Source organism: Gordonia sp. PS3 (assembly GCF_041950545.1).
GTDB classification, from domain to species: domain Bacteria; phylum Actinomycetota; class Actinomycetes; order Mycobacteriales; family Mycobacteriaceae; genus Gordonia; species Gordonia sihwensis.
Window position 1 is genome coordinate 2,287,093 of the sequence record NZ_CP169524.1, and the last position, 56,698, is coordinate 2,343,790.

At 68.8% G+C, this 56,698-nt stretch carries 56 protein-coding genes, 2 tRNA genes and 1 pseudogene (2 of these 59 running past the window's edge); 11 read left to right on the forward strand and 48 right to left on the reverse strand.

Annotated elements, in window-relative coordinates; genetic code table 11:
• From ACE11G_RS10595 to rpsP, 10 genes are all read right to left on the reverse strand, one after another.
• Positions 1-49, reverse strand: the start of a protein-coding gene (locus ACE11G_RS10595; RefSeq protein WP_082781265.1) for a YraN family protein. It extends 368 nt beyond the left edge of the window; 49 of the gene's 417 nt are visible here — the first part of the coding sequence; it begins with the start codon at positions 47-49; its stop codon lies off the left edge, out of view.
• A 111-nt stretch (positions 50-160) separates the two neighbouring features.
• Complete coding sequence (locus ACE11G_RS10600) at positions 161-472, reverse strand: DUF2469 domain-containing protein (RefSeq protein WP_006897903.1); 312 nt, start codon at positions 470-472, stop codon at positions 161-163.
• Entirely contained in the window at positions 472-1,131 is a 660-nt protein-coding gene (locus tag ACE11G_RS10605; RefSeq protein WP_062366791.1) for a ribonuclease HII, read from the reverse strand. Before ACE11G_RS10605 ends, ACE11G_RS10600 begins: the two co-directional genes overlap by 1 nt.
• Positions 1,131-1,997, reverse strand: a complete 867-nt coding sequence (gene lepB / locus ACE11G_RS10610; RefSeq protein ID WP_006897905.1) for a signal peptidase I — start codon at positions 1,995-1,997, stop codon at positions 1,131-1,133. The genes ACE11G_RS10605 and lepB overlap by 1 nt, the downstream gene beginning before the upstream one ends.
• A 134-nt stretch (positions 1,998-2,131) precedes the next feature.
• Positions 2,132-2,473, reverse strand: coding sequence for a 50S ribosomal protein L19 (rplS, locus tag ACE11G_RS10615; protein ID WP_006897906.1), 342 nt, complete (start codon positions 2,471-2,473; stop codon positions 2,132-2,134).
• 178 nt (positions 2,474-2,651) lie between these two features.
• Positions 2,652-3,881: a hypothetical protein gene (locus ACE11G_RS10620; protein WP_375002099.1), complete on the reverse strand. Its 1,230-nt coding sequence runs from the start codon at positions 3,879-3,881 to the stop codon at positions 2,652-2,654.
• A 70-nt stretch (positions 3,882-3,951) separates the two neighbouring features.
• The gene (gene trmD / locus ACE11G_RS10625; protein WP_006897908.1) at positions 3,952-4,632 is read right to left on the reverse strand and encodes a tRNA (guanosine(37)-N1)-methyltransferase TrmD; all 681 of its coding nucleotides are present in this window, start codon (positions 4,630-4,632) and stop codon (positions 3,952-3,954) included.
• A gap of 1 nt (position 4,633) precedes the next feature.
• The gene (gene rimM, locus ACE11G_RS10630) at positions 4,634-5,161 is read right to left on the reverse strand and encodes a ribosome maturation factor RimM (protein ID WP_006897909.1); all 528 of its coding nucleotides are present in this window, start codon (positions 5,159-5,161) and stop codon (positions 4,634-4,636) included.
• Positions 5,162-5,183: 22 nt separating this feature from the next.
• Complete coding sequence (locus ACE11G_RS10635; protein WP_006897911.1) at positions 5,184-5,426, reverse strand: RNA-binding protein; 243 nt, start codon at positions 5,424-5,426, stop codon at positions 5,184-5,186.
• On the reverse strand, positions 5,423-5,887 hold the full coding sequence (rpsP, locus tag ACE11G_RS10640) for a 30S ribosomal protein S16 (protein ID WP_006897912.1): 465 nt from the start codon (positions 5,885-5,887) through the stop codon (positions 5,423-5,425). The genes ACE11G_RS10635 and rpsP overlap by 4 nt, the downstream gene beginning before the upstream one ends.
• A gap of 281 nt (positions 5,888-6,168) precedes the next feature.
• Between rpsP and ACE11G_RS10645 the strand changes: the two genes are divergently transcribed.
• Positions 6,169-6,825 carry a hypothetical protein gene (locus ACE11G_RS10645; protein WP_375002103.1) on the forward strand — a complete coding sequence of 219 codons (657 nt, stop codon included), beginning with the start codon at positions 6,169-6,171 and terminating at the stop codon, positions 6,823-6,825.
• Positions 6,826-6,847: 22 nt separating this feature from the next.
• Here ACE11G_RS10645 and ACE11G_RS10650 read toward each other — a convergent pair whose 3' ends face one another.
• The 12 genes from ACE11G_RS10650 to ACE11G_RS10705 form a co-directional block, all read right to left on the reverse strand.
• Complete coding sequence (locus tag ACE11G_RS10650) at positions 6,848-7,921, reverse strand: amidohydrolase family protein (protein ID WP_375002105.1); 1,074 nt, start codon at positions 7,919-7,921, stop codon at positions 6,848-6,850.
• A gap of 70 nt (positions 7,922-7,991) precedes the next feature.
• Positions 7,992-9,569: a signal recognition particle protein gene (gene ffh, locus ACE11G_RS10655; RefSeq protein WP_375002107.1), complete on the reverse strand. Its 1,578-nt coding sequence runs from the start codon at positions 9,567-9,569 to the stop codon at positions 7,992-7,994.
• Between the two features lie 66 nt (positions 9,570-9,635).
• On the reverse strand, positions 9,636-12,053 hold the full coding sequence (locus tag ACE11G_RS10660; protein ID WP_375002110.1) for a [protein-PII] uridylyltransferase: 2,418 nt from the start codon (positions 12,051-12,053) through the stop codon (positions 9,636-9,638).
• On the reverse strand, positions 12,028-12,366 hold the full coding sequence (locus tag ACE11G_RS10665; protein WP_006896676.1) for a P-II family nitrogen regulator: 339 nt from the start codon (positions 12,364-12,366) through the stop codon (positions 12,028-12,030). Before ACE11G_RS10665 ends, ACE11G_RS10660 begins: the two co-directional genes overlap by 26 nt.
• A 43-nt stretch (positions 12,367-12,409) precedes the next feature.
• Positions 12,410-13,744: an ammonium transporter gene (locus ACE11G_RS10670; RefSeq protein ID WP_278127100.1), complete on the reverse strand. Its 1,335-nt coding sequence runs from the start codon at positions 13,742-13,744 to the stop codon at positions 12,410-12,412.
• A 144-nt stretch (positions 13,745-13,888) separates the two neighbouring features.
• Positions 13,889-15,406, reverse strand: coding sequence for an AMP-binding protein (locus ACE11G_RS10675; protein WP_346075244.1), 1,518 nt, complete (start codon positions 15,404-15,406; stop codon positions 13,889-13,891).
• Positions 15,407-15,492: 86 nt separating this feature from the next.
• Positions 15,493-17,115, reverse strand: a complete 1,623-nt coding sequence (locus tag ACE11G_RS10680) for an acyl-CoA dehydrogenase family protein (protein ID WP_375002114.1) — start codon at positions 17,113-17,115, stop codon at positions 15,493-15,495.
• A gap of 46 nt (positions 17,116-17,161) precedes the next feature.
• Positions 17,162-17,788: a TetR/AcrR family transcriptional regulator gene (locus ACE11G_RS10685; RefSeq protein WP_045539699.1), complete on the reverse strand. Its 627-nt coding sequence runs from the start codon at positions 17,786-17,788 to the stop codon at positions 17,162-17,164.
• 225 nt (positions 17,789-18,013) lie between these two features.
• Positions 18,014-19,411, reverse strand: a complete 1,398-nt coding sequence (gene ftsY, locus ACE11G_RS10690; protein WP_375002116.1) for a signal recognition particle-docking protein FtsY — start codon at positions 19,409-19,411, stop codon at positions 18,014-18,016.
• A 16-nt stretch (positions 19,412-19,427) separates the two neighbouring features.
• On the reverse strand, positions 19,428-23,066 hold the full coding sequence (gene smc / locus ACE11G_RS10695) for a chromosome segregation protein SMC (protein WP_375002118.1): 3,639 nt from the start codon (positions 23,064-23,066) through the stop codon (positions 19,428-19,430).
• Positions 23,067-23,086: 20 nt separating this feature from the next.
• A complete protein-coding gene (locus ACE11G_RS10700) occupies positions 23,087-23,356 on the reverse strand; it encodes an acylphosphatase (RefSeq protein WP_006896669.1) in 270 nt (89 codons plus the stop codon).
• Entirely contained in the window at positions 23,356-23,763 is a 408-nt protein-coding gene (locus tag ACE11G_RS10705) for an OsmC family protein (RefSeq protein WP_045540633.1), read from the reverse strand. Before ACE11G_RS10705 ends, ACE11G_RS10700 begins: the two co-directional genes overlap by 1 nt.
• Before the next feature lie 295 nt (positions 23,764-24,058).
• Here ACE11G_RS10705 and ACE11G_RS10710 point away from each other — a divergent pair, with 295 nt between their 5' ends.
• The 3 genes from ACE11G_RS10710 (at position 24,059) to ACE11G_RS10720 (ending at position 27,328) form a co-directional block, all read left to right on the forward strand.
• Positions 24,059-25,654 carry a DUF222 domain-containing protein gene (locus tag ACE11G_RS10710; RefSeq protein WP_375002121.1) on the forward strand — a complete coding sequence of 532 codons (1,596 nt, stop codon included), beginning with the start codon at positions 24,059-24,061 and terminating at the stop codon, positions 25,652-25,654.
• A gap of 232 nt (positions 25,655-25,886) precedes the next feature.
• Positions 25,887-26,363 carry a transposase gene (locus ACE11G_RS10715; protein ID WP_375002123.1) on the forward strand — a complete coding sequence of 159 codons (477 nt, stop codon included), beginning with the start codon at positions 25,887-25,889 and terminating at the stop codon, positions 26,361-26,363.
• A complete protein-coding gene (locus tag ACE11G_RS10720) occupies positions 26,297-27,328 on the forward strand; it encodes an IS30 family transposase (protein WP_375002125.1) in 1,032 nt (343 codons plus the stop codon). The genes ACE11G_RS10715 and ACE11G_RS10720 overlap by 67 nt, the downstream gene beginning before the upstream one ends.
• A gap of 116 nt (positions 27,329-27,444) precedes the next feature.
• On the opposite strand, the pseudogene ACE11G_RS10725 reads toward ACE11G_RS10720, so the two are convergent.
• The 7 genes and pseudogenes from ACE11G_RS10725 to rsmD form a co-directional block, all read right to left on the reverse strand.
• Positions 27,445-28,084: pseudogene (locus ACE11G_RS10725) on the reverse strand (transposase); the annotation flags it as partial.
• Positions 28,085-28,503: 419 nt separating this feature from the next.
• Positions 28,504-29,379, reverse strand: coding sequence for a bifunctional DNA-formamidopyrimidine glycosylase/DNA-(apurinic or apyrimidinic site) lyase (gene mutM, locus ACE11G_RS10730; protein ID WP_375002127.1), 876 nt, complete (start codon positions 29,377-29,379; stop codon positions 28,504-28,506).
• Positions 29,380-29,391: 12 nt separating this feature from the next.
• A complete protein-coding gene (gene rnc, locus ACE11G_RS10735) occupies positions 29,392-30,096 on the reverse strand; it encodes a ribonuclease III (RefSeq protein WP_006896661.1) in 705 nt (234 codons plus the stop codon).
• Entirely contained in the window at positions 30,093-30,641 is a 549-nt protein-coding gene (locus tag ACE11G_RS10740; RefSeq protein ID WP_006896660.1) for a DUF177 domain-containing protein, read from the reverse strand. Before ACE11G_RS10740 ends, rnc begins: the two co-directional genes overlap by 4 nt.
• Positions 30,642-30,729: 88 nt before the next feature.
• Positions 30,730-31,518: a DivIVA domain-containing protein gene (locus ACE11G_RS10745; protein WP_006896659.1), complete on the reverse strand. Its 789-nt coding sequence runs from the start codon at positions 31,516-31,518 to the stop codon at positions 30,730-30,732.
• Positions 31,519-31,665: 147 nt separating this feature from the next.
• Entirely contained in the window at positions 31,666-32,154 is a 489-nt protein-coding gene (gene coaD / locus ACE11G_RS10750; protein ID WP_006896658.1) for a pantetheine-phosphate adenylyltransferase, read from the reverse strand.
• A 51-nt stretch (positions 32,155-32,205) separates the two neighbouring features.
• A complete protein-coding gene (gene rsmD, locus ACE11G_RS10755) occupies positions 32,206-32,751 on the reverse strand; it encodes a 16S rRNA (guanine(966)-N(2))-methyltransferase RsmD (protein ID WP_039867503.1) in 546 nt (181 codons plus the stop codon).
• A gap of 61 nt (positions 32,752-32,812) precedes the next feature.
• Here rsmD and ACE11G_RS10760 point away from each other — a divergent pair, with 61 nt between their 5' ends.
• From ACE11G_RS10760 to ACE11G_RS10775, 4 genes are all read left to right on the forward strand, one after another.
• Positions 32,813-33,715 (forward strand): Sir2 family NAD-dependent protein deacetylase, encoded by a 903-nt coding sequence (locus ACE11G_RS10760; protein ID WP_006896656.1) that lies wholly within the window; start codon positions 32,813-32,815, stop codon positions 33,713-33,715.
• Positions 33,716-33,821: 106 nt separating this feature from the next.
• On the forward strand, positions 33,822-34,346 hold the full coding sequence (gene ectA, locus ACE11G_RS10765; RefSeq protein WP_006896655.1) for a diaminobutyrate acetyltransferase: 525 nt from the start codon (positions 33,822-33,824) through the stop codon (positions 34,344-34,346).
• Positions 34,347-34,383: 37 nt separating this feature from the next.
• Complete coding sequence (ectB, locus tag ACE11G_RS10770; protein WP_045539522.1) at positions 34,384-35,682, forward strand: diaminobutyrate--2-oxoglutarate transaminase; 1,299 nt, start codon at positions 34,384-34,386, stop codon at positions 35,680-35,682.
• Complete coding sequence (locus ACE11G_RS10775; protein ID WP_375002132.1) at positions 35,679-36,101, forward strand: ectoine synthase; 423 nt, start codon at positions 35,679-35,681, stop codon at positions 36,099-36,101. The genes ectB and ACE11G_RS10775 overlap by 4 nt, the downstream gene beginning before the upstream one ends.
• 299 nt (positions 36,102-36,400) lie before the next feature.
• Here ACE11G_RS10775 and proB read toward each other — a convergent pair whose 3' ends face one another.
• The 11 genes from proB to ACE11G_RS10830 all read right to left on the reverse strand — a co-directional run bounded on the left by proB (position 36,401) and on the right by ACE11G_RS10830 (position 49,542).
• On the reverse strand, positions 36,401-37,519 hold the full coding sequence (proB, locus tag ACE11G_RS10780; RefSeq protein WP_045539523.1) for a glutamate 5-kinase: 1,119 nt from the start codon (positions 37,517-37,519) through the stop codon (positions 36,401-36,403).
• On the reverse strand, positions 37,509-39,014 hold the full coding sequence (gene obgE, locus ACE11G_RS10785; RefSeq protein ID WP_045539525.1) for a GTPase ObgE: 1,506 nt from the start codon (positions 39,012-39,014) through the stop codon (positions 37,509-37,511). The genes proB and obgE overlap by 11 nt, the downstream gene beginning before the upstream one ends.
• 105 nt (positions 39,015-39,119) lie before the next feature.
• A complete protein-coding gene (gene rpmA, locus ACE11G_RS10790) occupies positions 39,120-39,383 on the reverse strand; it encodes a 50S ribosomal protein L27 (protein ID WP_006896650.1) in 264 nt (87 codons plus the stop codon).
• Between the two features lie 34 nt (positions 39,384-39,417).
• Positions 39,418-39,729 (reverse strand): 50S ribosomal protein L21, encoded by a 312-nt coding sequence (rplU, locus tag ACE11G_RS10795; protein ID WP_006896649.1) that lies wholly within the window; start codon positions 39,727-39,729, stop codon positions 39,418-39,420.
• 224 nt (positions 39,730-39,953) lie between these two features.
• Complete coding sequence (locus ACE11G_RS10800; protein WP_375002136.1) at positions 39,954-43,112, reverse strand: translation initiation factor IF-2 N-terminal domain-containing protein; 3,159 nt, start codon at positions 43,110-43,112, stop codon at positions 39,954-39,956.
• 323 nt (positions 43,113-43,435) lie between these two features.
• The gene (gene ndk, locus ACE11G_RS10805) at positions 43,436-43,852 is read right to left on the reverse strand and encodes a nucleoside-diphosphate kinase (RefSeq protein WP_039867500.1); all 417 of its coding nucleotides are present in this window, start codon (positions 43,850-43,852) and stop codon (positions 43,436-43,438) included.
• A gap of 86 nt (positions 43,853-43,938) precedes the next feature.
• Positions 43,939-44,355 (reverse strand): hypothetical protein, encoded by a 417-nt coding sequence (locus tag ACE11G_RS10810; RefSeq protein ID WP_157225324.1) that lies wholly within the window; start codon positions 44,353-44,355, stop codon positions 43,939-43,941.
• 132 nt (positions 44,356-44,487) lie between these two features.
• Entirely contained in the window at positions 44,488-44,901 is a 414-nt protein-coding gene (locus tag ACE11G_RS10815; RefSeq protein WP_375002139.1) for a DUF4233 domain-containing protein, read from the reverse strand.
• On the reverse strand, positions 44,898-46,304 hold the full coding sequence (locus ACE11G_RS10820; RefSeq protein WP_375002141.1) for a bifunctional folylpolyglutamate synthase/dihydrofolate synthase: 1,407 nt from the start codon (positions 46,302-46,304) through the stop codon (positions 44,898-44,900). The genes ACE11G_RS10815 and ACE11G_RS10820 overlap by 4 nt, the downstream gene beginning before the upstream one ends.
• Positions 46,301-48,976 (reverse strand): valine--tRNA ligase, encoded by a 2,676-nt coding sequence (locus tag ACE11G_RS10825; RefSeq protein WP_045537006.1) that lies wholly within the window; start codon positions 48,974-48,976, stop codon positions 46,301-46,303. Before ACE11G_RS10825 ends, ACE11G_RS10820 begins: the two co-directional genes overlap by 4 nt.
• Before the next feature lie 89 nt (positions 48,977-49,065).
• Positions 49,066-49,542 carry a MarR family winged helix-turn-helix transcriptional regulator gene (locus ACE11G_RS10830; protein WP_006896642.1) on the reverse strand — a complete coding sequence of 159 codons (477 nt, stop codon included), beginning with the start codon at positions 49,540-49,542 and terminating at the stop codon, positions 49,066-49,068.
• 103 nt (positions 49,543-49,645) lie between these two features.
• Here ACE11G_RS10830 and ACE11G_RS10835 point away from each other — a divergent pair, with 103 nt between their 5' ends.
• Positions 49,646-50,035 carry a YidH family protein gene (locus ACE11G_RS10835; RefSeq protein ID WP_039867498.1) on the forward strand — a complete coding sequence of 130 codons (390 nt, stop codon included), beginning with the start codon at positions 49,646-49,648 and terminating at the stop codon, positions 50,033-50,035.
• Positions 50,032-50,343, forward strand: coding sequence for a DUF202 domain-containing protein (locus ACE11G_RS10840; protein WP_006896640.1), 312 nt, complete (start codon positions 50,032-50,034; stop codon positions 50,341-50,343). The genes ACE11G_RS10835 and ACE11G_RS10840 overlap by 4 nt, the downstream gene beginning before the upstream one ends.
• 7 nt (positions 50,344-50,350) lie before the next feature.
• On the opposite strand, the gene ACE11G_RS10845 is transcribed toward ACE11G_RS10840, so the two are convergent.
• The 6 genes from ACE11G_RS10845 to ACE11G_RS10870 all read right to left on the reverse strand — a co-directional run bounded on the left by ACE11G_RS10845 (position 50,351) and on the right by ACE11G_RS10870 (position 55,629).
• Entirely contained in the window at positions 50,351-50,962 is a 612-nt protein-coding gene (locus ACE11G_RS10845) for a molybdenum cofactor guanylyltransferase (RefSeq protein ID WP_375002144.1), read from the reverse strand.
• Between the two features lie 149 nt (positions 50,963-51,111).
• Positions 51,112-52,401 (reverse strand): ATP-dependent Clp protease ATP-binding subunit ClpX, encoded by a 1,290-nt coding sequence (gene clpX, locus ACE11G_RS10850; RefSeq protein ID WP_006896638.1) that lies wholly within the window; start codon positions 52,399-52,401, stop codon positions 51,112-51,114.
• Between the two features lie 102 nt (positions 52,402-52,503).
• Complete coding sequence (locus ACE11G_RS10855) at positions 52,504-53,184, reverse strand: ATP-dependent Clp protease proteolytic subunit (RefSeq protein ID WP_006896637.1); 681 nt, start codon at positions 53,182-53,184, stop codon at positions 52,504-52,506.
• 48 nt (positions 53,185-53,232) lie between these two features.
• Entirely contained in the window at positions 53,233-53,808 is a 576-nt protein-coding gene (locus ACE11G_RS10860; RefSeq protein WP_039867541.1) for an ATP-dependent Clp protease proteolytic subunit, read from the reverse strand.
• Between the two features lie 289 nt (positions 53,809-54,097).
• Entirely contained in the window at positions 54,098-55,468 is a 1,371-nt protein-coding gene (tig, locus tag ACE11G_RS10865) for a trigger factor (protein WP_375002147.1), read from the reverse strand.
• Positions 55,469-55,555: 87 nt separating this feature from the next.
• A tRNA-Pro gene (locus tag ACE11G_RS10870) sits at positions 55,556-55,629 on the reverse strand.
• A gap of 156 nt (positions 55,630-55,785) precedes the next feature.
• On the opposite strand from ACE11G_RS10870, the gene ACE11G_RS10875 reads away from it, so the two are divergent.
• Positions 55,786-55,859 (forward strand) — tRNA-Gly (locus tag ACE11G_RS10875).
• A gap of 77 nt (positions 55,860-55,936) precedes the next feature.
• Here the strand turns inward: ACE11G_RS10875 and ACE11G_RS10880 are convergent.
• Both ACE11G_RS10880 and ACE11G_RS10885 read right to left on the reverse strand, forming a co-directional pair.
• Complete coding sequence (locus tag ACE11G_RS10880; protein WP_375002149.1) at positions 55,937-56,641, reverse strand: adenosylcobinamide amidohydrolase; 705 nt, start codon at positions 56,639-56,641, stop codon at positions 55,937-55,939.
• A 35-nt stretch (positions 56,642-56,676) separates the two neighbouring features.
• A protein-coding gene (locus ACE11G_RS10885; protein WP_062367610.1) for a benzoate/H(+) symporter BenE family transporter crosses the window boundary here: on the reverse strand, positions 56,677-56,698 show its final stretch. The gene runs 1,181 nt beyond the window's last position; only the last 22 of its 1,203 coding nucleotides appear in the window; the start codon falls outside the window, past its right edge — the gene reads right to left on this strand; the stop codon is at positions 56,677-56,679.

The window sequence follows — 56,698 nt, forward strand, 5'->3', positions numbered from 1 at the left end:
GGTCCACGCCCCGCTTCTCCCGCTTTCGCTGCTCCCGTTGTTCCCCCATGCGGGACAGGATGCGCCGCTGCGGCGACCCGTGACAGGTCCCGATCACCCGTTCCTCGGCGAGTGTGCATACCGCGGGTGTTCTGCACAGTCCGCGACCACCCGCCCGGGCTCAGGGCTCGTCGGGCAGCCGCAGTTCCGGCTTCTCCAGTTCCTCGATGTTGACGTCCTTGAACGTCACCACGCGAACCTGCTTGACGAAGCGAGCGGGCCGGTACATGTCCCACACCCACGCATCGGTCATGTGAATCTCGAAATAGACTTCGCCGTCCGCATTGCGCGGAACCAGATTCACACCGTTCGCGAGGTAGAAGCGGCGCTCGGTCTCCACGACGTAGGTGAACTGACCGACGATGTCCTTGTACTCCTTGTACAGGGACAGCTCCATCTCGGCTTCGTACTTCTCGAGATCCTCAGCGCTCATCAGGCCAGCCTATCGCGGACGTTCCGGTACGACATACGGTGCTCCGCCGAGGGACCGCGCGCGTCCAGACACTCCATGTGCAGGGCCGTGCTGTAGCCCTTGTGCACCGCGAACTGATAGCCCGGCACCTCGTCGTCGAGTGCCACCATCATCCGGTCGCGAGTCACCTTCGCGAGGATCGAGGCGGCGGCGATGCACGCAGCGTTCGCGTCGCCCCCGATCACCGGTAGCGACGGCGCAGGCAGCCCCGGCACGTGGAATCCGTCGGACAGGACGTACCCGGGCCGCACCGACAGTCCGGCCACCGCGCGCCGCATGCCTTCGATGTTGGCGACGTGGACCCCGAGTCGGTCCACCTCGGCCGCCGGGATCGCCACCACCTTCCAGCTGACCGCATGCCGCACGACCGCCGAGTAGAGCTTCTCGCGCACCGGCTCCGAGAGCTTCTTCGAGTCGTCCAGCGCAGCGAGAGACTTCAGTTGCGAAGTGCTCAGCACGCACGCCGCCACCACCAGCGGGCCGGCGCACGCACCCCGGCCCGCCTCGTCGACGCCGGCCACCGGGCCGAGCCCCTGGCGGGCCAGGGTGAACTCCAGTGTCCGCAATCCCGCTGCCTTCCGAACCGGCGACCGCGGGGGCCATCGAGTCGATCCGGGCATCAGCTCTGCGGGTCGACCGAGCCCACGCCCCCGATCCGGGAGAACGGGTAGATGATGAACCGGACCTTGCCGCGGACGTCGGAGACCGGCACCGTGCCGTGGAACTCGTCGTCGATGTGAGCCCGTGAGTCGGCGGAGTTGCTGCGGTTGTCGCCCATCACCCAGAGATTGCCCTCGGGCACCTTGATCGGGCCGAAGTCGCTGCCGTAGCACGAGCCCTGACCGAGCACCCCGCCCGACTGCTGGTAGGTCTGCGCCTGCAACTGCTTGTCGATGTACGGCTCGTGGAGGGGCTTGCCGTCCACCGTGACACCCTTGCCGTCGGCCTCGCGGCACTGGACGGTCTGCCCGCCGACCGCGATCACCCGCTTGACGAGGTTGTTCTCGTCCGGCGGCGCGAGAGCGAACAGCGACAGCACGTCCTGGATCTTGTGCACCACCGGGTTCGACGAGCGAGGCGACGACCACCCTTCGTCCCACGAACTGGTCGGGGCCTTGAAGACCACCACGTCACCGGGCTTCGGGTCACTGAACCGGTACACCATCTTGTCGACCACGATGTGGTCGTTGGTGCACCCGTAGCAGCCGTGCAGGGTCGGTTCCATGGACTCCGACGGCACCACGTACTGCCGGAAGAAGAACTGGGTGAACACGAACATGAGCACCAGCACGATGCCGACGATGATCAGCAGTTCGCGGAGCCAGCGGCTCTTGCCCTTCTGCTCGTCCTCGGGGGCGTCGTCCCGGAAGGTGAATCCGGAATCGGACTCGGCGCCCCCACTGCTGCCGCGCTCGTCGTTAGCCTGCGACGGGTCGTCCCCGCGGGTGTTGTCGTCCACGTAGAACAGGGTACTGATGTCCGTCACCGCTCCCGACCACCCGGTTCACTTTCGACGCGCCGCCGGGCCGACACGAACAGACCCCGCCCCGCGGGCCGAGGTGGTCGGCGCCGTGCGGGACGGGGTCTGGATGTTCGTTTCTCGCCGGGGCGAGCAGAAGCTCAGCGCTTCTCCTTGATCTTCGCAGCCTTGCCGCGCAGATCGCGCAGGTAGTACAGCTTCGCGCGACGGACGTCACCGCGGGTCAGGACGTCGATCTTGGCGATGTTCGGGCTGTGCACGGGGAAGGTGCGCTCCACACCGACACCGAACGAGACCTTGCGGACCGTGAAGGTCTCGCGGATGCCGCCGCCCTGGCGGCGGATCACGACGCCCTTGAAGACCTGCACGCGCTCCTTCGATCCCTCGATGACCTTGACGTGCACGTCGAGGGTGTCGCCGGGGCCGAACTCGGGGATGTCGTCGCGAAGGGACTGCTTGTCGATGAGGTCCAGGGTGTTCATTTCTCGTCCAATCTGGGCGGGGACAGAGGAACCTGGCGGCCCCGACGCGAATTCGGCGGGGTTCGACCGGTTCATGCCCGTGGCATGGGGTCCGTGCGCTGCAGCGGTCGACGCGAGGTCTCCGGCAGGCAACCTGAAACATTGTGCCACCTCCACCCGGCATGAGGGAAATCCGCGATCACAGCGTCAGGTCGAGTTCCTGGTCGTCATCGTCGCCGGGCGGTTGCACGTCGGTGCCGGGCCCGGCCTCGGGAACGCCTTCCTCGAGATCGCCGATGACCGCCGGCGCGACGAGCGGCTGCGGGCCCAGCACGAGGATCCCCTCCGTCGCCGAGCGCAGATAGTCGGCGGGCCTGTGGCCGTCCTCGTCCTCGGAGCGTCGCGCCGACGGTGCGGCTCCGTACGGCCCGCCGCCCGGCCGGGAGGCGGAGGCATTGCCTGCCGTCGCCGGGCGCCCTGCCGGCACCGACGCCGCTCGCGACGCGGGCGAGGTCGTCTCAGACACGACCGACCTCGGCGCGGCCGGCACCGACGGGGCGGCCCGCACCGGCGGCGGGACGGTGGCGAGGACGCCAGGCGCGGCTGAGAGCTCCGCCGACCGAGCCGAAGACGTGTGACGAGACGGGCCAGGGCGGGCGGTGCTGCCCGGCGGGCCGGTACCGCCGTCGCCCGCGGACGGGCCGGTCGGGCCTCTCGCAGCGGCCGGAGCCGCTCCCGGTGAGGGTCCGGGACCCGCCGACGACTGCTTCGGGCCCGCATCCGCGGCGACACCGGGTCGCGGAGGGCCGGCCGCGGGCGCGGCGCCGGCGCCCTGATCGGGTGCGGCGGCGACCGGACCGTCCCCGACCGGCGGTCCGTCGCCGGACGGGACGTCCACGGCCATCGGTCCGGCCACTGCCGGAACTGCCGCTCGGTCGGCCGTGTCGGCGGCCGCGGGCGCTCCGTGCGAGGCAGGCGACGCGTCCGGACCGCCGGAGAGGAGGCCGCGGGCCGAGGAGTCCATCGGAGCGTTGTACACCCCGGCCAGTTCGGTACCGACGCCGAGCAGCGCCGACAGCACTGCGGGCTGGGTGGTGCCGACGACGCTCAGTGCGACGACCCTGGGCCGATACGCCACCGCTCCGGCCAGCACGCCCGAGGCGGAGGCCAGCGAGCTACGGCCGCTCGCGAGACGATCCGAGGTGGAAGTGATCCGCTCCGCGAGATCGACACCGGCCCTCGCCCCGCCGTCCGCGGCCGCACCGACGAGCGAACCGGTGCCGAACACGGCGGCCATCCGCTCCCCGATCGCCCGCGCGGCGTCGACGATGCGGGCGATCTCCGCGGCGTCGGCCGCGGCCGCGCCGGGATCCATCGAATCGAGCCGGGCGAGGAGTTCCTCGGCGGCCACCGTCCACGTGGTGCTCATACTCGTTGGACGCAGCGGCGGCCGCACCGGTTCCGCGACACGCCGCAGCACACGGCGTCCGCCGCCCGGATCAGTCCTGCAGCAGGTCCGGGCGCCGCTCACGCGTGCGTTCGCGCGACTGCTCGTGCCGCCACTGCGCGACTCGGCCGTGGTCTCCGGACAGGAGCACCGCGGGCACCTCCAGTCCGCGCCACACTCTGGGACGGGTGTAACTAGGACCTTCGAGCAACCCGTCGGAGAACGAATCCTCCTGGTGCGACTGCGGATTGCCGAGCACACCCGGCATCAGACGGGTGGTGGCCTCGACCATGGCGAGGACCGCCACCTCGCCGCCGATCAGCACGAAGTCGCCGAGCGAGACCTCCTCCACACGCACCCGGCGGGCGGCGTCGTCGAAGACCCGCTGATCGATCCCCTCGTAACGGCCGCACGCGAAGACCAGATGCCGCTCGGAACTCCAGCGCTGGGCCGTGGCCTGTGTGAAGGGCACGCCCGCCGGCGTCGGCACCACCAGCAGCGCGTCGTCCGGGCAGACGGCGTCGAGCGCCTCGCCCCACACCTGTGGCTTCATCACCATCCCTGGACCGCCGCCGTAGGGCGCGTCGTCGACGCTGTGGTGGACGTCGTACGTCCACTGCCGCAGATCGTGGACGCCGACCTCGATCAGTCCGGCGTCGATCGCCTTTCCGAGGAGTGCCGCCCGCATCGGTTCGAGGTACTCCGGGAAGATCGTCACGACATCGATGCGCATGTCAGTCCTCGACTGGGTCGATCAGGCCGTCGGGCGGATCGATCTCGATGCCCTCGCGGGTCACGGTGGGGACGATCTCGCGCACGAACGGCACTAGCACCTCGCGACCGTCACCGGTGGTCACCGACAGCAGTTCGCCACCGGGCAGGTGCAGCACCTCTCTGACCGTGCCGACGCTCTCACCGCCGACCGTCGCGACGGGCAGTCCCTCGAGCTCGTGGTCGTAGAACTCGTCCGGGTCGTCGCCGGAGTCGACGTCGGCGGCGTCGATGACGAACAGGGTGCCGCGCAGCCGGTCCGCCTCGTCGCGACCGCCTACGCCGGCAAGCGACAGCAACAGCCGCCCGGCATGCATCCGGGCGGCTGTCACTTCGTACTCGGTCTCCCCGCCGCCGGCAGTCCGCGGGGCACGGCCGCGCAGGCGCGTGCCGACCGCGAAACGTCCGGCGGGATCGTCCGTGCGGATGTCGACGACGACTTCACCGCGGACTCCGTGCGTCTTGACGACACGACCGATCACCAGATCCATCAGATCCGAGTCCTGCTTTCGATCAGCGATCGGTGTCGACGATGTCCACGCGCACGCCGCGGCCGCCGATGCCGGAGACCAGGGTGCGCAGCGCGGTGGCGGTGCGGCCGTTGCGGCCGATCACCTTGCCGAGATCGTCGGGGTTGACATGAACCTCGACCATCCGGCCGCGACGGCCGGTGATGAGGTCGACCCGGACGTCGTCCGGGTTGGCGACGATGCCGCGAACGAGGTGTTCGACGGCGTCCGCGACGACGGCGCTCACGCGTCCGCCTTGGCGTCACCGGCCTCCTCGGCGGGAGCCTCGGCAGCGGCGTCGTCGGCCTTCTCGTCAGCCTTCTTCGCCTTCTTCTTGGCGGTGGTCGCGGCGGCGGCCGGCTCGTTCTCGGCAGCGGCGAGGGCGGCGTTGAACAGATCCTGCTTGGAGGTCTTCGGCTCGGCGACCTTCAGGGTGCCCTCGGCGCCCGGCAGGCCCTTGAACTTCTGCCAGTCACCGGTGATCTTCAGGATGGCGGCGACCGGCTCGGTCGGCTGCGCGCCGACGCCCAGCCAGTACTGAGCGCGCTCCGAGTCGACCTCGATCAGCGACGGCTCTTCCTTCGGGTGGTACTTGCCGATGGTCTCGATGACGCGGCCGTCGCGGCGAGTGCGGGCGTCGGCGACGACGATGCGGTACTGCGGGTTGCGGATCTTGCCGAGCCGGGTGAGCTTGATCTTGACAGCCATGTGGGCGTCTCCTTGTGTCACAGCGCAATTCAGCGGCCCGCCGATCGGCGACGAGCCCGGTTTTGCGTTCTCTATCGGGGTGACCGCCGGTCGGCCGTGGCCGGCTCCGGCGAACCAGCGACTCATTCTGCCAGAGGTACGAGCCGCCACCCAAACCGGAGCGCCGGCTCACTGGGTCCCGACCACCGGAAATCGGTCCCGGCGCGTGCAGCCGGTAGCGTGACATCGGACATCGGCGGCCGCACCGGCCGCCGCACGACGCCCCGGAGACCTGAGAATCCATGCTGCACGCCCTGTCGCTCGCATTCGTCGACTCGGTGAACGTGCTCCTGATCGGGGTTCTCGTCACGCTGGCGCTCATACTGGGCCCCGGCCAGTACCGGCGGATCGCGCCGCTGGTGCTGATCGGCGACTGGCTCGGGGTTCTCGTTCTGGCGCTCGCCGTGATGCTGGTGTTCGACGGCCTCCAATCGGTGGTCGACGCCGTGATCTCCTCGCCGCTGTTCGGGATCCTGCTGATCCTGACCGGTCTGCTCACCGCATTCCTCACCTGGCGCGGCGGTGACTCGTCGGACCTCGTCGACAAGATCCTCACGCCGCTGCGGGCGCCGTCCCCTCTGACCCTGCTGGTCGGATTCGTGCTCGGCGTGGTCCAGTCGGCCACGTCCGTGCCGTTCTACGCGGGCCTGGCGGTCCTGTCGGCGACCGACATCCCGCTCACCGAGCGGTATCTCGGTGTGGTCCTGTACGCCACGGTGGCCCTGAGCCTGCCCCTGCTCGCCGGCCTGGCGCTGGTGGTGGTGCGTGCCCGCCCACACTGGTGGATCGGTCGGGTGTTCGCCTACGGCCGGCGCAACCGCGAAGTGGTGATCCGCTATGCGGGCTGGTTCGTCACGGTGCTGCTGATCGTGATCGGCGTGCTGCAGATCCTCGGCTGACCGGCGCGGCTCACGCCGTGGGCTATGCGATCTTCTCGCCGCCGCAGACCACGTGGAGCGGTCGCCGCAACGTCGTCAGGTCGGCAGCCGGATCGGCGTCGAGGACCATGAAGTCGGCGCGTGCACCGTGCTCGAGCCCGGACGCTCCCAGCCACTCGCGCGGGGCGGTCGAGGCCGCGGCCAGCGCGTCGAGCGGGCTGAAACCGACACCGACGAGGGCCTCGATCTCGTCGACGATCCGGCCGTGCCCGATGAACCCGCCCGCATCGGTGCCCGCGTAGATCCGCACCCCCGCCTCGCGGGCCCGGGCGAAGACCTCGCCTCGACCGGCGTACAGCGCCCGCATGTTGGCCTGGTACCTCGGGAATCGGTCCGCACCGTCGGCGATCTCCGGGAAGTTCTCCAGCTGAATCAGGGTCGGCACCAACGCGATGTCCTTGCGCACCATCTCGTCGATCAGGTCCTCGCTCAGACCGGTGCCGTGCTCGATCGAGTCGAACCCCGCCCCGATGATGTCGTCGAGCCCGTCCGCTCCGAAGACGTGGGCGGTGATCCGGGCACCGTTCTCGTGCGCGGCGGCGACGGCCGCGTCGAGCTGATCGCGGGTCCACAGCGGAGCCAGATCGCCCACCTCGCGGTCGATCCAGTCGCCGACCAGCTTGACCCATCCGTCTCCGTCGCGGGCCTGACGTGCCACCTCGTCCGCCAGATCGTCCGGGTTCTCGAGTTCCACACCGTAGTCGCGCAGGTAGCGCTTGGGCCGGGCGATGTGCTTGCCCGACCGGATGAAACGGGGCCCGGTCGGGTCGGCGTCGAGCGGATGGGTGTCGAGCGGCGATCCCACCTCGCGGATCAGCAGCGCACCGGCCCGGGCGTCGGCCCTCGCGTACTCGCGCGCCCGGTCGATGGTGACCCCGAGCCCGGGTGCGATGCCGACGTGGTTGTGCGCGTCCACCAGACCCGGGACGATCCATCCGCCCCCGGCCTTCTCAGCGCCGGCGACCGGCTCGGTCGAGACGGCTCCGTCGACGACCCAGAAGGTCAGGGCCTCGCCGGTGAACGGATCGGTACCGGTGAATTCGAGCGCTTGAGTCATCACAGGGCCTTTCGCGGCCGAGCCGTTCGCGATTCGGCGACGGCCGGCGACCGCTGACTTCTCGGGAAACCTACTTCTTGGGGAACTTCAGGTCGTTGAGGTCGATGCCCTCCAGACCGGGCGGCAGTTCGTCGAGGCCGGGAGGCATGTTGCTCAGATCCAGACCGGGCGGCAGTCCCATGCCCGGCGGCATGCCGGGCATGCCCGGGAATCCGCCGCGCATCGCCTTGGGCGGCGTGGGTCCGCGACCCTTGCCCTTCCCCTTCTTGCCCTTCTTGCCCTTGCGCGCGTTCTTGCGGCCGCCGCCCATGCCCATCCGGCCCGACATCTGCGACATCATCTTGCGTGCGGCGAAGAACCGGTCGACGAGCTGGTTCACGTCGGTCACCGTGACGCCGGAGCCGTTCGCTATGCGGATCCGTCGGGAGGCGTTGATGATCTTCGGGTTGTCGCGCTCGGCGGGCGTCATGCCCCGGATGATCGCCTGGATCTTGTCGAGCTGCTTGTCGTCGACCTGCGAGAGCGCGTCCTTCATGTCGCCTGCGCCGGGAAGCATGCCCAACAGGTTCCCGATCGGTCCCATCTTGCGGATCATCAGCATCTGCTGCAGGAAGTCCTCCAGCGTCAGCTCGCCCTGGCTGATCTTGGCAGCGGTCTTCTCCGCCTCGGCCTGGTCGAAGTGCTGCTCGGCCTGCTCGATGAGCGAGAGGACGTCGCCCATCCCCAGGATGCGGCTGGCCATGCGGTCCGGATGGAAGACGTCGAAGTCGTCGAGTTTCTCACCGGTCGAGGCGAACATGATCGGCCGTCCGGTGATCTCGCGGACCGAGAGCGCGGCGCCGCCCCGGGCGTCGCCGTCGAGCTTGGTGAGGACCACGCCGGTGAAGTCGACGCCGTCGGCGAAGGCCTGGGCGGTGGTGACCGCGTCCTGGCCGATCATGGCGTCGAGGACGAACAGCACCTCGTCCGGGTCGGTCGCGTCCCGGATGTCGGAGGCCTGCCGCATCAGTTCCGCGTCGATGCCCAGACGGCCCGCGGTGTCGATGATGACCACATCGTGCTGCTTGTCGCGGGCCTCCTGCACGCCGGCCCGTGCGACGGCGACCGGATCGGCCGAGCCGTCGACGCCGAGTTCGCCCTCGCCGCCGGCCGAGGTGCCCGGATGCGGCGCGAAGACCGGGACTCCGGCCCGCTCACCGACGATCTGGAGCTGCTGCACGGCGCCGGGGCGCTGTAGGTCACAGGCCACGAGCAGCGGCGTGTGACCCTGCTTGACCAGCCACGCCGACAGCTTGCCCGCGAGGGTCGTCTTACCGGCGCCCTGCAGACCGGCGAGCATGATGACCGTCGGCGGGTTCTTGGCGAGGCGGATGCGCCGCGTCTCGCCGCCCAGGATGCCGACCAGTTCCTCGTTGACGATCTTGACGATCTGCTGAGCCGGATTCAGGGCGCCGGAGACCTCGGCGCCCTTCGCGCGTTCCTTGATGCGGCTGATGAAGGCGCGGACCACGGGCAGCGAGACGTCGGCCTCGAGCAGTGCGAGGCGGATCTCGCGCGCGGTCGCGTCGATGTCCGCGTCGGTCAGCCGTCCCTTGCCGCGCAGGTCCTTCAGAGCACCGGTCAACCGGTCAGAGAGGGATTCGAACATTCCTCCATCCTTCCACGTCCGGGCGCGGCGATGTCGCGCGGATCGTGATCGGCTCCGGGCCGGGCCTCACCGCGTGGGCGCGCAGACCGCCAGGACCGCCGCCGCCACCGCGTGGCGCGCCGCCGGTCCGTCGTCCGGGAGGCTGAGGCAGAAGGTGTCGACGGCCGTCGCACCCAGGGTGGAGACCTTCGCCCAGGCGATGTCGGCACGCGCCTTCTCCAGCTCGGCGGCGACGCGCGCGAGAAGGCCTTCGTCGTCGGCCGCGCGCAGTTCCAGCAGCGGGCGCCCGTGCGGGCCCGCGAGCCAGCGGGCCCGCGGCGGCGCCGCGGTGCGGCTCACCGGGACCGCGGGTCGGCCGGAGACCCCCGCCTCGGGCAGGCGGGCGGCCGCCCGCGCCGCCAGCTCGGCCACCGGGTCCCGATCGCCGTCGAGCACCGCGGCCAGACGTTGCCGCAGCAGCGGCGCATCGGGCGGACCGCCGAAGGTCGGCATCACCACGAACGAGTCGACGGCGTGCCCGGCATGACCGGCGACCGTCGCCGAGTGCGCGTGCAGGCCCGACAGTGCGAGCACACCGGCCATCTTCGACAGCAGTCCCGGCCGGTCGGGAGCGATCATGGTGACGATCGTCATGTTCGGACCGTCCCCGGGACGCAGGCTGACGTGGAGACCGCCGCGGTCGGCCAGCTCACGCAGGTCCGGCGGGATCGGGTCGGGTGCGGGCACCGGCGCTCCGCCGATGTGCGCGACGACGCGTTCGACCAACCCGGAGATCAGGGTGGCCTTCCACTCCCCCCATACCCCCGGGCCGGTGGCGCGGGAGTCGGCGTCCGAGAGGGCTCCCAGGAGTTCGGCCAGGACCGCGCTCCCGCCAAGCACATCGGCCACGCGCGCCACGACCTCCGGATCGGCCGGGTCGCGACGCGTCACCACCCGGTGGAGCAGCAGATGGTGGCGGACGAGTTCGGCGAGCAGGCGCCGATCCGGCTCCCACAGGCCCAGACGCCGTCCGATGTGTTCGGCGAGTTCGGCGCCGACGGCGCAGTGGTCGCCGCCGCGCCCCTTGCCGATGTCGTGCAGCAACGCGCCGAGCAGCAGCAGATCGGGACGCGAGACGCTGGTGGTCAGTTCCGCCGCCGCGGCGACCGTCTCGATGAGATGCCGGTCGACGGTCCAGGTGTGAATGCCGTCGCGGGGCGGCAGGTCGCGGACCCGATCCCATTCGGGGAACAGTGCGCCCCACAGTCCGGCCCGGTCGAGGGCCTCGATCGGGCCGGCCATGTCGTGCCCCGACGCCAGCAGCACCAGCAGATCGGCGAGGGCCTCCGACGACCACGGCTCCGGCATCGGCGCACCGTAGGTGGCCAGGCGCTCGAGCGCCGGGCCGTTGATCGGCAGCCGGTTCCGGGCGGCCGCGGCGGCCACCCGCAGCACCAGACCCGGATCCTGGCTGGGAATGGCCGAGCGTGCGAGTACCACCTCGCCGCCCTGTTCGACCACCCCTTCGTCGAGCGGGCGCCGCAATGCCGCGGCGCGGCGCAACCGAGAGAACCCGCGTCGGCTCACGGCGTTCTGGGCGGTGCGCAAACCGGCGTCGACAGCGTACGAGGTGGTCCGTCCGGCATCGCTGATCCGCCGGGAGAGCTCGAAGCGATCGGCGACACCGAGTGCCGCGGCGATGTCGTCGGCATCCTGGGCGCGGATCTGGTCACGTGCCCGGCCGGCGATCCGATGCGCCTCGCCGCGCGCGGCGAGCAGGAAGTCGTAGGCACGCGGCAGCGGCGAACCCTCGGTGCCGGGATCGAGACGGGCGAGCCCGTCGGTCAACTGCGCGAGCGCGAGCGCATTCAGCAACTGGATGTCGCGCAGTCCCCCGCGGCCGTTCTTCAGATCCGGCTCGGCGCGGTGGGCGATGTCGCCGGTGCGCCGCCAGCGGTCTTCCGCGGCTTCGATCACCTGCGGCAACCGCATCCGCGCCTCCGACCGCCAGAGGTTGCGCACCGAGACGGTCATCAACCGGGCGAGGTCCTCGTCGCCGGCGATGAACCGGGAGTCGAGGAGCCCGAGCGCGGCCGTGGCGTCCTCGCGCGTCACCCGCATGGCCTCCGGCACCGATCGCACACTGTGGTCGAGGGAGATTCCCGCGTCCCACAGCGGGTACCAGAGTCCGTCCGCCACCTCCGACAGTCGTTCGGGGTACCGGTCGTCGTGCACCAGGATCAGGTCGAGGTCGGAGTAGCCGACCATCTCCCGGCGACCCAGGCTGCCGACCGCGACAACGGCGAATCCGCTGCGCTCGACGATCCCGAGCGACCGTGCCCGCTCCACGAGCCAGTCCTCGAACAGTGCGCCGATCGCCTCGCGCTGACGCGCTCCGACCAGGGAATCGTCCTGCAGCAGCACCGATCTCGCCGCACCGAGCGTGGCGCCGGAGGTGGACCCCGGCGCCCGCCCGGCCTCAGATGGCCTCTGGTCCGCGTTCACCGGTCCGCACCCGGATGATCGACTCCACCGGTGTCACCCAGACCTTCCCGTCACCGATCTTCCCGGTGCGGGCCGACTCGACGATCACCTCGGCCACCTGGTCCACTGCCTCATCGTCGACGACGACCTCCACCCGGACCTTCGGGACGAAGTCGACGGCGTACTCGGCGCCGCGGTACACCTCGGTGTGCCCCTTCTGCCGCCCGTAGCCCTGTACCTCGCTGACGGTCATCCCGACGATCCCGATGTGCTCCAGACCGGCTTTGACGTCCTCGAGGGTGAACGGCTTGACGATTGCGGTGATCAGTTTCATGGATAAACCCTTCTCTCCCGATCGAGACTAGTGTCTGCTGAACTCATGCCGGCTCGTACGCACTCTCGGCGTGCTCGGCGCTGTCGATGCCGGTGAACTCCGCCTCCCGGTCCACACGCCAGCCGAGCGGCTTGAGCACCATCGCGATCGCGAAGGTCAGGATTCCGGTGAACACGAGCGCGAACAGGGCGATCGCCGCCTGCACCACCAGCTGTTTGTAGTCATGGCCGTAGAACAGACCCGAGTCCTTGGAGAGGAGACCGATCGCGATCGTGCCCCACAGACCGGCGACGAGGTGCACGCCCACCACGTCCAGCGAGTCGTCGAAGCCGAGCCGGTACTTCAGCCCGATCGCGACGGCCGCGAGCGCACCGGCGACCACACCGAGGAACAACGAGCCGACCGGGGTGAGGGCGCCGCAGGCGGGCGTGACTGCCACCAGTCCGGCGACGACGCCGGAGGCCGCACCGACGCTCGTCGGGTGGCGGTCTCGGATCCATTCCACGGCCAGCCACCCGATCATCGCGGCGGCCGTCGCCGCGGCGGTGTTGATCCACACGAGGCCGGCGGTGGCGTCGGCGGCGAGCTCGGAGCCGGCGTTGAAGCCGAACCAGCCGAACCACAGCAGGGCCGCGCCGAGCATCACGAAGGGAATGTTGTGCGGACGGTACGAGGTGCGGCCGAACCCGCGGCGTTTGCCGACCACCAGCGCCAGCACCAGGCCGGCCATGCCGGCGTTGATGTGGACGACGGTGCCTCCGGCGAAGTCGATGGGCGCGACCTTCGCCACTCCGTCGGCGACGCCGAACAGCCAGGAGGCGATCGAGTCCTTCGCGTTCGACATCAGTCCGCCGCCCCACACCATGTGGGCGAGCGGGAAGTAGACGATGGTCGCGAACAGCACGGTGAACGCCACCCAGGTGGCGAACTTGACGCGTTCGGCGATCGCACCGCTGATGAGCGCGACTGTGATCACGGCGAAGGTCAGTTGGAACGCCATGAAGACGGTCGCCGGAATCTGGGTGCTCCCCCACACCACGAACTGCGTCGCATCGCCGACCGACCTGGTCTGCATCAGTTGGTCCGACCCGAACAGTGAGAACGGATTGGCGAACAGTCCCCCGATGTCGCCGGTGCCGGTCAAGGAGTTCCCGAAGGACATCGAGAATCCCCACAGCACGTAGATCACCGTGACCGTGCCGAGCGCCGCGAACGACATCATCATCATGTTCAGCACGGACTTGGCACGCGAGAGCCCTCCGTAGAAGAACGCCAGCGCGGGTGTCATCAACAGCACGAGCGATGCGCTCACGATCACCCAAGCGGTATTACCCGCATCAACGGTTCCGAACACGTTGTCCGGCAATGCAGTCTGCACTCCTCGCACCTCCTCGCGAGACGTCGCCGATCGACGTCTCGCGATAAGAGTGCAACGCTGGTGTTGCGTGCCGCGTCGCGCAGAAGTTTCGGGGCCGTCAAGGAATCCGCGGAAATGTTTCGCGGGTGTTGCGCGGCGGCCGGGTCACACTTGTCCGCGCAGTACGTGCTTGAGGATCTTTCCGCTGGGATTGCGCGGCAGTGTCTCGACCGTCACCACCTCGCGCGGCAGTTTGTAGCGAGCGAGCTTGTCGGCGAGGAACTCGCGCACCTCGTCGAGCGTCAGTTCGGTCCCGTCGACGGTGACGCACATCGCGACGACCGTCTCGCCCCATTCGGGGTGCGGACGGCCGATCACCGCGACGTCCGCCAGGCGGGGATGCGCGCGCAGCACCTCCTCCACCTCCTGCGAGTGGACGTTCTCGCCCCCGACGATGATCACGTCCTTCAGTCTGTCGACGATGTAGAGGTAGCCGTCCCGGTCCATCCGTGCGACGTCGCCGGTGCGGAACCAGTCGCCGACGAAGCAGTCGGCTGTGGCGGTCTCGTTGTTCAGGTAGCCGATCATCCGGGTGTCGCCGCGCAGCCAGATCTCGCCCGTGTCGCCGGGACCGACGTCGCGTCCGTCGGCGTCGACCAAGCGCAGGTCGACGCCGACCATCGGACCTCGGCCGATCGAGCCGGCCTTCGCCAGTTGCTCGTGGGGATACAGGGCCGTGCCCGCCGGCCCCATCTCGCTCATGCCGTACACCTGGAAGAAGCGGTCGCTGCGGTAGGCCGCCACCAGCCTGCGGGCCGTGGCCTCGCCGAGCGACGCGCCGCCGTACAGCCACTTCGACACGGTCGACAGGTCGTGGTCGGCGAAGTCGAGCGCGCCGGCGTCGGCCAGTTGCACCGGCAGGAGGTATGCGATCGGCGAGCCGAAGAAGGCGGTGATCCGGTAGCGCTCGACGGCGGGCAGCAGTTCGGCCGGATGGAACTCACGCATCAGAACAGTCGTCGCACCGAGGGCGATCATCGTCAGCAGCCAGTCGTTGAGCGGCGCGGCGTGCCAGATGGGCATCGCGAGCAGGAACCGCTCGTCCTGCGTGAACCCCAGGGTGGCCGCGAGCGCCGGCGCCAGGCCGGACAGGGTGCGATGCGTGTGCAGGCAGCCTTTGGGCGAACTGGTGGTCCCCGACGTGTAGAGCACCTGCGCCACCGAGTCGAGGTCCGAGTCGACGGCGCCCGGGACAGGAGCGGCGGCGCGGACCGACTCGTCGAAGTCGGGCAGGCCGTCGTGAGCGCTCTCGGTGGTGAACCACCGGAACCCCGGCGCGCCGGCCACCGCGGTCTCGGCGAGGGATCCGGAGACGACGCCGACGACCGCGCCGCTGTGCTCGAGCGCGTAGGCCACCTCCGGCGCGGCGAACTTGTGGTTGACCGGAACCAGCGCGGCACCCGCGAACCAGGCGCCGAACGCCGCCACGACGAACCCCGGCGTGTTGTACGTCATGACCGCCACCCGGTCGCCCGGCCCGACACCGGCGCCGATGAGCACCGACGCCGCACGTCGCGCCCGGTCGAGGAGCTCGCTGTACGTGATCTCCTCCTCGCCGTGGACGACGGCGGCTTTGGTCGGATTCAGGCGCGCGCTGCGCTCCAGAGTGGCGGTCAGATGCATCGAGACGCTCTTTCGAAAGACGACGGCCTCGGGAGGCCGGGGATGGAGGGTGCGGTGGTGTGGACCGTGGGCCGGTCGCGCCGGATTCAGGCGCGGGCGACGATTTCCGCGAGGTCGAGTGCCGAGTCGAGGACGCCGTACATGTGACCCGGATCGGCGATCCGTCCGGCGACGAATGCGTCGGTCACCGACTCGGGCGCCTGCCGGATGAGGATCGAGCCCTGCAGCGCGATCGCCATCGATTCGGTGAGGCGGCGGGCCACTGCGGGAGCGCCCGCGGGGTCGGCGGACGCCTGCGCGATGAGTTTGCGGGTCTTCTCGACGTGGAGGTCGTACTCGCGATACACCCCGAGTGCGCGCTCGAACTCGTTGTCGACCGCCTCCACGGACATCGGGTCACGCATCATCGCACGCAGGACGTCGAGTGCGATGACATTGCCCGACCCCTCCCAGACCGCCATGACCGGCTGTTCCCGATACCGGCGCGAGAGCGGGAAACCGTTCTCGCAGTAGCCGTTGCCGCCGAGACATTCGAGCGCCTCGTAGGCGTGGTTGGGGCCGCGTTTGCAGACCCAGTACTTGCCGACGGCGGTCGCGAGCCTGCGGAAGGCCGCGGACTCGTCGGCGTCGTCGTCATAGGCGGCGGCCAGTCGCATCGCGGTCCAGATCGCGGCCTCGGCCTCCACCTGCAGGTCGGCGACGACGGCCGTCATCGCCGGCTGGTCGACGAGCCTCGCGCCGAAGGCCGAGCGGTGGCGCACATGCCACGCCGCCTCGGCCACCGACTGCCGCATGCCCGCGGCGCTGCCGAGCACGCAGTCGAGCCGGGTCTGGTTGACCATCTCGATGATGGTCCGTACGCCCGCGCCCTCGTCGCCGAGGCGCCAGCCGACGGTGCCGTCGAACTCCACCTCGCTCGAGGCGTTCGACTTGTTGCCGAGCTTGTTCTTGAGCCGCTGGACGTTGAAGACGTTGCGGGTGCCGTCGGGCAGCACGCGCGGCACCACGAAGCAGGTGACGCCCGGAGCGGTCTGGGCGAGCACCAGGAAGGCGTCCGACTGCGGTGCCGAGCAGAACCACTTGTGGCCGGTGATCGAGTACATGCCGTCCGACAGCTCCACCGCGCGGGTGGTGTTGGCGCGGACGTCGGAGCCGCCCTGCTTCTCGGTCATCGCCATGCCGAAGATCGCCGAGGTCTTCTGTCCGGAACCGAGGTCGTGCCGGTACTCGCGCGAGAAGACACGTGGAAGCCACTGCTCGGCGAGCTTCTCGTCCACTCGCAGCGACGGGACGACGGCATGCGTCATGCTCACCGGGCAGGCGTGGCCCGGCTCGATCTGCCCGAACTGCATGAACATCGCGGCCCGCGCCACGTGGGCACCCGCGCGCGGCTCCGACCAGCAGCTGGTGTGGGCGCCGTGGGCGATCGCGTCGCCGATGATGCGGTGATAGGCCGGGTGGAACTCGATGTCGTCGATCCGGTTGCCCCAGCGATCGTGGGTGTGCAGTTCGGGGGTGATCGTGTTGGCGAGTTCGGCGTCGCGCTGGAAATCGGCCCGGCCCACCAGGGCGCCTGCCTCGGTGAGCGCATCGGCGGCCCATCCGGCGCCGTAGACGTTCACCGCCTCCACCAGCGCGGTGTGACTGGTGAACTCGTTGACGTCGACGCGGGCGGGCGCCTGATTGAAGACCTCGTGTGTGGCGGGCATTGCGGCGGGCTCCTTCGGTTGATCGATCGGGGTCTGTCGGTTCGGTTCAGACCGGCGCGGTGGCACCCAGCGCCAGAAAGCAGAATCGGCGGATGGTCGCCACCAGCTCGGCCGGGTCGGAGTGCGGAAGCGGTGCCGTGTCCGGGTCGAGCGCTCCGACGAGCGCTTCGGAGATCGCTCCCATCACGGCCGACGCCACGACCGGCGCGTCCTGGTCGACGAACACTCCGGCGGCGACGCCGTCGGCGATGATCCGCTCGCCGAGCTCGCGGTACGACTGCCGGAGATGCAGACGTTCGGCCTCCACCGTCGGTATCACCGGCTCGAAGAGCAGCGACCACGCCAGGCGGCGGCCGCGAAGAGCGCGGTCGGCGAAGACGTCGATGAGCGTGCCCAGCTCCCGGCCGGGATCGCCGCCGACCGCCTCGACCGCGCGGCGCACCTGGTCGAACTCGTAGCCGGCGGCGTCCCGGAAGACCTCGGCCAGGAGCGCCTCGCGGTTGTCGAAGTACGAGTACACCGATCCGACGCTGACTCCGCTCCCCTCGGCGATCGCCGCGACGGTAGCGCCGGAGAAACCGGAGTCGGCCACGATCCGGCGCGCCGTCGCGAGGATCGAGGCACGTTTGGCCTCCGCACTCCGTCGGGTGGCCGCGGTCGGTCGGTACGCCATCGTCACCTCTCAACCCGGGGTCAAACTTTGAATCGCGATTCAACTGTTAGAAGAATTGAATCACGATTCAACCGAAGTCACAAGGGGGTCGGAAAACAAGATCGTCCCTGTGACGGACCGGCGAGGGCGATATGTCCTCGACCGTCCGTCACAGGGACGATCCTGGCGACTCAGTTCGGTACAGACGCCGGTTCGGTACAGACGTCGGTTCGAAAAAGCAGCGCGCTACAGCAGCGCGTCGACGAATGCCTCCGGCTCGAACGGAGCGAGGTCGTCGGCGCCTTCGCCGAGCCCGACCAGCTTCACGGGGACGCCGAGCTCCTCCTGGATGCGGAACACGATGCCGCCCTTGGCGGTGCCGTCGAGTTTGGTGAGCACCACGCCGGTCAGCGAGACCACTTCGGCGAACACCTTGGCCTGCATCAGACCGTTCTGGCCGACCGTGGCGTCCAGGACCAGCAGCACCTCGTCCACCACGGCCTTCTTCTCGACCACTCGCTTGACCTTGCCGAGCTCGTCCATCAGGCCCGCCTTGGTGTGCAGACGGCCCGCGGTGTCGATCAGCACCACGTCCACGCCTTCGGTGATTCCGGTGCTGACGGCGTCGAAGGCGACCGAGGCCGGGTCGGCACCCTCCTTGCCGCGGACGATTCCGGCGCCGACGCGCTCACCCCAGGTCTGCAGTTGGTCGGCCGCGGCGGCACGGAAGGTGTCGGCGGCGCCCAGCAGCACGCGGCGGCCGTCGGCCACCAGCACGCGCGCGAGCTTGCCGGTGGTGGTGGTCTTGCCGACGCCGTTGACCCCGGCCACCAGCACGACCGCCGGTCGGTCCGCATGGGGAAGGGCCCGAACGGAGCGATCGAGTTCGGGATGCAACTGCTCCACGAGGACCCGCTTGAGGGCGGCGCGCGCGTCCTCGGCCGAGCGGACCTTGCCCGTCGCCAGTTCCTCACGGAGCCGTTCGGTGACCGTCGACGTGGCGGCGGTGCCGAGATCGGCCATCACCAGCGTGTCCTCGATCTCCTCCCAGCTGTCCTCGTCCAGATCGCCCGCGCCGAGCAGCCCGAGCACGCTCGCGCCGATCGCACCCTGCGATCGCGACAGGCGCCCGCGCAGGCGCGAAAGCCGTCCCGCGGTCGGCGCGATCTCGTCGAGCGCCGGAGCGGTGTCGACGGGTGCCGGTTCGGCGACAGGTGCGGGTTCGGCCACGGGCTCGGGTTCTGCGACCGGCTCGGGCTCGACGACCGGCTCGGGCTCGACGACCGGTTCCGGTTCGGCCGCCGGCGGTTGTACGACGGTGGTTTCGTCGGTCTCCGGCTCGACCTGAGCGGCAGGCTCGGGCTCGGCGACGGGCTCCGGTGTGGGCGGCCTCGGCGGCTCCGGACGGTCGAGGGTCGCTGATCCCGCCCCGCCCTGGCTGAAGGAGAATCCGGAACCGGCCTTGTAGCCCCCGGAACGATCGACTTGCCGTTGCGATCCGTCGGTGACCTGATCGGTCCCGGCGGCGGGCTCGTCCCGGAGCGAGATCCGGCGGCGGCGATTCAACGCGTAGCCGGCGCCGGCGACCAGGGCGAGGATGACGACGATCGCGATGACGATGCCGACGATGAGTTGGGTGTCCACTGGAGAAGTTGTCCCTTCAGCTCGTGGGAGCGGAGTCGGTTGGTGAAGTCGAAGGATCGGGTGCGGCGGCGGCCGGGGTCACGTCCACCCCGCGCAGTCGTTGGGAGATCACCTGGGTGATCCCGTCGCCCCGCATGCTCACGCCGTAGAGCGCGTCCGCGATCTCCATGGTCGGTTTCTGGTGGGTGATGACGATCAGCTGGGACTTCTCCCGCAGCTGTTCGAACAGGGAGATGAGCCTGCGCAGATTCGCGTCGTCGAGGGCGGCCTCCACCTCGTCCATCACGTAGAAGGGCGAGGGCCGCGCCCGGAAGATCGCGACGAGCATGGCGACGGCGGTCAACGACTTCTCGCCGCCGGAGAGCAACGACAGTCGCTTCACCTTCTTGCCCGGCGGCCGCGCCTCCACGTCCACCCCGGTGGTGAGCATGTCGTCCGGATCGGTCAGGACCAGCCGGCCCTCGCCCCCGGGGAACAGCGTCGCGAAGACCTGGACGAACTCTCGCTCCACGTCGGCGTACGCATCGGTGAAGACTTGGAGGATCCGGGCGTCGACGTCGTCGATGACGTCCATCAGGTCTTTGCGCGCAGCCTTCACGTCCTCCAGCTGCGCCGACAGGAAGTTGTAGCGTTCCTCGAGGGCCGCGAACTCCTCCAGGGCGAGCGGGTTCACGCGGCCGAGTGTCTTGAGGTCCTTCTCCGCCTTGCGCGCACGCATTTCCTGGGTGGCGCGGTCGAAGGGCATCGGCGCGGGGGCCACCACTTGTTCGCCGCGAGCCTTGGCGTCCTCGTACTCGCGCATCTCCAGATCCGACGGCGGCATCGGGACATCCGGTCCGTACTCGGCCACCAGGTCGTCCGGCGCGATCGCGAACTGTTCGAGCACCTGTTCCTCGAGCTGTTCGATGCGCAAGGCGGCCTGCGCTCTGGCGAGTTCGTCGCGGTGCACGGCGTCACGCAGTTTGTTCATCACCGTGCTGAGCTGGTCCACCTGCGCCCGCAGGGCGTCCACCTCGGCCGTGCGCTGGGAACGGATGGCTTCGAGTTCGTCGCGAGCCTGCGCCGCGTCGGTCACGGCCGCGGCCACCGCGTCCGCGAGTCGTTCTCCGGTGTCGGCCACCGCACTCGCCACGCCGGCCGCGTACTTGCGGAGAGCGTCCTGGCGCCGCTGGCGCTCCCGATTGGCCCGCTCGTTGGCCGCCGCGCGACGCAGACTCTCGGCCTTGCCGCGCACCGACGCCAGGCGTTCCTCGGCGGTCCGCAGTGTCAGACGCGTCTCGACCTCGGCGGACCGAGCGGACGCGACTTCCGCCGCGGCGGCATCGCGCATCGCTCTGTCGCCGTCGGCGACCGGCTCTTCGGCTGCACCGTCGACGGCGCGGGCCAGGCGCTCCTCCACCTCGGTGAGCTTCTCGAGATTCTCCGCGCGGCCCTGTTCGACGAAGTTGCGTTGCCGCACGAGCCGGTCGGCCTCATCCCGTGCAGCACGGATGTCCGAACCGAGACGCCCGAGCGACTCGTAGGCCGCCCCGAGGTTCGCGTCGGACTCGTGGAGGGCAGCGAGCGCCCCCTCGGCGTCCTCACGCGCCCGTTCCTGTTCGGCGATGGCCGCGGCCAGCTCCGATTCCAGACGCAGTGCCGTCTCCTCGGCGGCCGCGAGGTCGTGTGTCGCGGTATCGATCGCGGACTGCACCTCGATGGTCGACGGCCGTCGTGCGGATCCGCCCTCCACGCTGGCCGAGGAGATGCGGTCGCCGTCGCGCGTGACGCCGACCACTCCGAGCTCACGGGCCAGGTCCAGCCCGGTCTCGGGATCGTCGACGACGATCGTCTCGGCGAGCAGCACGTCGAGCGCGCCCGCCACCTCGTCGGGTGCGGTGACCAGGTCACGGGCCCACACCGCACCGTCGGGCAGCGACGGCCGACGGTCGGGGTCGACGCCGGGCAGTCCCCCGACGATGAGGGCCGCTCGCCCGCCGTCGCCGCTGCGCAGTTCGCGCAGGGCCCGCACCGCGGCGAGCGCGTCGACCGTCGTGATCGCATCGGCGGCCGGCCCCAGCGCTCCCGCCATGGCGGCTTCGTAGCCCGGCTTCACCGTCAGCAGCTCCGACAGCGGCACGAGGACGCCCTCGGTTCCGCGTTCGATCAGCCAGGCCCCGCCGTCACCGCGTTCCAGACCGACCGAGAGCGCTTCGATCCGCGCGCTGAGCGACGCGATCGATCTGGCGGTCTCGCGCTCACTCTGGCGGAGCCGTTCGACGGTCGCAGTGGCCTCGGCCAGCGCCGCCGCACATCGTTCGTGGTGCTCATCGAGGCCGCGTTCGGCGTCCTCGAGGATCCTGACCCGCGCCACCTCCTGATCGAGGGCCGCCTGCGCGGTGTCGGCCCGCTCGGCGGCCGCCTCGATCGACGCCGTCAGCCGGGCGGTCTCGGCGTCCACCGACTCCACCTTGGTTCGCAGGTTCGCGGCCTCGCCCTCCAACCGCGCCAGACCCTCGCGGCGGTCGGCGACGGCCTGCACCGCGGCCAAGTGCGCGCGCTCGGCCTCGTTGGCCACCTGCTCGGCGGCCTGCAGCGCGGCGGTCGCGTACTCCAGCCGCTCGGCGGCCGCCTCGACCGCCTCGGTGTGCTCGGCCTCAGTCATCGCAGCGCGTTCGGCCTGCCGTTCCAGTTCCTCGGGATCGGAACCGGAGTTGGCGACGCTCGGCGAGGCCAGGTTCGCCGCGCGTTCACCGGCGAGCCGCAACGTGCCGCCGACCCGCTCCGACAGTGCGCCGAGTTGGTAGAAGACGCGTCCGGCCTCACTCGCCGCGGGCGCCACCTGCGCCAGATGCTCCTGTGCTGCCGACAGCGCCTCCGTGGCGGCGTCCAGCGCGGCCGCCACCTCGTCCTGCTGTCGCCGGACGTCGGCCTCCACGGCGCTGTGCTGCGCCATCTCCTCGCGTCGCTTCACGAGGTCGTCGGCGGCCAGCCGCAAGCGGGCGTCGCGCAGATCGGCCTGGACGGTCGCCGCGCGCCGCGCCACTTCGGCCTGCCGGCCGAGCGGCTTGAGCTGGCGGCGGAGTTCCGTCGTCAGATCGGTGAGACGGTCCAGGTTGGCGGCCATCGCGTCGAGTTTGCGGACCGCCTTCTCCTTGCGGCGACGGTGCTTGAGGACCCCGGCGGCCTCCTCGATGAACGCGCGCCGTTCCTCCGGCCGGGCCTCCAGGATCGCCGCCAGCCGGCCCTGCCCCAGGATGACGTGCATCTCGCGGCCGATGCCCGAATCGGACAGCAGTTCCTGAACATCCATCAGGCGGCACGAGTTGCCGTTGATCTCGTACTCGCCCGCGCCGTCGCGGAACATGCGCCGCGTCACCGACACCTCGGAGTACTCGATCGGCAGCGCGCCGTCCGAGTTGTCGATGGTCAGGGTCACTTCGGCGCGGCCCAGCGGGGCGCGACCGGAGGTCCCGGCGAAGATGACGTCGGCCATCTTTCCGCCGCGCAGGGCCTTGGCGCCCTGCTCCCCCATCACCCAGGTCAGGGCGTCGACGACATTCGACTTGCCCGACCCGTTGGGCCCCACCACACACGTGATGCCGGGCTCGAACCGCAGCGTCGTCGACGACGCGAACGATTTGAACCCTTTCAGGGTGAGGTTCTTCAAGTGCACGACCTGACAGCCTACCCGGATCAGCGCTCGACGAAGCCCGTCAAACCACCGCGTGCCGCCTCGAAGGACTCCACCACCAGATCGACTCGGCCGGGGGTGTCGGACGAGCGCAGCGCGGCCAGCAGTGCCGTCAGCGATTCATGCGGACCTTCGGCGACCACGAGCACCCGACCGTCGGGCTGGTTCGAGGCGTATCCCACCAGACCGAGTTCCAGCGCTCGCGACCGGGTCCACCAGCGGAATCCGACGCCTTGGACTCGCCCGTGCACCCACGCGGTGAGGCGCTGCATCACTCGGTCTCCATAGTGAGCGAGACCTGAGTTCCCGCCTTCAGGGTGCGGCCGACCGTGCAGACCTTGTCGATGGCGCGCTCGACGACCACGAGCAGGCGCTCGGCGGCCTCCGGGTCGAGTTCGGAGAGGTCCACTTCCAGGACCTCGTCCAGCTGCGGGTACCGCTCGTTCTCCCGGTCGGCGTCGCCCGAGACCCGCACGGTGGCGTCGTAGTCGTCGCCCAGTCGGCGCGAGAGCGGCCGGTCCGACGACATCCCCGTGCACGCGGCGAGTGCGATCTTCATGAGTTCGCCCGGGGTGAAGACGCCCTCGACGTCCTCCGAGCCGATGAGGACCTGCGCCCCGCGCGAGCTCTGCCCGGTGTACCTCCGGGTTCCGGTCCGCTGGACCCACAGTTCAGTCATGTCGTCGTGCCTTTCATCTGCCGTTCGTGGAGGTGTTCACGTCTCGGTGTTCACGTCTCGGTGTTCACGCCTCCCCCGGTCGAACGCCGCCGGCCTCGCAGACCGTCCCGGCCGTCGGCGTTCCAAGACTGTTCAACCTACCGGGTGGCCGGCTCGCCCTGCGGATCGGCTTGAGGACGTCGACGAGAGCGCGTCGCCGAGAACGGTGCGCTGAATCCGCCTCGTTCCGTTCGAGTGATTTGTCAGACCCTGCCGATATCATCGAATGTAAGTTCGAGGCACTCGAAGGGGAGGCGTGAACATGCAGGTGAGGGAGCATTCCGGCTCGTCGGTGGTGGTCGACGACGGGTCGATCGTGATCCGGATCGGATGTCCGGCAGGTTCGACCGACGGGTCCGGTTCGGATGCGGCTGCGGTGTCGCGGGCTGATCGTGCCGCGTTGTTGACCTTCGCAGCGCGGGCTGACTGCTATCAGGGGTTGGTGATGTGGCATCGCTATCAGGCGGTGTACTCGCTGTATCGGGCGAAGCAAGCGGAATTAGAGGCCGACGCGTCGGTCGATGCGTACACGCGGTTGTTTGATCCGCAGTGCCAGATGGCGGCCTCGTATGCGACAGCGGCCGGGGTCCGGCAGTACGCGGGTGAGTTGTTCGTCGATCGGGCGATCGCGTGTTTCGAGCGGATTCCGTCGATCGGCCGACTGATGCGCGACGGGGTTCTCACTCCGGGGTGGTTCGTTCGAGCCGTGGAGCAGACCGCCTTGGTCGACGACGGCGACCTGCTCGCCTTCATCGATGCGGAGATCGCACATCGTCTGGCCGGAATGGGTGGACTGTCGGCGAGCCGGGTGGAGTCGATCGTGGCCGAGCACGACCCGGACGCCGCGACCCTGACTCGTGAGCAGGTCGCGTCGAGCAAGAAGGTGTCGGTGACGCCGGTCGCCGACGGCGTGTCGGAGATGGTGATCGTCGGCTCCACCGAGGACGCGGCGATCTCGCTCGGGGCGATCAACGCGCTCGCCGACGGCGTGTGCCCGTTCGACCCGCGAACCAAGCAGGCCCGCCGGTCCGACGCCGCTACCGCACTGCTGCAGCAGAGCCAGTTCACCTGCCTGTGCGAGCGGGACGACTGCGTCTCGGAGTTGGCGCCCGCGCAGATCGACGCGCGGCGCGCCCATGTGATGGTTCACGTCGTGGTGCGCAAGGAGGCGCTCGACGGCGTGTCGCAGCTACCGGCGTACGAGGATGGCGTCGGTCCGATCTCCGCCCGCCACGCCCGGGAGTTGGTGCGTCGTCCCGACGCGGTGATTCGCGAGTTGGATCTGGACACGGTGATCGCCGACTGCATGCGACACGCCGGTCGGTACCGCCCCTCGGCGGCGGTCGACACAGCCGTCCGCGCCCTGTTCGGCACCTGCACCGTCGCCGGCTGCGACCGCCCGGCGTGGAAGTCCGACCTCGATCACGTCGTCGAATTCGACCACCGCGATCCGGGCAACGGCGGGCCGACGTGCGTGTGCAATCTGAATCCGAAGTGCCGTTTCCATCATGGCGTGAAAACCCACGCCGAAGGGTGGGTCGATGATCAGATCGTCGACGCCAACGGCGTCATCTGGACCGAAGTCACCACGCCGGACGGGGTGACCGTCCGCCGACAGGCGATGAACCTGTGGCTGCTGCCCGAGCTCGGGCACATTCAGTGCCGGCACGGCGTGTCGTTCGGCATGTCGGACTCGCCCGCGACGCGCCCGGAGAACCGACACGCCGAGAATGAACCGGAACGGCGACTGACCCGCACTCAGGCCAAGCACCGCTACCGCACCCAGAGGCGCGCCGCCAACCGCCGACAGCGGGAAATCGCGACGGTCACCGACGGCGAGCCGCCGTTCTGAGTCCAGCGGCATCGGCGGAGCCGGTCGATCGCCACAGACTCAACCAGCCGTGACCGGCCGCGGGAGCCGTGTCCAGATGCAGACGCAGCACCTCGGTCAGCAACAGTTGCATGAGGTCAGTGACGATTGAATCGTCCCGGGTTTGATGGAGACAGGTTTGACCGGAAGGGACACTTGTTTCGTGCCTCGCCCACCGAAGTACTCACCCGAGTTGCGGGATCGTGCCACACGGATGGCCATCGATGCTCGGAAGGACCCCGAGACCGCGCCCGGAGCTCTGGCGCGGATCGCCAAGCAACTCGACGTCAACCCCGAGACCCTGCGGATTTGGGTCCGCCGCGTCGAAGACGGCCAAGCCGAAGCGCCTGGGGTCGAGACAGTTTCAGATATCGAGCGGATCCGCTTGTTGGAGAAGGAAGTTCGAGAGCTGCGTCGGGCGAACGAGAGGGCGGATTCAAGCGGTCAGTGCAACGAGTCCTGTGAGATGAGGCAGTCACTGATCACAGGAGGATCCGGATGCAGGGCAAGCACGGTCATCTCAGTCGGGAGCAGAAGCGGCTGGCACTCAGGCTGCATGCGAGGGGTTGGCGGCTGGTCGACATCGCCAAGGAGATCGGCTGCAGCGCGCCGATGGTCGGGATCATGGCCCGCACCGGCAGGCACGCCGACGCCAAGCCGTTCGGCTGGGAGCCACGCCAGGGCTGCCTGACGATTGACGAGCGCGAGCAGATCCTGGTGGGGATCAATCGTGGCGACACCTTCACCGCGATCGCCGAGCACCTGGGGCGCGCGGTGTCGACCATCAGCCGCGAGGTGAAGCGCGGCGGTGGTCGCTGCGGCTACTCGGCATGGCATGCGCACGAACGCGCTCGCGATCAAGCTCGTCGGCCGAAGTCTTTCAAGCTCGCGTCAGGCCGGTTGCTCGAGGAGGTCTCCAGCCGGCTGGAGCAGTTGTGGTCCCCCGAGGAGATCGCGGCGCGCCTACGGTTGGATCACGCCGATGATCCGGAGATGCGCGTGAGCCACGAGACGATCTACCAGTCCCTGTTTGTCCAGGGCCGAGGCGAGTTGCGCCGCGAGTTGGCGCGGTGTCTACGGTCCGGAAGAGCGGCCCGAAAGCCCCGCGGCACCACTGACGGCCGCGGCCGGATCCCCGGCATGGTGATGCTCAGCGAACGCCCCGCAGAAGCCGACGACCGCGCCGTGCCCGGACACTGGGAAGGCGACCTCATCCTTGGCGAGGGCAGCCGCAGCGCGGTCGGGACGCTCGTCGAGCGATCGACGCGGATGACGCTGCTGTTGCACCTCCCAGATGGCAAGACAGCCGAGCAGGTCGAGGCAGCGATGCGCGCCGCGATCAGCAAACTACCGTCCTCGTTGGCCAGAACGATCACCTGGGACCAGGGCGCGGAGATGTCGCAGCACGCGGCGTTCACCACTGCCACGGGTATCCCGATCTACTTCTGCGATCCCCACTCGCCCTGGCAGCGCGGGAGCAACGAGAACACCAACGGCCTGTTGCGTCAGTACCTGCCCAAGGGCACCGACCTGAGCGCCGTCACCCGCGAGGAGTTGGACGCGATCCAGGACAGCCTCAACAGCCGACCGCGCAAGACTCTGGGCTATCTGACACCATCAGAGAAGCTCGCAGAGCTTCTTGCGCCCACCGCTTGAATCCGCCGAGTCTGAAGACAGCGTCGGCTTTCTTCGCGGCCGAGCTCGACCGGCCACACCGCTGATCGGTCAAGTCCCGGGTAGTGGTGTAACTGGTTGTGGTCCTTCGTAGGTGGTCAGGCGGGTAGTTGGATCAGTGGGTCGGTGTTCACCTCCGGCGTGTGGTCGGTGACGGTCAGGCGGCAACGGCTGAGCACCTCGAGGCCGAGGTAGCGGCGGCCTTCGGCCCATTCATCTGTCTGCTCGGCGAGCACTGCTCCGATGAGCCGGATGATGGCGTCGCGGTTGGGGAAGATGCCGACGACGTCGGTGCGGCGGCGGATCTCGCGGTTGAGCCGTTCGGTGGGGTTGTTGGACCAGATCTGGCGCCACACATCTTCCGGAAACGCGGTGAACGCCAGCAGGTCTTCACGGGCGTCGCCGAGGTGTTCGGCGACGTCGGGTAGCCGGTCTTCGGTGTATTCGAGCAGCCGGTCGAACTGGGCGTTCACCGCCTCTGGTGTGGGTTGGTCGTAGACGCTGTGCAGCATCGCTTTCACAGCCGGCCACATCGATTTCGGGCACACCGCCATCAGATTTGCGGCGTAGTGGGTGCGGCAGCGCTCCCAAGCGGCGCCGGGCAGGGTCGCGGCGATCGCCTCGACCAATCCCGGCATGGGCGTCAGAGGTCACCAGGCGGACTCCGCCGAGGCCGCGGGCGACCAGGTCGGCGAGGAAGGTGTTCCACGAGGCTTTGGTTTCGCTGGTGGCGACCTGCTGGAGTCGTTCATGCCGACGAGGCAGATGACGCTCGTATCTACCCTGACCTCACCGCTGTCTGTCGATTCGCAGCCAAGAAATTGCCATCGCCGGCTGCAGGCTCGAGGAAAGTCCTGTCGACAAAGTCAGTGCCGGTCTCCAGGTCCTCGCGCACCAGGTCAAGCATCCGCTCAACCATGTGGCGCGGCGTGAAGACCTCACCGTGGGCCTTCACACGGTGCCTGGACTTCATCAGTTACTCCCTCCTGTCGGCCCGCGACTGCTGGCCTCTACTCGATGGCTACACCCTATCGGCCGGTACCGACATCGAGTGACGCACACGAGCGCGGCAGGTTCCAAGGAAGGATTCTGAACGGACCGCCCGATAGAAGGCGACGTACACCGACAGCAGGCACCAATACATTGCGAGTAGTCGGTCAGGCAACCCTCCGGCGCCGCGGCACCCGCTGACACGTCGGGCAGAAGAACGAGCTCCGGTTCATGAATGCTTCGCGCACCATCGGCGTCTCGCAGCGACGGCACGGAAGTCCTTCGCACCCATAGGCGTTCAACGATCGTTCGAAATAACCCGACTGCCCGTTCACGTTCACGTACAGGTCGTCGAACGACGTGCCGCCGACCTTGACCGCCTCCCGCATCACCTGGGTTGCGTGATCGACGAGTTCTCCCAGCCGGGCGCGCGGAATGCCGCGCGTGCGTCGCCGGCCGTGCAGGCCGGCGCGCCAGAGCGACTCGTCGGCGTAGATGTTTCCGACACCGGAGATCACGGTCTGGTCGAGGATCGCGCGCTTGATCTCCGTGTCCCGACGCCGCAGCGCGGTGACCACGCCGTCGCGGTCGAAAGCCGGCTCGAAGGGATCCGGTGCGATGTGCGCCACCGACTCGGGTACGCGGCGCGGCCCGGCGTCGACGAGTTCGTCCAGATGCCAGCCGCCGAAGGTCCGCTGGTCGACGAAACGCAGTTCGTTCCCGTCGTCGAGGGGCACGCGGATGCGCAGGTGCACCGGATCGGCGGCACCCTGCTCGGCGAGGAGCATCTGCCCGCTCATGCCGAGATGGACCACGACGGCCACCTCGTCCGCGCGGTCCGCGGCCAGCAGCCACATGTACTTACCGCGCCGCTCGACGGCCTCGAAGGTCTTGCCGCGCAATCGACTCGAGAGATCGACGGGCCCGCCGACGTGACGCCTGGCCGCGCGCGGATGCAGCACCTCGACCTCGCGCGCCGTCCGACCGGAGAGATGGGACGACAGGCCGAGACGGATGGTCTCGACCTCGGGAAGTTCAGGCACCGGACGGTCCGATCAACGCGGCTGTTCCTCGAGTGCCTTCCACGCCAGTTCGGCCGCGTTCTGTTCGGCTTCCTTCTTGGTCCTGCCGGTACCGGTGCCCAGTTGAGTGCCGCCGACCACGGCGATCGCGGTGAACTCCTTGTTGTGGTCCGGTCCGGTCGACGTGACCTGGTACTGCGGCTGGCCGAGGCTCCGCTCGGCCGAGAGCTCCTGCAGCGAGGTCTTCCAGTCCAGTCCGGCACCGAGCCGGCCCGATCGTTCGATGATCGGCTCGAACAGCTTCATGATGACCGTTTTCGCGACCTCGATGCCGTGGTCGAGGAAGATCGCCCCGAACAGCGATTCCAGGCCGTCGGCGAGGATCGACGCCTTGTCGCGGCCGCCGGTCAGTTCCTCACCGCGGCCGAGATGCAGATGTGCGCCGAGCCCGCCGTCGCCCAAGCCGCGGGCGACGTCCGCGAGGGCGTGCATGTTGACCACGCTCGCCCGGATCTTCGCCAGCTCGCCCTCGGGACGGTCCGGGAAGCCGACGTACAGCCGTTCGGTGACGACCACGCCTAGGACGGCGTCGCCGAGGAACTCGAGGCGCTCATTGGTCGGCAGCCCGCCGTTCTCGTACGCGTACGAGCGGTGGGTCAGCGCCAGGTTCAGCAGATCGTTCCTGATCGTGACGCCGAGCACATCGGTGAGCAGCGACGGGTCGGGCCGTTTGCTCACCGGTCACCGTCCTCGCCGGCGTCCCCGTCCGTCTCGGTCAGCCGGTCGGCCAGCTTCGCCCATCGGGGGTCGATGATGTCGTGGCCGTGGCCCTCCTCGGCGTCGGCCAGCTTCACTCCGCAGATCGGGCACAGTCCCGGACAGTCCTGCGTGCACAGCGGCGACAGCGGCAGCTCCGTCGCGATCGCGTCGATCACCACCTGCTCGAGATCGATCCGCTCGTCGACGATGCGCTCGAGTTCTTCCTCGTCCTCCGCTGTGCGGTCGGTCTCACTGTCGGGGTACGCGAACAGTTCCGTCAGGTACACGGAGACGTCCTGGGTCAGCGGGTCCAGGCAGCGGCCGCACTGGCCCTCGGCGACGGCCGTGACCGTACCGGTCACGAGGACACCCTCGGTCACCGACTCGAGACGCAGGTCGAAAGCCACCTCGCCGCCGGCGGGAATGCCGATCATCTCCGCACCGATGCGGTCGGGGGTTTCGAGGGTCCACGCCTTCTCGATCATCGAACCGGCCCGGCGGGGCACCGACCGGACATCGATCACGAATCCAGAATCAGTCACCCGAACGATGTTACTCAGTAGTCCCTGCTCGAACGAAGTTCAGTGGCCGCGTCCCGGATCGAGCGCGACCTCAGCCCGCCATCTGCGCCGGACCCGGCTGCGGTCCCTCGTCCATGCCGTGCGGATACTCGACGTAATCGTGCATGCCCGCGCCCGTCCGCAACTGCTGGCGTCCGCGGTTCACCGACCGCAGCGTGCCGGTGAGGATCTCCTCGAAGTCGGCGAGTTTGTCGTCGACGTAGATGTCGCAGTCACCGCGCAGCCGGTCCGATTCGGCGTGCGCCGCATCGATGATCCGCTCGGCCTCCTGCTTGGCGGCCGAGACCACCTCGGACTCGGACACCAGCCGCTGCTGCTCGGCGATGCCGTCGGCGACGGACTTGTTGTAGCTGGCGTTGCCCGCCTCTACGACGCGTCCGGCCTCGGCGCGGGCTCGGCCGGTCACGGCCTCGTACTCGCGTGCGGCGCTGTGCTCGAGCCGCTGGGCCTCGTCGTTCGCGTCGGCGATGACGGCCTGCGCGTTGCCGTTCGCCTCGTCGAGCATCCGGTCGGCTCGAGCCTTCGCCTCGGCGAGGATCCGATCGGCTTCGGCCCGCGCATGAGCGAGCATCGCCTCGGAGTCGCGTTCGGCACCGGTGATGAGGCGATCGGACTGCTCACGCGCGTTCGACACGAGGGTGTCGCGTTCGTCGAGCACGTCCTGCGCGTCGTCGAGCTCGCCGGGCAGCGCATCGCGCAGATCGTCGAGAAGTTCCAGCACATCGCCCCGGGGAACCACACACCCCGCGGTCATCGGCACGGTGCGCGCCTCTTCGACGATCGCGACCAGCTCGTCAAGCGCTTCAAATACGCGGTACACGATTCAATCTCCGATCCGGCACAGCCGTAGGTTCGGCGGCCTTTGATATCACTGAGGCCATTGTGCCGAATGTTGCGACTGTGACGCCGGAGGGCCGCATCGGGCGTGTCGCCCCGTCAGGCCCCGGACTATCAGTGGGCGTATCCGTCAGACACTGCGCGTCTGCGACAAACGGTCGGCCAGCGCCTGGTGAATGTGCTCGGAGAGATAGGGCGTCACGTCGCCGCCGAGCTTGGCGACCTCTTTCACCAGCGAACTGGAGACGTGCGCGTACCGCGGATCCGTGAGCATGAAGTACGTCTCACACCCGGTCAGCTCCCGGTTCATCTGCGCCATGGGGATCTCGTAGGCGAAGTCGCTCTCCGAACGCAGCCCCTTGACCATCGTGTCGGCGCCCTCTGCCACCAGCAGATCCACCACCAGACCGGTCCAGCTGCGCACCTCGACGTTCTCCAGGTCGGCACAGTCCCGCTCGATGAGCGCGATGCGCTCTTCGACGGTGAACATCCCCTGCTTGTTCGGGTTCACCACGACGGCCACGACCACCCGATCGAACCGGGCAGCCGTGCGTTCGACGACGAAGCGGTGGCCGAGAGTGAACGGATCGTACGACCCGGGACAGACTGCAGCACTCATGTCTGCTGAATCTACGCGACGCCGTCTCCGGCGCCGCGGCGACGGCCGCGGTCAGCGACCGCCCAGCACGACCACCGTGTCGCCGTACTGCTTGGACGTCACTTCCTCCAGTCCGTCGGGCCAGGTGACGGCGGCGCTGCGACGGCCGCGCTCCACCACCACCCAGCCGTCGGACGCCAGAACCGGTTCGCATGCCGAGATCATTCGGTCGACCTCTTCGGAAGGCACCTCGTAAGGCGGATCGAGGAGGATCAGATCGAACGTTCCGGACGGCGCCGCCAGAAACGACTCCACCGGGCGGTTGACGATCCGGACCCGCGACGCTGCGCCGCAGACGGCGACGTTGTCCCGCAGCACCCCGGCAGCCCGGCGGTCGGACTCGACGAGCACCGCCGACGCCGCTCCCCGGGACACCGCCTCGAGTCCGAGCGCACCCGTGCCGGCATAGAGGTCGAGCACCCGGACTCCGGACAGGTCCATCCGGGAGCCGAGCATGGAGAAAAGGGCTTCGCGGACGCGGTCGGAGGTCGGCCGGGTGGTGTCGGCCGGAACGGCGAGCCGACGGCCGCGGAAGTCACCGGCGATGATTCTGGTCATATCGAGGCCCATGGTAGTGGATGGTCGCGGCCGCGAACCCGCCCGCAGTAGCGTTGTCGGCATGCGCATCCGCACGACGGCCTGGACCCCGGCAGCGCCCACGGTGGCCGATCCGGACCCGGACGGCCGTGCCGAGCAACTCGCCGAACTCATGGACGGCCGCCGCGCGGTGGCGCTGACGGGCGCCGGACTGTCGACGCCCTCCGGAATCCCCGACTACCGGAGCCCCGACTCCCCCGTGCGGCGTCCCATGACGATCGAGGCCTTCCTCTCCTCCCCAGAGAGCCGGCGCCGGTATTGGGCCCGCAACCATCTGGGATGGCGGCATATGGACGCCGCCGCGCCGAACGCCGCCCATCGGGCACTGCGCACCCTGCAGGACGCGGGAGTCCTCTCCGGGGTGATCACACAGAACGTCGACATGCTCCACATGAAGGCCGGGTCGCGCCCGGTGGTCGATCTGCACGGCTCCTACGGTCGCGTCCGCTGCCTGGGCTGCGGCGAACAGGTCTCCCGCCACCGGCTCGCCGAGGCTCTGGAGGCGGCGAACCCCGGCTACGCCGATCGGGTGGCCTCCCGAGGCGCGATCGAGGTGGCCCCCGACGCCGACGCCGCGCTCGAGGACATCGGCGACTTCGTGATGCTCGACTGCGAGAGGTGCGGCGGAGTATTGAAGCCCGACATCGTCTACTTCGGGGAGACGGTGGGCCCGGATGTGGTGGCTCAGGCGTTCTCCCTGGTCGACGACGCCGATCTGCTGCTCGTGGCCGGGTCGTCGCTGACCGTGATGTCCGGACTGAGATTCGTCCGCAGAGCGGTGGCCGCGGGCAAGCCGGTAGCGATCGTGAACCGCGGCCGAACGCGCGGCGACGACCTGGCGACCCTGAAGATCGACCACCGGTGCGAGGTCATTCTTCCCGCGGTCGCAGACCGCATCGCTGCCGCACGTTCAACGTTACTGTGACGTACACCACATTGTTTGCTTGAACTGCACAAAGGCGGGGTTCCGCGCAGGCAATATTCGATCTGCGGTGACTTTCCTATGAACGGCCGATAGCCTCGGTCACGTCATGAACCCGAATGATCCTTCACCGGAGACAGACAACGGAAACACGGTCACCTTCCGGCGACCGCGGGCCCGTGACGGAAAGAGAATATGGGAGATCGCTCGCGATTCGCGCGTGCTGGACGTTAATTCGCCCTATGCCTACGTTCTCTGGTCACAGGATTTTTCCGAGACGTCGATCGTGGCTGAATTCGACGGAGACGTCGTCGGCTTCGCTACCGGATACCGTCGACCAGCGGCACCCGACACCCTCATGGTGTGGCAGGTGGCCGTCGACGAGACGCAACGCGGGAAGCAGATCGCCAAGCGGATGGTCTGCGAGTTGTTCCGGCACTGCGCTCAAGCCGGTGTCGTCGCCATCAACACCACGATAAGCCCCGACAATCAGGCGTCCCAGCGACTGTTCGCAGGCGCTGCCCGAGCCCTCGGTTTGCAATTGACACGCGAACCGTTCTTCAGCGCGGAACTGTTCATCGACTCCCATGAGCCCGAGGACCTGTATCTGCTGACGCCGGGCTCCGCTCAATAGCGGAACCGGCAGAACTCAAACGAGGAAACTCTCGAAAATGACAATCGAAACTGCACTGGACGACCGAACTTTCACCAAGCACGAATCCGAAGTCCGCTCCTACTGCCGTGATTGGCCCGCCGTCTTCGACACTGCTCAGGGCAGTTGGCTGACAGACGTCGACGGGAATCGCTATCTTGACTTCTTCGCAGGCGCAGGCGCTCTCAATTACGGCCACAACAATCCTGTTCTGAAGGATGCGCTCGTCGACTACATCGTCCGTGACGGAATCACTCACGGACTCGACATGTCGACCCGCGCGAAGGGCGAATTCCTCGAGACCTTCGCCGCCAAGATCCTGGAGCCCCGCGGGCTGGACTACAAGGTCCAGTTCCCCGGCCCCACCGGGACCAACGCGGTCGAGGCAGCGCTCAAGCTGGCCCGCAAGGTGACCGGCCGCGAAGCGGTCATCAACTTCACCAACGCCTTCCACGGCATGACGCTCGGCTCGCTGGCGGTGACCGGCAACGCCATGAAGCGCAACGGCGCCGGCGTACCGCTGGTGCACACCACGCCGATGCCCTTCGACAACTACTTCGACGGCAGCGTCGCAGACTTCGCCTGGTTCGAGCGTGTTCTCGAGGACTCCGGCTCGGGCTTCAACCGGCCCGCCGGCGTCATCGTCGAGACCGTTCAGGGCGAGGGCGGCGTCAACGTGGCGCGTCCCGAGTGGCTGCGCGGCCTGGCCGACCTCTGCAAGCGCAAGGACATCCTGCTGATCGTCGACGACGTGCAGATGGGCTGCGGCCGCACCGGCGAGTTCTTCTCGTTCGAGGAGGCCGGCATCGTGCCGGACATCGTCACGCTGTCGAAGTCGATCGGCGGCTACGGACTGCCGCTCGCACTGACCCTGCTCCGTCCGGAGCTGGACGTCTGGGAGCCCGGCGAGCACAACGGCACGTTCCGCGGCAACAACCCCGCGTTCGTGACCGCGACCGCCGCCATCAACAAGTACTGGTCCGACGATGCGCTCTCGGTCCAGGTGAAGGCGAAGGGCATGGAGATCGCGCAGTCCTTCGAGGACCTGTGCCAGCGCCACGACGGATTGTCGCACCGGGGCCGCGGCATGGTCCAGGGCCTCGCCTTCGACAAGCCCGAGCTGGCCGGCCGGACGTGCGAGATCGCGTTCTCCAAGGGCCTGCTCGCCGAGACGTCGGGTCCTGACTCCGAGGTCGTCAAACTCCTTCCCCCGCTCACCATGAGCAGCGAGGATCTCGCCCACGGTCTGCAGATCCTGAGCGAATCGGTCGACGAGGCCTTCGCTGCCGACACCGCCCCCGAGGAGGCCGAAGCATGATCGTCCGCACCACCGAAGAGATCACCGGAACCGACCGCGAGGTGGCCGACCCGAAGGGCAACTGGGTCTCCAAGCGGATCGTGCTCGGTGGCGACGGGGTCGGATTCTCGTTCCACGAGACCACGATCGCGGCCGGCTCGATCAACGAGTTCCACTACGCGAACCACGTCGAGGCCGTCTGGCTCGTCAAGGGCAAGGGCACCCTGCTCGACCGGGAGACCGGGAAGATCTACCCGCTCCGCGCGGGCAGCATGTACCTGCTGGACGGCCACGAGCGTCACACCGTGACCGTCGACGAGCAGATGCGGATGCTGTGCGTCTTCAACCCGCCGGTGGTCGGCACCGAGGTCCACGACGAGAACGGCGTCTACCCGCTCGTCACGGTCCCCGCCGGCGAGGGCAAGCACCGAGCCGACTGACTGTTTCCGCAGCGAAAGCGCCCACCCGACCGCTGGTCGGGTGGGCGCTTTCGGTTCCGTGTCCGCCCGGTCTCGATACGCCCCTCCGCTGCGCTCCGGGCCTACTCGACAACCCTGCCGGGCCGTCCCCCACAGGCCAGTCGACAAGCCGCTCCCCCAGGCCCCAGGCCAGTCGACAAGCCGCGCCCCCAGGCCAGTCGACAAGCCGCTCCCCCAGGCCAGTCGAGTCGCACGCGAACGAAGTGAGCGAGCGTATCGAGACACCACCGCCTCGACACTCCCCTCCGACGAAACCGGAGTCAGGCCGGGACCAGGTCGTCGGCGTGGATGATCGGACGGCGCAGATCGGCGGGCAGCTCGGACGTCGAACGGCCGATCATCTGCGCGACGTCGTCGGCGTCATACGATGTGACGCCTCGGGCGCGAACTGTTCCGGCCGCGTCAACCAGCTCCACCACGTCGCCGTCGGAGTAGTCGCCGACCGTCGCGGTGACACCCGCGGCCAACAGCGACCGTCGCCGACCGCAGACCGCGGCGACAGCACCGTCGTCGAGCGTCAACGTGCCGCGCGCCTCGGCTGCGTGGCGCACCCAGAACCGTCTGGCCGACATCCGGGTCGGCCGGGCTTTGAAGACGGTGCCGACCGAAGCGTTCGACAGCGCCTCACCGGCGGCCGAGGCCGCGGCCAACAGCACCGGGACACCCGAGTCGGCCGCCAGCCGCGCCGCCGCCAGCTTCGATGCCATGCCGCCCGTTCCCAGCGCACCGCCGTTGCCTGCGATCACTCCGTCCAGGTCGTCGGGTCCGTCGACCTGTTCGATCAGCCGCGCCGGTTGGCCGTCAGGGCCGGGTCTGCGGGGATCGCCGTTGTACAGCCCGTCGACGTCCGACAGCAGCACGAGCGCGTCCGCGTGCACCAGGTGCGCGACGAGGGCGGCCAGCCGGTCGTTGTCGCCGAAGCGGATCTCGTTGGTGGCGACCGTGTCGTTCTCGTTGACGACGGCCACCGCATGCAGCGCGCGAAGCCGGTCGAGAGTTCGCTGCGCATTCGCGTGGTGGGACCTGTTCGACACGTCGTCGGCGGTCAGCAGCACCTGGCCGACGGTACGGTCGTAACGAGCGAACGACGTCCCCCAGGCGTGCGCCAGGCGGAGTTGGCCGACGCTCGCCGCCGCCTGCTTGGTCGCGAGGTCGCGGGGCCGCTTCTTGAGGCCCAGCGGCGCGATTCCCGCGCCGACGGCCCCCGACGACACGACGATGACGTCCGATCCGGCGCGCATCCGTGCTTCGAGTGCGTCGACCAGCGCGTCGAGCCTGGCGTGGTCGATACCGGTCACCATGTCGGTGACGGCGGACGAACCGATCTTCACGACGATGCTGCGGGCCGTCGCGAGGAACTGCCGAACATCACTCGTCATCGACGTCCGACTCCTCCTGCCCGAGATCCCCTGCGCCCCAACCCAGCTCGTTCTCATCGGAAGCCTGGCGGCGCATCTTGCGCGCGAGCTTGCGCTCTGCGGCACCCACTCGGTCGTTGCGCTCCAGACGGATGTCGGTGCCGCGGCCGGTGATCGGCACGGCCACGCCCATCGGAGTCGTGGGCTCCCAGTCGAAGGTCATCTCGCCGATCGTCACCGGCGCGCCCGGCTTGGCACCCCGCTTCACCAGCGCGTCCTCGACGCCGAGGCGGTTCAGCCGATCCGCGAGATAGCCGACGGCCTCATCGTTGTCGAACTGCGTCTGACGCACCCACCGCTCCGGACGGGCCCCGCGCACGATGAACCCGCCCTCGACATCGGGATCGGCGACCACGGTGAACTCCGACTCATCGACTGCCTTGGGCCGGATGACGGCGCGGCGGGCCACGGGCTCGGCGTGCTCGGCCCGGTACCGCGCCACCATCTCCGCGAGCGCGAAGGTCAGCTCCGACAGTCCCTGGTGGGCCACAGCGGAGATGCGGAACACCGGCCAGCCTCGCTCGGCGATGTCGGCTTCCACCAGATCCGCCAGCTCAGCCGCCTCGGGAATGTCGATCTTGTTCAGGATGACCACGCGCGGCCTCGTGGCGAGGTCGCCCAGCGAGTGGTCGGCGTCCAGCGCCGGCTGGTACGCCGCGAGTTCGGCCTCGAGCGCGTCGATGTCCGACACCGGGTCGCGTCCCGGTTCGAGGGTCGCGCAGTCCACGACGTGCGCCAGGACGGCGCAGCGCTCCAGGTGCCGGAGGAAGTCCAGTCCCAGTCCGCGCCCCTGCGACGCTCCGGGGATCAGGCCGGGCACGTCGGCGACGGTGAATACCTCGGCACCGGCGGTCACGACGCCCAGGTTGGGAGCCAACGTGGTGAACGGGTAGTCGGCGATCTTCGGCTTCGCCGCGGAGAGCACCGACACCAGCGACGACTTGCCCGCCGACGGGAAGCCGACGAGCCCGACGTCGGCGACCGACTTGAGCTCGAGGGTCAACTCCCGCTCGTCTCCGGGCTCGCCGAGCAGCGCGAATCCCGGCGCCCGACGCGCCCGCGAGGCCAGCGCCGCGTTGCCCAGACCACCCCGGCCGCCCTGCGCGGCGATGAACTCGGTACCGGCACCGACCAGGTCGGCGACGATCTCGCCGTCCTCGTCGATCACCACCGTCCCGTCGGGCACCTTGAGGATCAGGTCCTCACCGGCGCCGCCGTTCCGGTTGCCGCCCATGCCGGGCTTTCCGTTGGTCGCCCGCGCATGCGGCCGGAAGTGGAAGTCGAGGAGGGTGTGCACCTGCGGGTCGACGACCAGCCGGACGTCGCCGCCCCGGCCGCCGTTGCCCCCGTCGGGGCCGCCCAGCGGCTTGAACTTCTCGCGATGCACGGACGTGCAGCCGTGGCCGCCGTTGCCCGCCACGACCTCGATCTTCACGCGGTCGACGAAGCGTGACATGTTCCAGCCTTCCTCGAATGGGTCCAGATAAGCCGACAGGGCGGGTCAGGGTGTCTAGAGACCCTGCCCGCCCTGTCGAAAAGAGCTATGAGTTCGGATGCCAGGTCAGACTGCGACCGGCTCCGGGACGATGTTCACCGTCTTGCGACCGCGCTTCACATCGAACTTGACCGCACCGGCCGCGAGAGCGAACAGCGTGTCGTCCTTACCGCGGCCGACGCCCACACCCGGGTGGAACTTGGTGCCGCGCTGACGGACCAGGATCTCGCCGGCGCTGACGACCTGGCCGCCGAAACGCTTCACACCGAGTCGCTGAGCATTCGAATCGCGACCGTTGCGCGAGCTCGATGCACCCTTCTTATGTGCCATCTGACTGTCCTCCTGAAATGCTGAAGAGCGAGTTCTACTTGATACCGGTGACCTTGAGGACCGTCAGCTGCTGACGGTGGCCCTGGCGCTTGTGGTAGCCGGTCTTGTTCTTGAACTTGTGGATCCGGATCTTCGGGCCCTTGGTGTGCTCGACGACCTCACCGGTGACCGAGACAGCGGCGAGCTTGTCGGCGTCGGTGGTCAGATTCGCACCATCGACGACCAGCGCAACCGGCAGCTGCACAGTGCTGCCAGGCTCTCCGTCGATCTTCTCGACCTTCACAATGTCGCCCTCGGCGACCTTGTACTGCTTACCGCCGGTCTTGACGATCGCGTACGTTGCCATTCCCGCTGTCCTCTTAACTCGTCTCATCGGGCCGGAGTGCGCAGGCCGATCCTGCGTGTCCGACATAATCTGGTGTGTGCGGTCCGCGGCCTCAAGGCCCTCGAACCTCTCCCGCCGATGCGCGCAACTGTCTACGCGCCTGCGGGAGGCGACCTGTCAAGGCTACGGTACCGGGCCTGTCCAGGTCAAACTCTCGGCGCGCGGGCCGCGCGCCGAGAGGAAGGTCACTGCTGCGCGGGCGGCGGCCCCGCGGCGCGGCGACCACTGCGCCGCCGGGGCGAGCGCGTGACCGCGACCACCGGCTCGGCGGACTGTTCGGCCACCGTCGTCACCGGCTCATGCTCCACGACCTCGTCCACCGACTCGACGGCCGTCGTCGGTGCGGCCGCACGGCGTACTGCGCGACGACGTCGACGCGTCACCACCGCCACCGGCGGCTCCGGTGTCTGCGTCATCGTCTCGACGACGACCTCCGCCGCGACTTCGCTCACTGCACCGTCTGTGGCAGCGACCTCGGCCACGGCCACCTCAGCGATTTCGACCTCGGCATTCTCGACCTCGGGCGCCTTCGCATCGGGCACCGAGGTATCGGCGGCCGGCTCGGCCGCCGCGTCGTGCTCGTCGTGGTCGTCCGGATGAGCCATGGCGCGGAACAGCGGATGCTCGGCGGCCGGCTTGTGCGGTGCGGGCTTGGCCGGCGCCGCCTCCTGCTGAGGCTGCTGGTCTCCCCCGCGCCGACGCGAGCGGCGCGACTTGCGTGAACCTCCGTCGCCGCCGTTGCGGCTTCCGTCGTCAGCCGGGCGTACCTCAACCGGATTGGCGTGCACGATCACCCCGCGACCGGAGCACGCGGTACAGGTGGTCGAGAACGCCTCGAGGAGACCGGTGCCGAGTCGCTTGCGGGTCATCTGCACCAGTCCCAGCGAGGTGACCTCGGAGACCTGGTGCCGCGTCCGGTCCCTGGCCAGGGCCTCGGTGAGCCGTCGCAGAACGAGGTCGCGGTTCGATTCGAGAACCATGTCGATGAAGTCGACGATGATCATGCCGCCGATGTCGCGCAAGCGCATCTGCCGCACGATCTCCTCGGCGGCTTCGAGATTGTTGCGCGTGACGGTCTCCTCGAGGTTGCCGCCCGAGCCGGTGAACTTGCCGGTGTTCACGTCGACCACCGTCATCGCCTCGGTGTGCTCGATGATCAGCGTGCCGCCGGACGGCAGCCACACCTTGCGGTCGAGCGCCTTGGCCAGCTGCTCGTCGATGCGGTGCACGGTGAACGAGTCGGGCGCGTCGGCATGCGCCTTGGTGAAGCGTTCGAGCCGCTCGGCGAGGTCGGGAGCGACGTCGTTGACGTACCCCGATACCTGCGACCATGCGCGTTCGCCCTCGACGACCAGCTTGCGGAAGTCCTCGTTGAACAGGTCACGGACCACTCGAACCAGCAGATCCGGCTCTTCGTACAGCGCCTTCGGAGTGCCCGGTGCCTTCGACCGGTGCTCGTCGGCCGCCGCCTCGATGCTCTTCCACTGTGCTTCGAGGCGCTCGATGTCCGCGCCGAGTTCCTCGGCGCTGACGCCCTCGGACGCGGTCCGGATGATGACGCCGGCCTCGTCCGGGACGAGCTTGGCCAGGATCTGCTTGAGACGCTTGCGCTCGGTGTCGGGGAGCTTGCGGCTGATACCCGTCGACGTCCCTCCCGGCACGTACACCAGGTACCGGCCGGCGAGGGAGATCTGCGTCGTCAGCCGTGCGCCCTTGTGCCCGATCGGGTCCTTGCTGACCTGGACCAGAACGTGGTCGCCCGGCTTGAGAGCCTGTTCGATCTTGCGCGAACCGCCGTCGAGGCCGGCGGCCTCCCAGTTGACCTCGCCGGCGTAGAGGACGCCGTTGCGTCCGCGGCCGATGTCGACGAAGGCGGCTTCCATGCCCGGAAGCACGTTCTGCACGCGCCCCAGGTAGATGTTGCCGACCATCGACTGCGAGGTCTCGGTGGTGACGAAGTGCTCCACCAGCACGCCGTCCTCCAGGACGGCGATCTGCGTGTAGTCCTCCACCGGCGCCGCATGCTGATCGTGGCCGTCGCCCGCACCGGAGGCGGCGCGCTCACGCACCACCATCACGCGCTCCACCGATTCCCGGCGCGCCAGGAACTCCGACTCGGTCAGGATCGGCGGACGACGCCGCCCGGCGTCACGACCGTCTCGCCTGCGCTGCCGCTTCGCCTCCAGCCGCGTGGAACCCGAGATGCCCTGCACCTCGTCACGCACCTTCTTGGCGCGCGGCTCACGCTCGTGGACCACGGTGTTGGGCGGATCGTCCGCCGAGACCGTCTCATCCGAGTCGGACCCGCCACGGCGGCGGCGCCGGCGGCGACGCCGCTTGCTCGACGGGACCGCTGCCTCGGAGTCCGCCTCGGTCTCTTCGTCCGACTCCGATCCGGTCGCATCGGCCTGTGTCTGGTCCGCATCGGCCGTGTCGTCGTCCGGCCCGTTCTTCTCGGGACCGCTCGTCTCGGCGGTGTTCTGGTCCGACTCCACGCCGTCCTGAGCGTCGTCCGACTCACTGTCGGATCCCTCGGGGCCCTGATCGCCGCGTCCGCGACCGCGCCCGCGACGCCCGCGCCTGCGCCTGCGGGACCGGCTCTCGCTCTCGCCGGACGTCTGTTCGTCATCCTCCCCGCCGGCTGCCGGAACCTCCGACTCGGGCTCGACGGGCGCTGTGGCGGTCTCCGGAGCGGCCGGCGTCTCGTCACCGGTGCCTGCCTCGTCGACCTCGGACTTCTTGGGCTTCTTCGCCGACGCCTTCTTCTTGCCCGGCTTCTTGTCGGCCTGCTTCTCGGACCCATCCGATTCCGGGATGTCCGTGGTCTCGGCCTTCTTGCTCTCGGCCTTCTTGCCCTCGGCCTTCTTACCGTCAGCTTTCTTGCCGTCTGACTTCTTGCTGTCGGCTTTCTTGCCGTCCGACTTCTTGCCGCCGGCCTTCTTGGCTTCGGTGTTCTTGGCTTTGGCCGTCTTCTCACCGGCCGGAGCGGTCTCATCGGCGTCCGCCGCCAGGAACAGCGGCGCGGTCGCCTCGGCCTTCGCCGTCGACACCGGCTGCGGCGTCTCGACCGCCGAGAACAGCGACGGCGCCCCCGGCTCTCCGGCCTCATCTGCCGCATCCTCGACGGCACCACTGATACGGAGCTCGACGGCTTCGGCGTCGGCTCGAGAGATCGACGACTGCGCGGTGCGCGCCGTCACCCCCATCTCCTGCAGGTGCGCGAGCACCTGCTTGCTGGTCAGTCCGAGCGTGCGGGCGAGCGCATGCACGCGGAGTCGAAGGGGGAATTTTTCCGCTGGCTGATCTGCCGAAGTGGCATCAGCCGACGACCCGTTATCTGTCACGTGGTCTCCTCAAGACCCCCGGGCGCGTCGCACAGATGAACTCGACAACGCGGCCACGCGAGGGCCTTTCCAATGTGTGCCGGCCTCTACGGCCGGGTGTTATGTGGTCTTCGCGTCGTCAAGACGCCTTGCGTGACGCAGGCCTGGGACCGAAGCCGGACCCCAGGCTGGGGTCGGACGGAACCGGGTACTCAAAACGGCTGTGCGTCGATCGTCGGTGCCAAAGCGTGACTCCGACGACTAGGCAAGTATCCCACATCACGGGCCGTAACCCGCACACGAGTGACGAAAAGGCTCCCGCGCGCCGTGTCGGCGTCGTCGAATCAGGAGTTCAGAGAGGGGAACCAGAGAGCGATCTCACGCGCCGCGGATTCGGGCGAATCCGATCCGTGCACGATGTTGAACTGCGTTTCCAGCGCGAAGTCACCCCGGATGGTGCCCGGCGTGGCCTTCTCGACGGGATCGGTGCCGCCGGCGAGCTGGCGGAATGCGGAGATGGCCCGCGGACCTTCGACGACGGCCGCGACGACCGGACCCGAGGTGATGAACTCGAGCAGCGAGCCGTAGAACGGCCGCTCGGCGTGCTCGGCGTAGTGCTCGCTCGCGACCTCGACGGTCACGTCACGCAGTTCCAGGGCAGCCAGGCGCAGTCCCTTGCGCTCGATGCGGGCGATCACTTCGCCGACCAGTCCGCGCTGGACGCCGTCGGGCTTGATGAGGACGAGAGTCTGTTCAGTCACGCAGGACACTGTAGCGATGCACGACACCGCCCGCACCGTCCCACCCCCGCGGGCGGGTTCACCGTGCCTGACTCACCGCGCCCGAGTCACTTCGGGCAGTACTGCTTCTCGACGGCGAAGAACCCGTAGTTGAACACCCCGCCCGCCTGGCCGGGACCGTCGACGATGATCTGCAGGCACGCGCCCGGCGTGTCGACGGCCGCATCGAGCTCCTGCTTGAGCGTCTTGGCCATCTGCCGGTTGGCGCTGGAGTACGCGGGCGGCGCGGGCAGGTTGGCGATCACCTGGTCGACGCCGCGGTCGGCGAGCCACAGGGTCGAGGACCGCGTCGCGAGATAGCCGAGCGCCCCCTCGCGCACCGGCATCGGAATGCTCGCTTCCGGTGTCTGCGACGGCTGCGACGGCTGCGACGAAGGCTCCGCGCTCGCGATCGGCGCCGCCAGCACCGTCGCCGCAGCGACGGCCCCGACTACGATCCCCACCCGGCCTGCGCGACTCGTCACCCTGTCGGTCCTGCCCATCCACTGCCTCCATCGATTCGATTGCTGCCGTGTCGTACGACACAGTGGTGAGTGAGTGTAACCGACGGTCGCAGAAATCGACGATTCCGCGGGAGCCGAGCGCGTCCGGGCCGATCAGATCGGGTGCTGGCCCGGCAGCCGCCCCTGCTCGATCCGCTTCTCGACGTCGCGCTTGATGTACGCGATGTAGATCCACACGATCAGGAAGATGACGCCGACGATCGCGATGGACCAGTGGAAGAATCCTCCCGCGATCACGAACACCTGCATCACCAGGTTGACCTCCAGCGCGCGGGGCCTGCCCTGACGGCCGGACAACAGCAGCAGGATCAGCGTCACGATGCCGAGGTAGAGTCCGGACGCCCAGGTGACGCCGCCGGCCAGCTTCGCCACCACCGGGAACGCGAGCGCGACCACGATCAACTCGAGGATCAACGTCCCCGCCATGACCCCTCGGAAGCCCTTCCACGGGTCGGCGGCGGGCGGGGTGAACTGCGCGGCGTTCTCCGGAATCGATTTCTCGGTCATGACGGCTCCTTGCCGAAGAGTGTACGGCCCGCGCCCGCGGTGACGACGGATCCGGTGATGATCACACCGGCTCCGGAGACCGCTCCCCCCTCGCCCTCCTCGGCGAGCGAGACGGCGGCCTCGACCGCGTCCGGAAGGAACGGTTCCACCACCACGCGTTCGGCTCCGAACACGTCGTTCGCGATGTCGGCGAGCGCGTCGGTGTCGAGCGCTCGGGGCGAGCCGTTGTTGGTCAGGACGACGACGTCGAGCACCGGCTCGAGTTCGGTGAGCACACCGCGCGCGTCCTTGTCGCCGAGGACGCCGATCACCCCGACGAGCCTGCGGAAGTCGAACTCCGAGACCAGCGCTTGGGCGAGCGCGCGGGCGCCGTGCGGATTGTGCGCGGCGTCGACGAAGACGCTCGGGGCGCTGCGCACCCGCTCGAGACGGCCGGGACTGGCGACATCGGCGAAACCGGCTCGCACCGAGTCGACGTCGAGCCTGCGGTCGGCGCCCGCACCGAAGAAGGCCTCGACCGCGGCGAGTGCGAGTGCCGCGTTCTGCGCCTGATGCGCACCGTGCAGGGGCAGGAAGATCTCGTCGTAGACGCCGCCGAGACCGCGGATCGTGAGCAGTTGTCCGCCGACGGCGGTGGTGGCCTCGAGGACGGTGAACTCCGAGTCCTGCCGGGCGACGATGGTGCCTGCCTCCACCGAGGCCCGCAGCAGCACATCGGTCACCTCGGGCTGCTGAGGTGCGATCACCGTGACCGGATCCATCGGGATCACCGCGTCCGACGGCCCCGGCTTGATGATCCCGGCCTTCTCGCCCGCGATGGCGGCCAGGGTATCGCCCAGATAGTCGGCGTGGTCCATTGCGATCGGGGTGATCACCGCGACCTGCGAGTCGATCACATTGGTGGCGTCCCAGCGCCCGCCCATACCGGTCTCGACGACGGCCACCTCGATCGGGGCCTCCGCGAAGGCCGCGTACGCGATGGCGGTCAGCACCTCGAACTTGCTCATCCGAGGTCCGCCGCCGGCCGTCGACGAGTCGTCGACCATCGTCACGTACGGCTCGATGTCGCGATAGGTGTCGATGTAGGTGCGCGCCGGTATCGGCGCGCCGTCGATGGCGATCCGTTCGGTCACCGACTGCAGATGCGGGCTGGTGATCCGGCCCGTACGCCGATGGAAGGCGCGGAGCAGCGAATCGATCATCCGGGTCACCGAGGTCTTGCCGTTGGTTCCCGCCACGTGGATCGAGGGGTACGCGTGCTGCGGGTTGCCCAGCAGTTCCATCAGCGCGTTGATCCGGGTCAGAGACGGCTCGATCCGGGTCTCGGGCCAACGCGTGTCGAGTTCGGCTTCGAGCGCGTGGAGTTCGGCGAGATCGTCGGCGGAATCGCGTGAGCGCGTCACCGGCCGGCCAGCCCCTCGAGTTTGGCCTTCAGCCGCGCCACCTCGGCCTCGGCGAGATCCCGGCGCGTCTTGATCTTCTCGACGACCGCGTCGGGCGCCTTCGACAGGAACTGCTCGTTGCCGAGTTTGGCGGACGTGCCCGCGAGCTCCTTCTCCGCGGCGGCCAGATCCTTGGCGGCGCGCTTGCGCTCGGCTTCGACGTCGACCGTCCCGGAGGTGTCGATCGCGACGGTCGCGGTGCCGGTGGAGAGGCGGACCTCCACGGTCGCGGTGGCCGCGAAGCCGTCGCCCGCGCCCTCGAGCCGGGCCAGCGAATCGAGTTGCGGGCGCAGTTCGGCCAGCCCCGCGGCGTCGAGTCCGTCGACGGTCGCGGCGACCCGCTGCCCCGGCTTGAGACCCTGGTCGCTGCGGAACCGACGGACCTCCGTGATCAGCTTCTGCAGGTCCTCCACGCGGCGGGCGGCGTCGACGTCGGCGGGCGCGCCCGACGGCGTCGGCCACTGCGCCACGACCACCGACTCCGACCCGGTGAGCGTCTTCCACAGCACCTCGGTCACGAACGGCATCACCGGATGCAGCGCCCGCAGCAACTTGTCGAGAACGGTGCCCAGGACCAGCGCGGTCCGCTCGGCCCGCTCACCGCCCTCGGCCACCTGGACCTTCGACAGCTCGAGGTACCAGTCGCAGACCTCGTCCCACGCGAAGTGGTAGAGCGCCTCGCACGCCTTCGAGAACTCGTAGCTCTCGAAGCCCTCGTCGACCTCCGCGAGCACCTCGTCGAGCCGGGACAGGATCCAGCGGTCGGCGACCGTCAGCTGTTCGCCGGCGGGGAGTTCGCCCACGCGCGCACCGTTCATCAGGGCGAACTTGGTGGCGTTGAACAGTTTGGTGGCGAAGTTGCGCGAGCTCTGCGCGTGGGACTCGCCCACCGAGATGTCGCTGCCCGGATTGGCGCCGCGTGCGAGCGTGAAGCGCAGTGCGTCGGCGCCGAATCGGTCGACCCAGTCGAGCGGGTCGATGCCGTTGCCCTTCGACTTGCTCATCTTGCGCCCGTGCTCGTCACGGACCAGACCGTGCAGGAAGACGTCGTGGAACGGCACCCGTGCGTCTCGGCCGGAGAACCCGCTCGCGTCGAGCTTGCCGACGTAGGTGCCGAACATCATCATCCGGGCCACCCAGAAGAACAGGATGTCGTAACCGGTCACCAGCACCGAGGTGGGATAGAACTTGTCCAGCTCGGCGGTCTTGTCCGGCCATCCCATGGTGGAGAAGGGCCACAGTCCCGACGAGAACCAGGTGTCGAGGACGTCCGGGTCCTGCTCCCAGCCCTCGGGCACGGTGTCGTCCGGACCGAAGCACTCCACCTCGCCGTTCGGGCCGTACCAGATCGGGATCCGATGCCCCCACCACAGCTGCCGGGAGATGGTCCAGTCGTGCATGTCGTCGACCCATGCGAACCAGCGCGGTTCCTGGCTCGCCGGATGGATCACCGTCTCCGAATCGCGGACGGCGTCGCCCGCGGCCTTGGCGAGGGCTTCGACGCTGACCCACCACTGCATCGACAGCCGCGGCTCGATCGGCTCGCCCGCGCGCTCGGAGTGCCCGACGCTGTGCAGGTACGGCCGCACCTCCTTGACGATGCGCCCCTGTTCGGCCAGGGCCTCGCGAACCGCGACCCTGGCCTCGAAGCGGTCGAGTCCGTCGAACCGCGTCCCGGTCCCCTCGATCCTGGCGGTCTCGTCCATGATCGTGATCATCGGGAGATGGTGCCGCTGCCCGATGGCGAAGTCGTTCGGGTCGTGGGCCGGCGTGATCTTGACCGCGCCGGATCCGAACTCCGGGTCGACGTAGTCGTCGGCGATGACCGGGATCTTCCGATCCAGGAACGGGTGATCGAGCTCGACGCCGATCAGATCGCGGTAGCGCTCGTCGTCGGGATGGACCGCGATGGCGGTGTCGCCGAGCATCGTCTCCATGCGGGTGGTCGCGACGACGATGTGCGGCTCGGCGTCGTCGAGCGATCCGTACCGGAACGAGACGAGCTCTCCCTCGACGTCCTCGTACTTGACCTCGATGTCGGAGATGGCGGTCTGCTGGGCGGGCGACCAGTTCACGAGGCGCTCGGCCCGGTAGATCAGCCCGTCGTCGTACATCCGCTTGAAGATCGTCTGGACCGCGCGGGAGAGCCCCTCGTCCATGGTGAAGCGGTCGCGGCTCCAGTCGACGCCGTCGCCGAGCCTGCGCATCTGGCCGGCGATGGTGCCGCCGGACTCGGCCTTCCACTGCCACACGCGCTCGATGAAGGCTTCACGGCCGAGTTCCTCGCGGCTGGTGCCCTCCGCCGCGAGCTGCTTCTCGACGATCGTCTGCGTCGCGATTCCCGCGTGATCCATGCCCGGCAGCCACAGCACCTCGTAGCCCTGCATGCGCTTGCGGCGCGTCAGCGTGTCCATCAGGGTGTGATCGAGAGCGTGGCCCATGTGGAGCGAGCCGGTCACGTTCGGCGGCGGCAGGACGATCGAGTAGCCCGGCTTGGCACTCGAGGCGTCGGCCGTGAAGTACCCGGCGTCCACCCAGCCCTGGTAGAGGTCTGCCTCTACCGCACTCGGGTCCCAGCTCTTCGGCAGGGCTTCGGCGGTGGTCTCTGGGTCACGGGATTGCGCACTGGTCACCTGGGTGATTCTAGAGAACACCGCGCACCGCCGTCGCCGCCATGTCGCCGTAAGCGGCCTGGGTCACTCCCCGAGCCCCGGTCCCGGTGTCAGCCGAGGTCGTCGAGTCGCGCCGCGAGCGCTGCGAGCGCGGGCACCGCGACCCTGATCGCCGCGCGCTGGTCGCCGTCCAGCCCGGCCAGCGCCTCCGAGATCCGCCGCTCGTTCGCCCGCGTCCACTCGTCCAGCCGGGTGCGCCCGACCTCGGTGAGCCGTACCTGGACAGCGCGGCGGTCGTCAGGGACCGGTTCTCGGACGATCAGCCCGTTCTTCACCATCTGATTCACCAGAGTGCTGACCGTGTTGGTCGCCATCCGGTGTTTGCGGGCCAGCTCGCCGATCCGCAGTCCCGGCTCCCGCGCGAGGCGCTGCAGGAACTCGACCTGCGCCATCGGCAGCGACTCCCACGCGAAGTCCTCGCGCACGCTCGACCGCAGCGACCGGCGCAGCTGCGTGATCACAGCGGTCAACTCCCACGCGCCGTCGTCTTCTGTGACCCGGTCCACACCGGGCTCGGTTTCAGTCATGTTAATCTACTTCTGTCTGCTACAGAACTATTTACGTCGACGCTGTTCATGTCGACACGCCTCCGCGCCGGTACCCCGGCACCGGCCACGACGATTGAGATCAATGAGCAATACCCTCCCGCAACGCCGACCCGCCGCCGTCTACTCCGTCGGTGAGGAGCCGGACGTCCGCTTCTCCCTCGCGAACGAACGCACGGCACTGGCCTGGGTCCGCACCGCTCTCGCCCTGATCGCCGGCGGTATCACGCTGACGACCGTCGCCGGCCTGACCTCGTCTCCGATGGTCGTCCACCTGCTGTCTCTGGTGGCATGCGTCGCCGGCGGCGCGCTCGCTATCGTCGCACTGCTCTCGTGGCGGCGCAACGAGCGGGCCCTGCGACTCGGCCTGCCCTTGCCGCCTCCGCTGCCGCTGCCCTGGCTCGTCATGGGCATCGCGGTCGTCGCCGCTGGGCTCGTCGGCTTCGGCGTCGTGTCGATTCTGCGTCTCTCGTGAGCATCGACCCGGGCCTCCAACCGCAGCGCACCGCATTGGCCTGGCAGCGGACCGGCCTCTCCGTCCTGCTCGCCTGCGCGGCCGCCGGCTTCGCCGCCCTGCGTCACGGATTCCCGGCGGCGGCCCTCTGCACGTTCGTCGCCGGTGTCGTCCTGTGCCACGTCGCCGTCCGGCACTTTCCGAAGGGGCCTGACCGTGTCGCCGGGACCGGTTCGGTCTGGCCGACGATGGTCGCGACCGTTGGCGTGGTGGTCGTCATCGCGCTAGCGGGTACCGCACTCGCCATAGCCGATATGGTCTTCGGCTGACCGGCCCTCACGATGCGCGCGAACTGCGCAATCGATGCACGTCCTCGGGTGCGTCGACGTTGGTGAGCCAGTCCGGGTCCGAGACCCCGATGCGGCGTGTGACGAGCGCATCGAGGGCCGCACCCATCCGGAGCTCGCCCTTCTCCACGAGGTCGGCGAGTTGCTGCGCGGAGCGAGTGCGGTAGACGCCGGCCATCGGGTGATCGCGCCCGCCCTCGTGCGCGACGACGACGTCGGTCGATTCGGTCAGCCCGTCCAGGAGCTCGTCGATCAGCCCGGTGTCCACGAGCGGCATGTCGGTGGCGCAGACGAAGGCCGCCTCGGCACCGGCGTCCGCCGCCGCCTGCAACGCCGCCACCAGTCCACCGAGGGGACCGCTGCCCGCCTTCTCCGTGGTGACCCAGTCGAGGTCCGTCTCGTCGCTCAGCTCGAGGTACGCCTGCGATGTCCGCGGCGCCGCGACCAGCACCGGTTCGCACCGGGCGCTGATCGCCCATGCGATCCGGCTGAGCATCGGCGCGCCGTCCCACTCCATCGCCGCCTTGTCCTGCCCCATGCGGCGGGAACGCCCGCCCGCGAGGATGATTCCGGCCAGTCTGTCTTCGCCCGTGCGCGTCATCTGCCCAGTGTCCCAAAGACTCCGCGGAACCGGGTCCGTCTTGGTTCAAACGGTCGGCCGCGGGCTGCATCGCACGGGAGCCGGGCCGCGCACGACGACGGCCGGCGTCCCCGTCTCGACGGGAACACCGGCCGTGTCGTGATTCTCGGTCAGGCCGACTTCTCGCGCGGCCCCTCGTCTTCGCTGCGCGGCACGATGGTCGGCAGCACGTTGTCGCGCACCGTCTCCCCCGTGACGACCACCTTGGCCACATCGTCGCGGCTCGGAATGTCGTACATCACCGGCAGCAGTACCTCTTCCATGATGGCCCGCAGACCACGCGCTCCGGTTCCCCGGTGGATCGCCTGGTCGGCCACTGCTTCGAGCGCGTCCTGACTGAACTCGAGTTCGACGTTGTCCATCTCGAACAGGCGCACGTACTGCTTGACGAGCGCGTTCTTGGGCTCCGACAGAATCGAGACCAGCGCCTCCTTGTCGAGGTTCGCGACCGATGCGACCACCGGCAGGCGCCCGATGAACTCGGGGATCAGACCGAACTTGATCAGATCCTCGGGCATCACCTCGGCGAAGTGGTCGGTCGTGTCGACCTTGTCCTTACTCGGGACGTCGTTGCCGAAGCCGATGCTGCGCTTGCCGATCCGCTCGTCGACCACCTTCTCGAGGCCGGCGAACGCACCCGCGACGATGAAGAGCACATTGGTCGTGTCGATCTGGATGAACTCCTGATGGGGATGCTTGCGGCCGCCCTGCGGCGGCACGCTGGCCTGCGTTCCCTCCAGGATCTTCAGCAGCGCCTGCTGCACGCCCTCGCCCGACACGTCGCGGGTGATCGACGGGTTCTCGCTCTTGCGGGCGATCTTGTCGACCTCGTCGATGTAGATGATGCCGGTCTCGGCCCGCTTGACGTCGTAGTCGGCGGCCTGGATCAGCTTCAGGAGGATGTTCTCGACGTCCTCGCCCACGTAGCCGGCCTCGGTCAGTGCGGTGGCGTCCGCGATCGCGAACGGGACGTTGAGCATCTTCGCGAGGGTCTGCGCCAGGTACGTCTTGCCGCAGCCCGTGGGGCCGAGCATGAGGATGTTCGACTTCGCCAGTTCCACGGGCTCCACCGCGGACGAGCGCTTGTCGCCGGACTTCTTCTCACCCGCCTGGATGCGCTTGTAGTGGTTGTAGACGGCCACCGCGAGGGTGCGCTTGGCCGAATCCTGGCCCACCACATAGTTGTCCAGGAAGTCCCGGATCTCCGCGGGCTTGGGCAACTCGTCGAGCTTCACATCGCTGGTCTCGGCGAGTTCCTCCTCGATGATCTCGTTGCAGAGGTCGATGCACTCGTCACAGATGTACACCCCCGGACCTGCGATGAGCTTCTTGACCTGTTTCTGGCTCTTGCCGCAGAAAGAGCACTTCAGGAGGTCACCACCGTCTCCCATTCGCGCCACTACGCCCCACCTACTTCCCTATCTGCGGACAACCTCGACGGTACCCGCGCACGATGCCTTCGACGAGCCGAAATGCGGCAGTCGCTGAGATTCGACGTTCGCTCAGCTCCGCGCCGACTTCTTGCGGTAGTCGAACACCTCGTCGACGATTCCGTACTCCTTGGCCTGGTCGGCCGTGAGGATGTTGTCGCGGTCGGTGTCCTTGCGGATCTTCTCCGGGTCCTGGCCGGTGTGCGAGGCGAGGATCTCGTCCAGCCGCCTGCGGATGCGCTCGATCTCCGCCGCCTGGATCTCCAGATCCGACACCTGGCCCTGGTAGGCACCGCCGGTGCGCGGCTGATGGATCAGCACCGTCGCGTTCGGCAGCGCCGCACGCTTGCCCGGCGTGCCGCCGGCCAGCAGGATCGCCGCGGCCGAGGCCGCCTCGCCGAGGCAGACGGTCATCACGTCGCAGTGCACGTACTGCATGGTGTCGTAGATGGCGAGCATGTCGGGCACGCTGCCGCCGGGCGAGTTGATGTACATGGTGATGTCGCGGTCGGGGTCCTGGCTCTCCAGGACCAGCAGCTGGGCCATCACGTCGTTGGCGACCGTCTGATCGATGGGCGTTCCCACGAAGACGATCCGCTCTTCGAACAGCTTGGCGTACGGGTCGTACTGGCGCTGGCCGTTGGGGGTGTTCTCGATGAACGACGGCAGGATGTACCGAGCCTCGATGCTCTTGAGCGCCAGGGCCGCATCCGGGATGCCCGCGCGGACGTCGGCGGGAAGCAGGTTAGTCATGTTCTCTCCGTAACCGGTGAAGTGAGGTGAACGTGGGTGGCGACGGGATCAGGCGACCGCGCCCGCGCTGGTCACGACGTGGTCGACGAAGCCGTAGGCCTTGGCCTCCTCGGCGGTGAACCAGTTGTCGCGGTCGGCGTCCGCCTCGATCTTCTCCAGCGGCTGGCCGGTGAACTCGGCGTTGAGCCGGTTCATCTCACGCTTGGTGGCGGCGAACTGCTCGGCCTGGATGGCGATGTCCGCGGCCGTGCCACCGATGCCCGCCGACGGCTGGTGCATCATGATCCGCGCGTGCGGCAGCGCGTGACGCTTGCCCTTGGCGCCGGCGGCCAGGAGGAACTGTCCCATCGAGGCGGCCATGCCCATCGCGTACGTGGCGACATCGCACGACGCGAGCTGCATCGTGTCGAAGATGGCCATCCCCGCGGTCACGCTGCCGCCCGGCGAGTTGATGTAGAGGTTGATGTCCTTGGTCGGATCCTCGGCCGCGAGCAGCAGGATCTGCGCGCAGAGGCGGTTCGCGATGTCGTCGTCGACCTGGGTGCCCAGGAAGATGATGCGCTCGCGAAGCAGACGCTCGAAGACCGAGTCGGTCAGGTTCAGGCCGACTGCGCCCGAGCTCATCGAGGGCGTGTACAGATTGCTCACTGAGATGTCCCATCTGTCTAACGGTGCGGATCTCCCCGGAAGGTCTCGTCGACCGAGTCCATCGGACGCATCGCGCCCGTCCTTCGGAGAAGCTGTCACCGAGATTAATCAATTCCACCCCCGGGGTTGTTCCTCCGACACCCCTTATTCGCTTACAGCGGAACGGTTCGGCGGATGTTCGATCCCCGGTCGAAGGCCCTCTGACAGCGCGACAGCCGGGACGATCACTCGTCCCGGCTGTCGCGGTGGTGTCGGAGGCCGGCGGTCAGGCGTCCTCGGCCTCGTCGGTCTCGGCCTCATCGCTCTCGGTGTCGTCCGCCGATCCGAAGAAGGCCTTGGTGTCGATGGTCTCGCCGTTGGTGTCGGTGACCTTGACCTCGCCGATGACCTCGGCGAGCGCCTTGTTGCGGCGCACGTCGGCGTACAGCGCGCCGATCTGGTTGGCGTTCTGCAGCTGCTGGATGAACTCCTGCGGCGCGATGCCGTAGCGCTGCGACTGCATCAGGATCTGCTGGGTCAGCTCGTCCTGAGCGACCTCCACCTCCGTCGCGTCGGCGATGGCGTCGAGCAGCAGCTGAGTGCGCACCGACTTCTCCGCGTCGGCCTTGCTCTCGGCGTCCCACTCCTCGCGGGTCTTGCCCTGCGCTTCGAGGAAGCGGTCGACCTGTGCGTCGTCGTGTCCGAGGGCGTGGACCAGCTGGTGCTGAACGGCCTCGACCTCGTCGGCGACGACGGACTCGGGCAGCGGGAAGTCGACGGTGTCGAGCAGCTGCTCCAGGACGGCGTCACGGATGGCGCCCGCCTGCTCGTACTTCTTCGAGTCGGCGACCCGATCGCGAACGCTGTCGCGCAGTTCGTCGACGGTGTCGAACTCCGAGGCCATCTGAGCGAACTCATCGTCCAGCTCCGGCAGTTCACGGACCTTCACCGAGTTCACCTTGGCCGTGATCTCGGCGTCCTCGCCGGCATGGTCACCGGCGACCAGCTTGGAGGTGAAGGTGGCCGAGTCGCCGGCCTTGACGCCCTCGAGCGCCTCGTCCAGGCCCTCGATCAGGGTGTCGCTGCCGACCTCGTGCGAGAGCCCCTCGGTGGAGGCGTCTTCGACGGTCTCACCGCCGACGGTCGCCGACAGGTCCAGTGACACGAAGTCGCCGCCGGTGACGCCGCGGTCGACTCCGACGAGGGTGCCGAACCGGCCCCGCAGGTTGTCGAGCTCCTCTTCCACGTCGGCGTCGGCGATCTCGATCGGGTCGACCTCGACGGCGATGGACGAGAACTCCGGCAGTTCGATCTCCGGGCGGACGTCGACCTCGGCGGTGAACTTCACCGGCTCGCCGTAGACGAGCTCGGCCAGATCGATCTCGGGCTGACTGATGGCCTTGATCTCGGCCTCGGTGACGGCCTGCGAGTACTTCGCCGGAACGGCGTCGTTCACGACCTGCTCCAGGATCGCCTGCCGGCCGACACGCGCCTCGATCAGCTTGGCCGGAGCCTTGCCCGGGCGGAAGCCGGGGATGCGGATCTGCTGGGCGAGCGACTTGTACGCGCGGTCGAAGTCACCGGTGAGTTCCTCGAACGGAACCTCGACATTCAGCTTGACTCGGGTCGGGCTCAGCTGCTCGACGGTGCTCTTCACGGTGTTGGTACTCCTTGTCGGTTCGTGCTGGCAGTTCGTACTGTCGGGCCGTTCTCCGGCGGTGCCGTCGGGCCTGCGACATCTTCGTCGGGATGACAGGATTTGAACCTGCGACCCTCCGCTCCCAAAGCGGATGCGCTACCAAGCTGCGCCACATCCCGTCGGGCCACGCCGAACACCGGCGGGACCAAAGGAACATAGTACGGGCCGAAGCGCCGCCACGACGAACCCGCCTCCCGTTTTGTGAATCGGCGCGAGGCTCGGTAGAGTTCTGCAAGCGCGCAGCGCGGCCGGGACTCCCGGCACGTCAGCCGCACGCGGGTGTAGCTCAATGGTAGAGCCCTAGTCTTCCAAACTAGCTACGCGGGTTCGATTCCCGTCACCCGCTCCAGACGACGCTTCAGGGCCGGTCTCCGACACAGGAGGCCGGCACTGAAGCGTCGTGAGCGTCTCGTCCCGTCCGAACGGTCAGAGCCCGCCGTCGCGGAGACGCCGGGAGTAGTCCTGAGCGCCGTGGCGCACCGCGGCGTGGACGGCCCGCGCGAGCGCCCCGCCCCAGTGCGACCGCGGCCCCGCGAAGGGCTCGGGTTCTCCGCCGTGATCGCAGACCACCACGACGGCGTCCGATGCGGTTCCGGTCGCCGGGTACCCGGCCTCGAGCAACGCCTGGGTCTTGGCTTCCGTCACGGTGATGACGGCGTTCACCAATGCCGCGTCGGTGAGGGCCACCGGAACGTCGACGGTGATGTTGACGGTCCCCGGCACAACGGTCCCGGGCACCGGCCGGTCGGACCGAAGCAACGGCGCCAGTTCCGGATCCGCGGCATCGACGGGCGCCGCCGCCCAGGTCGGCACCCTCAGCCCGACGGTCGCCGACGCGGTGACAGCGCCGTCGGCGCATGTCACGGTCCGATCCACCGCCGCCGCGGTCAGCATGCCCACTCCGCGTCCGCGCAGTCCGCTGCCCGCGGCGACCTCCCGGAGATGCGCCACCGGGTCCATCCGCCGATAGTCGCCGGGGACCTGCACGTTGAGCACCCACTCCACCGCTCCGATACCGCCGCCGAGCATGGCCGACGAGACACCGCGACGTCCCGGCCCGACGCGCCAGAGACTGGTGACGAGCGGAGCCTCGTCGCCGAACGCCTGAAGGAACTGCAGGTCGATGCTCATATCGCCGTTCACGCTAGCCGAGAACGACGGGCCGCTCACGGCCTGCCGACACCCAGC

Coding starts and splice junctions, on each gene's coding strand:
- ACE11G_RS10775 (WP_375002132.1), top strand. CDS start 35,679: ATGATCGTCCGCACCACCGAAGAGATCACCGGAACCGACCGCGAGGTG.
- ACE11G_RS10665 (WP_006896676.1), bottom strand. CDS start 12,366: ATGAAACTGATCACCGCAATCGTCAAGCCGTTCACCCTCGAGGACGTC.
- ACE11G_RS10815 (WP_375002139.1), bottom strand. CDS start 44,901: ATGACCGAGAAATCGATTCCGGAGAACGCCGCGCAGTTCACCCCGCCC.
- trmD (WP_006897908.1), bottom strand. CDS start 4,632: ATGCGCATCGATGTCGTGACGATCTTCCCGGAGTACCTCGAACCGATG.
- ACE11G_RS10715 (WP_375002123.1), top strand. CDS start 25,887: ATGGCCATCGATGCTCGGAAGGACCCCGAGACCGCGCCCGGAGCTCTG.
- coaD (WP_006896658.1), bottom strand. CDS start 32,154: ATGAGTGCTGCAGTCTGTCCCGGGTCGTACGATCCGTTCACTCTCGGC.
- obgE (WP_045539525.1), bottom strand. CDS start 39,014: ATGTCACGCTTCGTCGACCGCGTGAAGATCGAGGTCGTGGCGGGCAAC.
- ACE11G_RS10845 (WP_375002144.1), bottom strand. CDS start 50,962: ATGACGCGCACGGGCGAAGACAGACTGGCCGGAATCATCCTCGCGGGC.
- ACE11G_RS10705 (WP_045540633.1), bottom strand. CDS start 23,763: ATGACTGAACTGTGGGTCCAGCGGACCGGAACCCGGAGGTACACCGGG.
- ffh (WP_375002107.1), bottom strand. CDS start 9,569: ATGTTCGAATCCCTCTCTGACCGGTTGACCGGTGCTCTGAAGGACCTG.
- ectB (WP_045539522.1), top strand. CDS start 34,384: ATGACAATCGAAACTGCACTGGACGACCGAACTTTCACCAAGCACGAA.
- ACE11G_RS10835 (WP_039867498.1), top strand. CDS start 49,646: ATGAGCAATACCCTCCCGCAACGCCGACCCGCCGCCGTCTACTCCGTC.
- rpmA (WP_006896650.1), bottom strand. CDS start 39,383: ATGGCACATAAGAAGGGTGCATCGAGCTCGCGCAACGGTCGCGATTCG.
- ACE11G_RS10675 (WP_346075244.1), bottom strand. CDS start 15,406: ATGCATCTGACCGCCACTCTGGAGCGCAGCGCGCGCCTGAATCCGACC.
- rpsP (WP_006897912.1), bottom strand. CDS start 5,887: ATGGCTGTCAAGATCAAGCTCACCCGGCTCGGCAAGATCCGCAACCCG.
- ACE11G_RS10645 (WP_375002103.1), top strand. CDS start 6,169: ATGCTGCACGCCCTGTCGCTCGCATTCGTCGACTCGGTGAACGTGCTC.
- ACE11G_RS10760 (WP_006896656.1), top strand. CDS start 32,813: ATGCGCATCCGCACGACGGCCTGGACCCCGGCAGCGCCCACGGTGGCC.
- ACE11G_RS10605 (WP_062366791.1), bottom strand. CDS start 1,131: ATGCCCGGATCGACTCGATGGCCCCCGCGGTCGCCGGTTCGGAAGGCA.
- ACE11G_RS10685 (WP_045539699.1), bottom strand. CDS start 17,788: ATGGCGTACCGACCGACCGCGGCCACCCGACGGAGTGCGGAGGCCAAA.
- ACE11G_RS10855 (WP_006896637.1), bottom strand. CDS start 53,184: ATGACTAACCTGCTTCCCGCCGACGTCCGCGCGGGCATCCCGGATGCG.
- proB (WP_045539523.1), bottom strand. CDS start 37,519: ATGACGAGTGATGTTCGGCAGTTCCTCGCGACGGCCCGCAGCATCGTC.
- ACE11G_RS10620 (WP_375002099.1), bottom strand. CDS start 3,881: ATGAGCACCACGTGGACGGTGGCCGCCGAGGAACTCCTCGCCCGGCTC.
- rplS (WP_006897906.1), bottom strand. CDS start 2,473: ATGAACACCCTGGACCTCATCGACAAGCAGTCCCTTCGCGACGACATC.
- ACE11G_RS10720 (WP_375002125.1), top strand. CDS start 26,297: ATGGCCCGCACCGGCAGGCACGCCGACGCCAAGCCGTTCGGCTGGGAG.
- ACE11G_RS10700 (WP_006896669.1), bottom strand. CDS start 23,356: ATGCAGCGCCTCACCGCGTGGGTGCACGGGCGAGTCCAAGGCGTCGGA.
- ACE11G_RS10650 (WP_375002105.1), bottom strand. CDS start 7,921: ATGACTCAAGCGCTCGAATTCACCGGTACCGATCCGTTCACCGGCGAG.
- rplU (WP_006896649.1), bottom strand. CDS start 39,729: ATGGCAACGTACGCGATCGTCAAGACCGGCGGTAAGCAGTACAAGGTC.
- rimM (WP_006897909.1), bottom strand. CDS start 5,161: ATGGATCTGGTGATCGGTCGTGTCGTCAAGACGCACGGAGTCCGCGGT.
- ACE11G_RS10830 (WP_006896642.1), bottom strand. CDS start 49,542: ATGACTGAAACCGAGCCCGGTGTGGACCGGGTCACAGAAGACGACGGC.
- ACE11G_RS10680 (WP_375002114.1), bottom strand. CDS start 17,115: ATGCCCGCCACACACGAGGTCTTCAATCAGGCGCCCGCCCGCGTCGAC.
- ACE11G_RS10860 (WP_039867541.1), bottom strand. CDS start 53,808: ATGAGCTCGGGCGCAGTCGGCCTGAACCTGACCGACTCGGTCTTCGAG.
- ACE11G_RS10600 (WP_006897903.1), bottom strand. CDS start 472: ATGAGCGCTGAGGATCTCGAGAAGTACGAAGCCGAGATGGAGCTGTCC.
- ectA (WP_006896655.1), top strand. CDS start 33,822: ATGAACCCGAATGATCCTTCACCGGAGACAGACAACGGAAACACGGTC.
- ACE11G_RS10880 (WP_375002149.1), bottom strand. CDS start 56,641: ATGAGCATCGACCTGCAGTTCCTTCAGGCGTTCGGCGACGAGGCTCCG.
- rsmD (WP_039867503.1), bottom strand. CDS start 32,751: ATGACCAGAATCATCGCCGGTGACTTCCGCGGCCGTCGGCTCGCCGTT.